This window comes from Cellulosimicrobium funkei, from assembly GCF_004519295.1.
Taxonomy (GTDB): Bacteria; Actinomycetota; Actinomycetes; order Actinomycetales; family Cellulomonadaceae; genus Cellulosimicrobium; species Cellulosimicrobium funkei.
This window is the reverse complement of sequence record NZ_SOZH01000005.1, coordinates 56,864-114,534: the sequence shown is the minus strand read 5'-3', so window position 1 is coordinate 114,534 and position 57,671 is coordinate 56,864. Positions and strand designations below refer to the sequence as shown.

The 57,671-nt window shown below is 74.1% G+C and carries 51 protein-coding genes (2 of these 51 running past the window's edge); 37 read left to right on the top strand and 14 right to left on the bottom strand.

Annotated elements, in window-relative coordinates; genetic code table 11:
* On the top strand, window positions 1-16 hold the 3' portion of the coding sequence (locus E1O70_RS09140; RefSeq protein WP_021482413.1) for an ABC transporter ATP-binding protein. It extends 1,238 nt beyond the left edge of the window; 16 of the gene's 1,254 nt are visible here — the last part of the coding sequence; its start codon lies beyond the left edge, outside the window; the stop codon is at window positions 14-16.
* Between the two features lie 156 nt (window positions 17-172).
* Here the strand turns inward: E1O70_RS09140 and E1O70_RS09135 are convergent, their stop codons facing one another.
* From E1O70_RS09135 to E1O70_RS09120, 4 genes are all read right to left on the bottom strand, one after another.
* Complete coding sequence (locus E1O70_RS09135; RefSeq protein WP_061267622.1) at window positions 173-1,132, bottom strand: carbohydrate kinase family protein; 960 nt, start codon at window positions 1,130-1,132, stop codon at window positions 173-175.
* A complete protein-coding gene (locus E1O70_RS09130) occupies window positions 1,129-1,422 on the bottom strand; it encodes an exodeoxyribonuclease VII small subunit (protein ID WP_061267623.1) in 294 nt (97 codons plus the stop codon). The genes E1O70_RS09135 and E1O70_RS09130 overlap by 4 nt, the downstream gene beginning before the upstream one ends.
* A gap of 57 nt (window positions 1,423-1,479) precedes the next feature.
* On the bottom strand, window positions 1,480-2,808 hold the full coding sequence (xseA, locus tag E1O70_RS09125) for an exodeoxyribonuclease VII large subunit (RefSeq protein WP_082774422.1): 1,329 nt from the start codon (window positions 2,806-2,808) through the stop codon (window positions 1,480-1,482).
* Between the two features lie 82 nt (window positions 2,809-2,890).
* Window positions 2,891-4,297 carry a polysaccharide deacetylase family protein gene (locus tag E1O70_RS09120; RefSeq protein ID WP_128957536.1) on the bottom strand — a complete coding sequence of 469 codons (1,407 nt, stop codon included), beginning with the start codon at window positions 4,295-4,297 and terminating at the stop codon, window positions 2,891-2,893.
* 248 nt (window positions 4,298-4,545) lie between these two features.
* Here E1O70_RS09120 and E1O70_RS09115 point away from each other — a divergent pair, with 248 nt between their 5' ends.
* Window positions 4,546-5,574, top strand: a complete 1,029-nt coding sequence (locus tag E1O70_RS09115; protein ID WP_061267687.1) for a 4-hydroxy-3-methylbut-2-enyl diphosphate reductase — start codon at window positions 4,546-4,548, stop codon at window positions 5,572-5,574.
* Window positions 5,575-5,619: 45 nt separating this feature from the next.
* Here the strand turns inward: E1O70_RS09115 and E1O70_RS09110 are convergent, their stop codons facing one another.
* The gene (locus E1O70_RS09110) at window positions 5,620-7,128 is read right to left on the bottom strand and encodes a DNA recombination protein RmuC (protein WP_082774423.1); all 1,509 of its coding nucleotides are present in this window, start codon (window positions 7,126-7,128) and stop codon (window positions 5,620-5,622) included.
* Window positions 7,129-7,248: 120 nt separating this feature from the next.
* Between E1O70_RS09110 and E1O70_RS09105 the strand changes: the two genes are divergently transcribed.
* The 6 genes from E1O70_RS09105 (at window position 7,249) to E1O70_RS09080 (ending at window position 15,818) form a co-directional block, all read left to right on the top strand.
* A complete protein-coding gene (locus E1O70_RS09105; protein ID WP_081895765.1) occupies window positions 7,249-8,127 on the top strand; it encodes an ABC transporter ATP-binding protein in 879 nt (292 codons plus the stop codon).
* A complete protein-coding gene (locus E1O70_RS09100; protein WP_061267626.1) occupies window positions 8,109-9,695 on the top strand; it encodes a hypothetical protein in 1,587 nt (528 codons plus the stop codon). The genes E1O70_RS09105 and E1O70_RS09100 overlap by 19 nt, the downstream gene beginning before the upstream one ends.
* Window positions 9,696-9,746: 51 nt before the next feature.
* Window positions 9,747-10,832 carry a redox-regulated ATPase YchF gene (ychF, locus tag E1O70_RS09095; RefSeq protein ID WP_061267627.1) on the top strand — a complete coding sequence of 362 codons (1,086 nt, stop codon included), beginning with the start codon at window positions 9,747-9,749 and terminating at the stop codon, window positions 10,830-10,832.
* Between the two features lie 326 nt (window positions 10,833-11,158).
* A complete protein-coding gene (locus tag E1O70_RS09090) occupies window positions 11,159-13,015 on the top strand; it encodes an ABC transporter family substrate-binding protein (protein WP_061267628.1) in 1,857 nt (618 codons plus the stop codon).
* 239 nt (window positions 13,016-13,254) lie between these two features.
* A complete protein-coding gene (locus tag E1O70_RS09085; protein ID WP_061267629.1) occupies window positions 13,255-14,784 on the top strand; it encodes an ABC transporter permease in 1,530 nt (509 codons plus the stop codon).
* Window positions 14,781-15,818 (top strand): ABC transporter permease, encoded by a 1,038-nt coding sequence (locus E1O70_RS09080; RefSeq protein WP_061267630.1) that lies wholly within the window; start codon window positions 14,781-14,783, stop codon window positions 15,816-15,818. The genes E1O70_RS09085 and E1O70_RS09080 overlap by 4 nt, the downstream gene beginning before the upstream one ends.
* Window positions 15,819-15,883: 65 nt before the next feature.
* On the opposite strand, the gene E1O70_RS09075 is transcribed toward E1O70_RS09080, so the two are convergent.
* Window positions 15,884-16,462: a PH domain-containing protein gene (locus E1O70_RS09075; RefSeq protein ID WP_128957534.1), complete on the bottom strand. Its 579-nt coding sequence runs from the start codon at window positions 16,460-16,462 to the stop codon at window positions 15,884-15,886.
* 65 nt (window positions 16,463-16,527) lie between these two features.
* On the opposite strand from E1O70_RS09075, the gene E1O70_RS09070 reads away from it, so the two are divergent.
* The 9 genes from E1O70_RS09070 to E1O70_RS09030 all read left to right on the top strand — a co-directional run bounded on the left by E1O70_RS09070 (window position 16,528) and on the right by E1O70_RS09030 (window position 30,268).
* Complete coding sequence (locus E1O70_RS09070) at window positions 16,528-18,360, top strand: ABC transporter ATP-binding protein (RefSeq protein WP_061267632.1); 1,833 nt, start codon at window positions 16,528-16,530, stop codon at window positions 18,358-18,360.
* A 177-nt stretch (window positions 18,361-18,537) separates the two neighbouring features.
* Window positions 18,538-20,460, top strand: a complete 1,923-nt coding sequence (locus E1O70_RS09065) for a BCCT family transporter (protein ID WP_082774424.1) — start codon at window positions 18,538-18,540, stop codon at window positions 20,458-20,460.
* 182 nt (window positions 20,461-20,642) lie between these two features.
* Window positions 20,643-22,553 (top strand): translational GTPase TypA, encoded by a 1,911-nt coding sequence (gene typA / locus E1O70_RS09060; protein WP_021479795.1) that lies wholly within the window; start codon window positions 20,643-20,645, stop codon window positions 22,551-22,553.
* A gap of 13 nt (window positions 22,554-22,566) precedes the next feature.
* Window positions 22,567-23,577 carry a PIG-L family deacetylase gene (locus E1O70_RS09055; protein WP_240696654.1) on the top strand — a complete coding sequence of 337 codons (1,011 nt, stop codon included), beginning with the start codon at window positions 22,567-22,569 and terminating at the stop codon, window positions 23,575-23,577.
* A 10-nt stretch (window positions 23,578-23,587) separates the two neighbouring features.
* The gene (locus E1O70_RS09050; RefSeq protein ID WP_174526024.1) at window positions 23,588-24,037 is read left to right on the top strand and encodes a hypothetical protein; all 450 of its coding nucleotides are present in this window, start codon (window positions 23,588-23,590) and stop codon (window positions 24,035-24,037) included.
* Window positions 24,038-24,113: 76 nt separating this feature from the next.
* A complete protein-coding gene (locus E1O70_RS20410) occupies window positions 24,114-27,395 on the top strand; it encodes a VanW family protein (protein WP_061267633.1) in 3,282 nt (1,093 codons plus the stop codon).
* 31 nt (window positions 27,396-27,426) lie between these two features.
* Window positions 27,427-28,326 (top strand): hypothetical protein, encoded by a 900-nt coding sequence (locus E1O70_RS09040; RefSeq protein ID WP_061267634.1) that lies wholly within the window; start codon window positions 27,427-27,429, stop codon window positions 28,324-28,326.
* Window positions 28,323-29,270, top strand: a complete 948-nt coding sequence (locus E1O70_RS09035; RefSeq protein WP_240696653.1) for a prephenate dehydratase — start codon at window positions 28,323-28,325, stop codon at window positions 29,268-29,270. Before E1O70_RS09040 ends, E1O70_RS09035 begins: the two co-directional genes overlap by 4 nt.
* Complete coding sequence (locus E1O70_RS09030; protein ID WP_061267689.1) at window positions 29,267-30,268, top strand: prephenate dehydrogenase; 1,002 nt, start codon at window positions 29,267-29,269, stop codon at window positions 30,266-30,268. Before E1O70_RS09035 ends, E1O70_RS09030 begins: the two co-directional genes overlap by 4 nt.
* Before the next feature lie 97 nt (window positions 30,269-30,365).
* Here the strand turns inward: E1O70_RS09030 and E1O70_RS09025 are convergent, their stop codons facing one another.
* Complete coding sequence (locus tag E1O70_RS09025) at window positions 30,366-30,668, bottom strand: putative acetyltransferase (RefSeq protein ID WP_034651460.1); 303 nt, start codon at window positions 30,666-30,668, stop codon at window positions 30,366-30,368.
* A 154-nt stretch (window positions 30,669-30,822) separates the two neighbouring features.
* On the opposite strand from E1O70_RS09025, the gene fdxA reads away from it, so the two are divergent.
* The 3 genes from fdxA (at window position 30,823) to E1O70_RS09010 (ending at window position 33,716) form a co-directional block, all read left to right on the top strand.
* On the top strand, window positions 30,823-31,140 hold the full coding sequence (gene fdxA / locus E1O70_RS09020; protein WP_024841122.1) for a ferredoxin: 318 nt from the start codon (window positions 30,823-30,825) through the stop codon (window positions 31,138-31,140).
* A 19-nt stretch (window positions 31,141-31,159) separates the two neighbouring features.
* Window positions 31,160-32,302, top strand: a complete 1,143-nt coding sequence (gene dapC / locus E1O70_RS09015) for a succinyldiaminopimelate transaminase (protein ID WP_061267636.1) — start codon at window positions 31,160-31,162, stop codon at window positions 32,300-32,302.
* Window positions 32,303-32,417: 115 nt separating this feature from the next.
* Window positions 32,418-33,716 carry a citrate synthase gene (locus E1O70_RS09010; RefSeq protein ID WP_021482791.1) on the top strand — a complete coding sequence of 433 codons (1,299 nt, stop codon included), beginning with the start codon at window positions 32,418-32,420 and terminating at the stop codon, window positions 33,714-33,716.
* A gap of 102 nt (window positions 33,717-33,818) precedes the next feature.
* Here E1O70_RS09010 and E1O70_RS09005 read toward each other — a convergent pair whose 3' ends face one another.
* Together E1O70_RS09005 and dapD are read right to left on the bottom strand one after the other, a co-directional pair.
* Entirely contained in the window at window positions 33,819-34,796 is a 978-nt protein-coding gene (locus tag E1O70_RS09005; RefSeq protein ID WP_082774426.1) for a hypothetical protein, read from the bottom strand.
* 31 nt (window positions 34,797-34,827) lie between these two features.
* Entirely contained in the window at window positions 34,828-35,820 is a 993-nt protein-coding gene (dapD, locus tag E1O70_RS09000; protein WP_061267691.1) for a 2,3,4,5-tetrahydropyridine-2,6-dicarboxylate N-succinyltransferase, read from the bottom strand.
* Window positions 35,821-35,856: 36 nt separating this feature from the next.
* Between dapD and dapE the strand changes: the two genes are divergently transcribed.
* The 6 genes from dapE (at window position 35,857) to E1O70_RS08970 (ending at window position 41,973) form a co-directional block, all read left to right on the top strand.
* Window positions 35,857-36,984 (top strand): succinyl-diaminopimelate desuccinylase, encoded by a 1,128-nt coding sequence (dapE, locus tag E1O70_RS08995; RefSeq protein ID WP_061267637.1) that lies wholly within the window; start codon window positions 35,857-35,859, stop codon window positions 36,982-36,984.
* Between the two features lie 10 nt (window positions 36,985-36,994).
* A complete protein-coding gene (locus E1O70_RS08990) occupies window positions 36,995-37,834 on the top strand; it encodes an LOG family protein (protein ID WP_061267638.1) in 840 nt (279 codons plus the stop codon).
* Window positions 37,835-37,847: 13 nt separating this feature from the next.
* Window positions 37,848-38,843: a dihydropteroate synthase gene (folP, locus tag E1O70_RS08985; RefSeq protein ID WP_082774428.1), complete on the top strand. Its 996-nt coding sequence runs from the start codon at window positions 37,848-37,850 to the stop codon at window positions 38,841-38,843.
* Window positions 38,840-40,057 carry a hypothetical protein gene (locus E1O70_RS08980; protein WP_061267639.1) on the top strand — a complete coding sequence of 406 codons (1,218 nt, stop codon included), beginning with the start codon at window positions 38,840-38,842 and terminating at the stop codon, window positions 40,055-40,057. The genes folP and E1O70_RS08980 overlap by 4 nt, the downstream gene beginning before the upstream one ends.
* A gap of 122 nt (window positions 40,058-40,179) precedes the next feature.
* Window positions 40,180-40,347, top strand: coding sequence for a DUF3117 domain-containing protein (locus E1O70_RS08975; RefSeq protein WP_064506638.1), 168 nt, complete (start codon window positions 40,180-40,182; stop codon window positions 40,345-40,347).
* Window positions 40,348-41,973, top strand: a complete 1,626-nt coding sequence (locus E1O70_RS08970) for a leucyl aminopeptidase family protein (protein WP_061267640.1) — start codon at window positions 40,348-40,350, stop codon at window positions 41,971-41,973.
* A gap of 41 nt (window positions 41,974-42,014) precedes the next feature.
* Here the strand turns inward: E1O70_RS08970 and E1O70_RS08965 are convergent, their stop codons facing one another.
* Window positions 42,015-42,620 carry an O-methyltransferase gene (locus E1O70_RS08965; RefSeq protein ID WP_369824879.1) on the bottom strand — a complete coding sequence of 202 codons (606 nt, stop codon included), beginning with the start codon at window positions 42,618-42,620 and terminating at the stop codon, window positions 42,015-42,017.
* Window positions 42,621-42,863: 243 nt separating this feature from the next.
* Here E1O70_RS08965 and sigE point away from each other — a divergent pair, with 243 nt between their 5' ends.
* From sigE to E1O70_RS08930, 7 genes are all read left to right on the top strand, one after another.
* Window positions 42,864-43,481, top strand: coding sequence for an RNA polymerase sigma factor SigE (gene sigE, locus E1O70_RS08960; RefSeq protein WP_061267693.1), 618 nt, complete (start codon window positions 42,864-42,866; stop codon window positions 43,479-43,481).
* On the top strand, window positions 43,478-44,446 hold the full coding sequence (locus E1O70_RS08955; RefSeq protein WP_061267641.1) for a zf-HC2 domain-containing protein: 969 nt from the start codon (window positions 43,478-43,480) through the stop codon (window positions 44,444-44,446). Before sigE ends, E1O70_RS08955 begins: the two co-directional genes overlap by 4 nt.
* A complete protein-coding gene (locus E1O70_RS08950; protein WP_061267642.1) occupies window positions 44,443-45,882 on the top strand; it encodes a S1C family serine protease in 1,440 nt (479 codons plus the stop codon). The genes E1O70_RS08955 and E1O70_RS08950 overlap by 4 nt, the downstream gene beginning before the upstream one ends.
* Before the next feature lie 9 nt (window positions 45,883-45,891).
* Window positions 45,892-46,233, top strand: a complete 342-nt coding sequence (locus E1O70_RS08945; protein ID WP_034651176.1) for a twin-arginine translocase TatA/TatE family subunit — start codon at window positions 45,892-45,894, stop codon at window positions 46,231-46,233.
* A 67-nt stretch (window positions 46,234-46,300) separates the two neighbouring features.
* Window positions 46,301-47,392: a tryptophan--tRNA ligase gene (gene trpS / locus E1O70_RS08940; protein WP_076405236.1), complete on the top strand. Its 1,092-nt coding sequence runs from the start codon at window positions 46,301-46,303 to the stop codon at window positions 47,390-47,392.
* The gene (locus E1O70_RS08935) at window positions 47,389-47,952 is read left to right on the top strand and encodes a 2'-5' RNA ligase family protein (RefSeq protein WP_061267643.1); all 564 of its coding nucleotides are present in this window, start codon (window positions 47,389-47,391) and stop codon (window positions 47,950-47,952) included. The genes trpS and E1O70_RS08935 overlap by 4 nt, the downstream gene beginning before the upstream one ends.
* 10 nt (window positions 47,953-47,962) lie before the next feature.
* Window positions 47,963-49,138, top strand: a complete 1,176-nt coding sequence (locus E1O70_RS08930) for a YihY/virulence factor BrkB family protein (protein ID WP_061267644.1) — start codon at window positions 47,963-47,965, stop codon at window positions 49,136-49,138.
* Window positions 49,139-49,353: 215 nt separating this feature from the next.
* Here E1O70_RS08930 and E1O70_RS08925 read toward each other — a convergent pair whose 3' ends face one another.
* From E1O70_RS08925 to sdhC, 4 genes are all read right to left on the bottom strand, one after another.
* Entirely contained in the window at window positions 49,354-50,121 is a 768-nt protein-coding gene (locus E1O70_RS08925) for a succinate dehydrogenase iron-sulfur subunit (RefSeq protein WP_034651163.1), read from the bottom strand.
* Window positions 50,121-51,953 (bottom strand): succinate dehydrogenase flavoprotein subunit, encoded by a 1,833-nt coding sequence (gene sdhA, locus E1O70_RS08920; protein WP_061267645.1) that lies wholly within the window; start codon window positions 51,951-51,953, stop codon window positions 50,121-50,123. Before sdhA ends, E1O70_RS08925 begins: the two co-directional genes overlap by 1 nt.
* 71 nt (window positions 51,954-52,024) lie before the next feature.
* The gene (locus E1O70_RS08915; protein ID WP_021481378.1) at window positions 52,025-52,483 is read right to left on the bottom strand and encodes a succinate dehydrogenase hydrophobic membrane anchor subunit; all 459 of its coding nucleotides are present in this window, start codon (window positions 52,481-52,483) and stop codon (window positions 52,025-52,027) included.
* Entirely contained in the window at window positions 52,483-52,866 is a 384-nt protein-coding gene (sdhC, locus tag E1O70_RS08910) for a succinate dehydrogenase, cytochrome b556 subunit (protein ID WP_021481379.1), read from the bottom strand. The genes E1O70_RS08915 and sdhC overlap by 1 nt, the downstream gene beginning before the upstream one ends.
* 234 nt (window positions 52,867-53,100) lie before the next feature.
* Here sdhC and E1O70_RS08905 point away from each other — a divergent pair, with 234 nt between their 5' ends.
* From E1O70_RS08905 to E1O70_RS08890, 4 genes are all read left to right on the top strand, one after another.
* The gene (locus tag E1O70_RS08905; RefSeq protein ID WP_061267646.1) at window positions 53,101-54,249 is read left to right on the top strand and encodes a mannose-1-phosphate guanylyltransferase; all 1,149 of its coding nucleotides are present in this window, start codon (window positions 53,101-53,103) and stop codon (window positions 54,247-54,249) included.
* Window positions 54,246-55,475 carry an amidohydrolase gene (locus E1O70_RS08900; protein WP_061267647.1) on the top strand — a complete coding sequence of 410 codons (1,230 nt, stop codon included), beginning with the start codon at window positions 54,246-54,248 and terminating at the stop codon, window positions 55,473-55,475. Before E1O70_RS08905 ends, E1O70_RS08900 begins: the two co-directional genes overlap by 4 nt.
* A gap of 226 nt (window positions 55,476-55,701) precedes the next feature.
* Entirely contained in the window at window positions 55,702-56,814 is a 1,113-nt protein-coding gene (locus E1O70_RS08895; RefSeq protein WP_061267648.1) for a BMP family lipoprotein, read from the top strand.
* A 204-nt stretch (window positions 56,815-57,018) separates the two neighbouring features.
* A protein-coding gene (locus E1O70_RS08890) for an ABC transporter ATP-binding protein (protein ID WP_061267649.1) crosses the window boundary here: on the top strand, window positions 57,019-57,671 show its 5' end (the start). The gene runs 970 nt beyond the window's last position; 653 of the gene's 1,623 nt are visible here — the first part of the coding sequence; its start codon is at window positions 57,019-57,021; its stop codon lies off the right edge, out of view.

Genomic DNA, 57,671 nt, shown 5'->3' with positions numbered 1-57,671 from the left:
GGACGCGCAGGTCTGACGCAGGTCTCGGCCGCCCGGGCTCGTGCCCGGGCGGCCGAGGCGTGCCCAGCCTCGTGGCCGCGCTCGTGCCCAGCCTCGTGGCCGCGCTCGTGCCAGCCTCGTGGCCGCGCTCGTGGGCGGGCTCGCGGGCACGGCCTCGGAGCGGTGACCGGGCTCAGGCGGGGGCGAGCTCCGCGCGTCGCGGCGGGTTGGCCCCGGCGCGCGAGACGGTGACGGCGGCGACCGCGACGCAGCGGCGCAGCACGTCGCCGAGCACGGTGGCGTCGATCGCGCGCAGCGCCTCGCGCCGGTCCGCGCCGAGCAGGCCGGCCTCCCACAGCCCGTCGAGGAGCGCGCCCATGAACGAGTCGCCCGCGCCGACGGTGTCGACGACCTCGACGCGCGGGGCCGTGACGCGCTGCTCGCCGGCCGCGGTGACGGCGACCGCGCCCTCGCCGCCGAACGTCACGACGACGAGCGCCGGCCCCAGGGCGAGCCACTCGCGCGCGACGGCGACCGGGTCCGCGCCCGGCGCGAGCCACGCCACGTCCTCGTCGCTCACCTTGACCACGTCGGCGAGCGCGACGAGCGCCTCGATGCGGGTGCGCGCGTCGGCGGGGTCGCCCATGAGGGCGGGCCGGGCGTTGGGGTCGTAGGTGATCGTCGCGGTGTCGCGCGCCGCGGCGACGAGCGCGCGGACGTCGGACGCGCCGGGCTCGAGCACGGCGGCGATGGAGCCCGTGTGCACGGCGAGCGTGCCGGCGTCGGGAGCCGTGCCCGCGGGGACGCGCCACTCCAGGTCGAACTCGTACGTGGCCGCTCCGTTCGCGTCGAGGTGCGCGGTGGCGACGCTCGTCGTGGGGGCGTCGGTGCTGCCGGGCGTGAGGGTCACGGCCGAGTCGTCGAGCCACGCCCGCACCGCCTCGCCGTGCGCGTCGTGCCCGAGCCACGTGGCGAGCCGGGCGTCCCGCCCGAGCCGGCCGAGCGTGAGCGCGACGTTCGCGAGGCTGCCCCCGGGGTGCTCGGCGACGCTGCCGTCCGCGCGGTGCACGACGTCGACGAGCGCCTCGCCGACGACGAGGACGTGCCCGGCGGGCGCGGCGGCGGGCTGGGCGGGGTCCGTGCTCGTGCTCATGCGTCGTCTCCGGTCGGATCGTCGAGGTCGGTCGTGCCGCGTGCCGTCGCGTCGTCCTGCGAGCGTGCCGCGTCGAGGCGGGCGCGCGCGCCGTCGAGCCATTCCTGGCAGCGCGCGGCGAGCGCCTCGCCACGCTCCCAGAGCGCGAGCGAGTCCTCGAGCGGCTCGCCCCCGGCCTCCAGCCGGGCGACGACCTGCACGAGCTCGTCGCGCGCCTGCTCGTACGAGAGCGTCGACACGTCGGACGTGACAGCGTTGTCAAAGGAAGTCACGGCAGTATTCAACCCCATCTGTGCGTCGTGGCCCGACGGTCGTCCGGCGGGCGGTCGAGAACCGGCGCGGGCGCCTCACGACGCCTCCCGGCCGGGGGCGGGTCCGTCGTCGTGCGTGCCGGTGACCGCCGCGTCCAGCGCGCCGCGCGCGAGACGCACGCGCACCGCGTCGCCCGTCGCGACGTCGTCGGGGGAGCGGACCACGTGCCCGTCGGCCCGCTGCACGACGGCGTACCCCCGCTCGAGCGTCGAGGCCGGGGACAGGGCGCGCACCTGGGCCTCGAGCCGGCCGACCTCGCCCGCCGCGCGCACGAGCCGCGCGTCGAGCGCCCGGCGTGCGCGGTCCCGCAGGCCGCCGACCCGCTCCTGCCGGTCGGTGAGCATCCGCCCGGGGTCGGCGAGCACGGGCCGGGACCGCAGCGCGTCGAGCCCCGCCTGCTCGCGGGACACGCGCCCCGCGATCGCGCTGCGCAGGCGCTGACGGCTCTGCGCGACGCGGGCGCGCTCCTCCGTCACGTCGGGCACCACGCGCTTGGCCGCCGCCGTCGGGGTCGAGGCGCGGTAGTCCGCGACCAGGTCGAGCAGCGGGCAGTCGGTCTCGTGGCCGATCGCGCTCACGAGCGGCGTGCGGCACGCCGCCGCGACCCGCACGAGCGCCTCGTTCGAGAAGGGCAGGAGGTCCTCGACGGCGCCCCCGCCGCGCGCGACGACGATGACCTCCACCTCCGGGTCGGCGTCGAGCGCGCGGATCGCGTCGCCCACCTGCTGCACCGCGTGCGCGCCCTGGACGGCCACCTCGCGGATCTCGAACCGGACCTGGGGCCAGCGGGCGCGCGCGTTGACCACGACGTCGTGCTCCGCCTTGGACTCGCGCCCGCACACCAGCCCGACGACGGCCGGGAGGAACGGCAGCGGCCGCTTGCGGTCGGCGTCGAACAGGCCCTCCGCCGCGAGCACGCGCTTGAGGTGCTCGATCCGCGCGAGCAGCTCGCCCACGCCGACGGGACGGATCTCGCGCGCCTGGAGCTGGAGCGTGCCGCGCCGCGTCCAGAACACCGGCTTCGCGTGCACGACGACGTGCGCGCCCTCCTCCACCGGCGTGCCCTGGAGCACGCGGGACGCGGCCGACACCGGGAGCGACATGTCGAGGTCCGTGTCGCGCAGCGTGAGGAACGCCGTCGACGTGCCCGGGCGCCGGTTGAGCTGGACCACCTGGCCCTCGACCCAGACCGGCGCCATCCGCTCGACGTACTGCTCGATCTTGCGCGACAGGAGCCGGACCGGCCACGGGTGCTCCGCGCTCGTCTCGAGCGCGCGCGCCGGCAGGGGGCCGCGGGCCGCCGGACCGGCGGGCGCGGCACCCGGACGCGGGGCGTCGTCGGGCAGCGGGAGGGATGCGGTCACGGGACCAGCCTGCCGCACCCCACCCACGCCCACCCAACGCGCCGCGGGACCGAGCGCCCCGACCAGCGCGCCGGCCGCGCGCTCAGGGCGCGAGCAGGTCGACGGTGACGAGCCGGTAGCCCTGCGCGCGCAGGTCGTCGACGATCCCGGGCACGGCGTCGACGGTCGAGGCGTGGATGTCGTGCATGAGCACCACGCTGCCCGGTCGCGCGCCCTCCACCGCGCGGCGACGCGTCTCCGCGGCGTCGCGCGTCTTCCAGTCGAGCGTGTCGAGGTTCCAGAGCACCACCTGGAGCCCGGAGCGGAGCGCGACCGACCGCACGCGGTCGTCGACGTCCCCGTACGGGGGCCGCAGGAGCGTCGGGGTGACCCCCGCGGCGCTCTCGATCGCGGCCTGGGTGCGCGCGAGCTCGTCACGGACGGCGTCGTCGTCGAGCGTCGTGAGCTGCGGGTGGTCCCAGGTGTGGTTCGCGAGCAGGTGGCCGGCGGCCGCCGTGTCGCGCACGACGTCGGGCCGCTTCTCCACGTTGCTCCCGACGAGGAAGAACGTGGCCGAGACGTGCTTCTCCGCGAGCACCTGCAGGAGCCGCTCGGTGTCGGGCCCGGGCCCGTCGTCGAACGTGAGCGCCACGCACCGCTCGACCGCGCAGTCCACGCCCGTCGCTCGCGCCTGGTCGCGCCGCTGGGCGAGCTGGAGCGCCAGCCGGTCCGACCAGACGGCCTCCGTCGCCGCGAGGACCGCGTCGCGCAGCGCCACGGTCTCGGCGACCGGGGCGCCGCCCGGGCCCGCGTCGAGCGTCGTCGTCGCCTGCGCCAGCAGCCCGTCCAGCGTCGTCCGCGTGCCCTCGTCCGAGACGAGGCCTGCCGACTCCGTGAGGACGGGCCGGCCCTCGGTCGCCGCCGCCTCCAGACCGTCGTACGCCCACTGCCGCTGCGCGGTCGCGACGGGCTCCGCCGCCTCGACGACGGCGGTGGCGGCCTCGTCCAGGGCGTCCGCCGTGGGCTCGGAGCCCGTCACGACCTCGACGTGGACGGCGGGGCGCGCGCTCGGGCGCAGCGGGTTCGGGCGGGACAGGGCGTCCACGGTGCGGTCCTCCTCCGGGTAGGTCACCGGGGTCGTGCGGAGCGCGGTGGCCTCCTGGAGCGTCGCGGCCAGGGGCTCGCGGACCGCCGGGTCGTCCACCTGGCCCTCGCTCGCGGCGAGCAGCGCCGCGCCCGCGACCTCCGCCGCGGTCGTCGGGACGAGCCGCGTGAGGTACGCCGCCTCGGCCCGCGCGCGCCCGTCCGTCGCGTCCTGCGTCACGCGCGCGACCTCGGCGTCGTAGCGCTCGACCGCGGCGACCCACGCGCGGTGCTCCAGCGTCCCGACGACCACGACCGCCGCCGCGACGACGACGAGCAGCAGCGGGACGAGCCACCACCACACGCGGCGGCGCCGCCGGGGCGCGTCGGGCACGGGTGACGTCGTGCCGCCCGGGTCGTCGCTCATGCCCTCGATCTTGGGGGGCGGCGGGACGGACGTCGACCCGGCGCGCCCGGCGGACGGGTGCGACACGCGTGCCGCACGCCGCGCCTGCGGAGGGTCTGTGTGCTCCTCGCGCGCGGGACGTGACGACGTCGGGGCCGGGCCGTGGGTGAGCGGGCTCACCGGGGTCGGGCGACCGCCGCTCGCCTAGACTCGGGAGCGTGAGCGTCCTCCCCGCCGGCTCGTCCGCGTCCCCGACCGACCGCCCCGTCGTGACCCCTGCCGTCGACGGGACCCGCAAGCGCGTCCTGCTGGCGGCACCGCGCGGCTACTGCGCGGGCGTCGACCGCGCCGTCGTCGCGGTCGAGAAGGCGCTCGAGCACTACGGCGCGCCGGTCTACGTGCGCAAGGAGATCGTGCACAACAAGTTCGTCGTCGAGACGCTCAGCGAGCGCGGCGCGATCTTCGTCGACGAGACCGACGAGGTGCCCGAGGGCGCGCGCGTCGTGTTCTCCGCCCACGGCGTGTCACCCGCCGTGAAGGCGGCCGCGGCCGCGCGCAACCTCGACACGATCGACGCCACGTGCCCGCTCGTGACGAAGGTGCACAAGGAGGCCGTGCGCTTCGCGAAGGACGACTACGACATCCTGCTCATCGGCCACACGGGCCACGAGGAGGTCGAGGGCACCGCGGGGGAGGCCCCCGACCACGTGCAGGTCGTCGACTCGCCCGACCACGTGGACGACGTCGTGGTCCGCGACCCGGACAAGGTCGTGTGGATCTCCCAGACGACGCTCTCCGTCGACGAGACGATGGAGACGGTCCGCAGGCTGCGGGAGAAGTTCCCGACCCTCCAGGACCCGCCGAGCGACGACATCTGCTACGCGACGCAGAACCGCCAGGTCGCGGTGAAGAAGCTCGCTCCCGACGCGGACGTGGTCATCGTCGTCGGCTCGGCGAACTCGTCCAACTCCGTGCGCCTCGTCGAGGTCGCGCTCCAGGCGGGGGCCGGGGCGTCGTACCGCGTCGACCACGCGAAGGAGATCGACCCGGCCTGGCTCGACGGCGCGACGACCGTGGGCGTGACCTCGGGTGCGTCCGTGCCGGAGATCCTCGTGGACGACGTGCTCGCCTACCTCGCGGAGCGCGGGTTCGGCGCGGTCGAGGAGGTCCGCACGGCGACGGAGGACCTCATGTTCTCGCTGCCGCGCGAGCTGCGCGCCGACCTCAAGGGCTCGACGGCCGACGGCGGGCGCCCCACCCGCGGCGGCCGCACCTCGCTCTCCGTCCAGCCCGTCTGACGCCCGCGCCGGAGCCCTCCGCGGCCGTCGGCCCCGGGGGAGCGGTCAGGCGCTCGCCCCGCCGGCCGACGGCTCCCGCCGGGGCTCGTCGCGGTCGTCCGGGCGCTCGTCGATCGCGACCACGGACTCGTTGACGGACGCGAGCAGCTCGGGTGCGCTCACCGCGCTGAGCTGCGGGTTCACCGTCGGGGGCGTCGTCAGCTCGTCGTCGACGACGTGCAGGTCCGCGAACCGGCGCGCGCTGACGAGCACGCGCGTCTCGAGCGAGCCGACCGTCCGGTTGTAGGAGTCCGCGGCGCTCTGGAGCTGGCGCCCGAGCTTCGCGAGGTGCGACCCCATGACCGCGAGCCGCCCGTGGAGCTCCTTGCCGAGCGTGAGGACCTGCTGCGCGTTCGTGGCCAGGGCGTCCTGCCGCCACGCGTACGCGATCGTCCGCAGCATCGCGACCATCGTCATGGGCGTCGCGATGACGACGTTCTTCGACACCGCGTGCTCGAGGAGCGACGGGTCCTGCTCGACGGCGGCCGAGAGGAACGACTCCGCCGGGACGAACATGACGACGAACTCCGGTGCCGGGCCGAACTGGTCCCAGTAGCGCTTGGCGCCGAGGTCGTCCACGTGCTTGCGCATGTGGCGGGCGTGGGCGGCCAGCCGGTCCGCGCGCACGGCCGGGTCGGTGGCGCCCTGCGCGTCGAGGTAGCCGAGGAACGCGACCTTCGCGTCGACCACGACCTGCTTGCCGCCCGCGAGCCGGACGACCATGTCCGGGCGCAGCGCGCCGTCGTCGGTCGCGACCTGGTCCTGCTCGACGAAGTCGACGTGGGGGAGCATGCCCGCCGCCTCGACGACGCGCCGGAGCTGGAGCTCGCCCCACGCGCCCCGCACCTGCGACGAGCGCAGGGCCGTCACGAGCTGCGACGTCTCGGCGCGCAGCAGCTCGGAGGCGTCGCGCACCCCGCGCACCTGCTCCGCGAGGCTCCCGTGCGCGGCGAGGCGGGCCCGCTCGGCCTCGGCGACCTCCGCGCGCACCTTCTCCAGCGCCCCGGCGAGCGGCTCGACCAGGTGGCGCACGGCTTCTTCGCGGCGCGCGAGCTCGGCCGCCCCCTGCTCCTGGCTGCGCCGCATGCGCTCCTCCGCCTGCACGAGGAACTGCTCCGTGCCCGCGGCGAGCACCTTGCGCGAGAGCGCCTCGAACTGGGCCTCGAGCCGCCGGTGGTCGCCCTGGATCTCCGCGACGCGGCGCTCGGCCGCGGCCCGCAGCTCCGCGAGCTGCTGCTCGTGGGTGGCCCGGGCGAGGTCGAGCCGCTCGTCCGCGCTGCGCTGGGCCGCGCCGAGCTGGCGCGCGAAGCCCTCGCGCTCCGCCTCGAGCCGTTCGGCGAGGCCCGCGCCGCGCGCCGCGTCCTGCTGCGCCTGGCCCAGGAGCTGGGTGAGACGGCGGACCTCCGCGCCCGCGGCGTCGGGCGAGGCACGCCGCACCGCGAGCACGAGCGCGGCGCCGGCCACCAGCCCCAGCACGAGTCCGACGGCGAAGAGCAACCATCCCGAGGAGTCCATGGCCGCACCCTCCCACGGGGCACCGACAGCACCGTCGGTCGGCGCGCGGGGCGGGCGCCGTCGCGCAGGTCGTGACAAAAGGCACCGCCCCGCGGCCGAGGGCTCGGCTACCTTGGCGCCATGGTCGATCCCCACCCCGCCCCACCTGTCGCGCCCGCCGGCGCGCCCGTCCCCGGCAGCGTGCCGGGCGTCGCGCCCGACCCCCGGCCCACGGCTCCGCCGGGACAGCCCGCGCCCCCGGACCCCACCGCCGCGCTGTCCCTGCGCGCCCTGTGGAAGCGCTTCGGGGAGAAGATCGCGGTCGCCGGCATCGACCTCGACGTGCCGGCGGGCTCGTTCTACGGGCTCGTGGGCCCCAACGGCGCCGGCAAGACGACGACGCTCTCCATGGCGACGGGCCTCCTGCGGCCCGACGCCGGCTCCGCGCACGTCCACGGGACGGACCTGTGGGCCGACCCGGTCGCGGGCAAGCGCCAGCTCGGCGTCCTGCCCGACGGCGTCCGCCTCTTCGACCGCCTCACCGGCGCCCAGCTCGTGACGTACGCGGGCCTGCTGCGCGGCATGGACCGCGACACGGTGGCGGAGCGCACCACGGAGCTGCTCGCGGCCCTCGACCTCGCGAAGGACGCCAACACGTTCGTCGTCGACTACTCCGCGGGCATGACGAAGAAGATCGCGCTCGCGACCGCGCTCATCCACGCGCCGCGCACGCTCGTGCTCGACGAGCCGTTCGAGGCCGTCGACCCGGTCTCCGCGGCCAACATCCGCGACATCCTCGCCGGCTACGTCGCCAGCGGCGGGACGGTCGTGGTGTCGTCGCACGTCATGGACCTCGTCCAGCGCATGTGCGACCACGTGGCGGTGGTCGCGGGCGGGCACGTCCTCGCGGCCGGCACCGTGGACGCGGTGCGCGGCGACCAGAGCCTCGAGGACCGGTTCGTCGAGCTCGTGGGCGGTCGGCAGAGCACGGAGGGCCTCGCGTGGTTGCGCAGTTCGTAAGGCTCAAGCTCACGCTCATGGGGAACGCGTTCCGCCGGAGCGTGTGGCAGACGATCGGCTTCGTCGTGGGTGTCCTCTACGGGCTGTTCGTCGTCGGGATGCTCGTCGTCGGGATGGTCTTCCTCGGCACCGAGGACGCCGCGCTCGCGGGCTCGATCACGATCCTCGCCGGGGCGCTCGCCGTCCTCGGGTGGTGGGTGATCCCGCTCTTCGCGTTCGGCGTGGACGCGACCCTCGACCCGCAGCGCTTCGTGCTGTTCGGCATCCCGCAGCGTCGGCTGCTCGCCGGCCTCGCCGTCGCGGGCGTCGTCTCGATCCCGGGCATCGTCACGGCCCTGGCGGCGCTCGGCGCGTCGTTCGCGTGGTGGCGCACGCCCCTCGCGGTCCTCGCCGCGCTCGTGGGAGCCGTGGTCGCGGTCGCGCTGTGCGTCGTCGGCTCGCGCGCGACGACGACCGCGCTGGCGCCCCTGCTCGAGTCGCGGCGCTACCGCGAGGTCGTGACGATCGCCGCGTTCGTGCCGCTCGTCCTCATCGGGCCCGCGTTCGCGTGGCTGGGGTCCCAGCTGGGCGGGGGCCCGGTCGACGGCGACGCGGTGCGCGGCATGGTGACGCGCCTCGCCGACGTCGCGGCCTGGACGCCGTTCGGCGCGCCGTGGGGGCTCGGCGCCGCGGTGCACGACGGCGCGTGGGGCCTCGCGCTCGCGCGGCTCGTCGTCGCGCTGGCGACCCTCGCGGTCGCGTGGGTCGTGTGGGACAAGGCGCTCGCGCGCGCCCTCGTCACGCCGCCCACCTCCGGCGGGGGCGGCCGCGCCAAGGGCCTCGGCTTCTTCTCGCGCTTCCCGGCGACGCCCACGGGCGCCGTCGCCGCGCGCACCGCAACCTACTGGCTGCGCGACCCGCGCTACTCCGGGTCGATCGCGGTCGTGCCGCTCATCCCCGTCGTGCTGCTCGTCGTCGGCGGCGGCACCGGCTCGGAGATCTTCCTCGCGCTCGCGCCCTTCACGGCGTGGATCCTCGGCTTCTCCATCTCGGCGGACATCGCCTACGACCACACCGCGTTCGCGCTCCACGTGTCGTCGGGCGTCCCGGGCCGGGCGGACCGCTGGGGCCGGGCGCTCCCCGTGCTCGTCGCCGGCGGGGCCGTGACCCTCCTGTTCGCGCTGGTCTCCGTCGCGGTGGCCGGGCGCTGGGACGCGCTGCCCGCGCTGCTCGGCCTCACCGCGGGCACGCTGCTCACCTCGACGGGCATCTCGAGCGCGACGTCGGCGCGCCTGCTCTACCCGGTGCCCAAGCCGGGCGACAGCCCGTTCAAGCAGCCGCAGGGCGCCGCGATGGCCACCCTCGCCGCCCAGACGGTCGCGATGCTCCTCGTCCTGGCGCTGTCGCTCCCGTTCCTCGTCCCGGGTGTCATCGCGATCGTCGCCGACCGGCCCGTCCTCGGGTGGGTCACCCTCGCAGTCGGCGTGGTCGTGGGTGCCGTGGTGCTCGTGCTCGGCGTGCGGTGGGGTGCCCGCACGTACGACCGCCGGGCGCCCGAGCTGCTCCAGCGCGTGCTGTCGTACGCCTGACGCGGGGGCCGGGACCGCGCGCCGCGGTCCCGGCCCGTAGACTCGGCCGACGTGGCACTCACTATCGGCATCGTCGGCCTGCCCAACGTCGGCAAGTCCACCCTCTTCAACGCCCTGACGCGTAACCAGGTCCTCGCCGCGAACTACCCGTTCGCGACGATCGACCCCAACGTCGGCGTCGTGTCCCTCCCGGACCCGCGCCTCGACAAGCTCGCCGAGATCTTCGGCAGCCAGCGCGTCCTGCCCGCCACGGTGTCGTTCGTCGACATCGCGGGCATCGTCAAGGGCGCGAGCGAGGGGGAGGGGCTCGGCAACAAGTTCCTCGCGAACATCCGCGAGGCCGACGCCATCTGCCAGGTGACGCGCGCGTTCTCGGACCCGGACGTCGTCCGCGTCGAGGGCTCGACGGACGCCGAGGGCGACATCGAGACCATCAGCACCGAGCTGATCCTCGCCGACCTCCAGACGCTCGAGAAGACGGTCCCGCGCCTCGAGAAGGAGGTCCGGATCAAGAAGGGCGACGCCGCCCTCCTCGACGCGGCCCAGAAGGCCCAGGCGGTCCTCGAGGCCGGCACGACCCTCTTCCAGGGCGCGGCCGCCGCGGGTCTCGACCTCGCGGACGTCGCGAGCCTGCAGCTCCTCACGGCGAAGCCGTTCATCTACGTCTTCAACACCGACGACGCGGGCCTCGCCGACGAGGACCTCCAGGCGCGCCTGCGCGCGCTCGTCGCGCCCGCCCAGGCGATCTTCCTCGACGCCAAGTTCGAGTCCGAGCTCGTCGAGCTCGAGCCCGACGAGGCGAAGGAGATGCTCGCGGAGTCGGGCCAGACCGAGGCCGGCCTCGACCAGCTCGCGCGCGTCGGCTTCGACACGCTCGGCCTGCAGACGTACCTCACCGCCGGGCCCAAGGAGGCGCGCGCGTGGACCATCCGCAAGGGGTGGACGGCGCCTCAGGCGGCCGGGGTCATCCACACCGACTTCGAGCGCGGCTTCATCAAGGCCGAGGTCGTCTCCTTCGAGGACCTCGTCGAGACCGGCTCCGTCGCCTCGGCGCGCGCGGCGGGCAAGGCGCGCGTGGAGGGCAAGGACTACGTCATGGCCGACGGCGACGTGGTGGAGTTCCGCTTCAACGTCTGAGACGCAGGTCACAGGCCTGGGCGCCCGCCGCATCGTGAGACGCGGCGGGCGTCCGTGCGTCCAGGGCCGGAGGTTTCGCGCGTGTTTCCCGGCCGTCGCGGCCCGGAAACGCGCCCGTACCGGCCAGTATCAACTCGGTAACGATCACCTGCCGCAACCGGGCAAGGGGGAGATCCTTCGCAACTTGCTGGGTAGCGTGGGCCCAAACCGTGGTGGGCATGCCCGTCCACGCGCGCCGGCCGCAGGGCGAGCGTGCGACGGACGGGGCGGCCGAGGGGCGATCGACGTCCGCTCGTCCGCGCCCACCATCCCTTGGAGGAGGAACATTGAAGATCAGGCGCACGAGTGCCGCCCTCGCCGTGACGGTCACGGGGGCACTGCTCTTCTCGGCGTGCAGCGGCACGTCGGGTGAGGGCGAGACCGACGGCGGCGACGACGCGGGCATCAACACCGCGACCGCCGTCACGGTCGCGTGGGAGGCTCCGCTCAACGAGCTCAACCTGAGCTCCCAGAACGGCAACGCGACGCAGAACGCCGTCATCAACTACATGCTCAACTCGGGCTTCAGCTACTACGACGCCGACCTGAACATCGTCAAGGACGAGTCGTTCGGCACGTACGAGAAGCTCTCGGACGACCCGCTGACGGTGAAGTACACGTTCGGCGACGACACCAAGTGGTCGGACGGCACGCCGGTCGACGCGACGGAGATCCTGCTGGACTGGGCCGGTCAGTCCGGCAAGTTCAACACGGTCGAGGCCCAGACGGACGAAGAGGGCAACGTCACGAACCAGGCCGAGGTGGACGCCGGTGTCTACTTCGACGGCTCGGACCCGGGCGTCGCGCTCATCTCGCAGAACCCCGAGATCTCGGACGACAACAAGTCGATCACCGTGGTGTACGACAAGCCGTTCGGTGACTGGGAGCTCAGCTGGACGAACGAGTTCGTCCCGGCGCACGTCGTGGGCCAGAAGGCGCTCGAGATCGAGGACCCGGAGGAGGCCAAGGCCGCCGTCCGCGACGCGATCCTCAACAACGACACCGCGGCGCTGGCGAAGATCTCGAAGTTCTGGAACGAGGGCTTCGAGTTCACCTCGCTCCCCGAGGACCCGTCGCTCTACGTCTCCAACGGCGCCTACACGCTGGAGGAGTACAAGGAGAACCAGTACCTCACGCTCAAGGCGAACCCGGACTTCAAGGGCAAGAACAAGGGCTCGGTCGAGACCATCACGGTCCGGTACATCGACGACCCGATGGCCCAGGTCCAGGCGCTCGAGAACGGTGAGGTCGACCTGATCGGCCCGCAGGCCTCCGCGGACGTCCGCACGGCGCTCGAGGGCCTCGACGGCGTCGAGACCCACTCGGGCATCGAGGGTACGTACGAGCACGTCGACCTGGTCTTCCAGAACGGTGGTCCGTTCGACCCGAACACCTACGGTGGCGACACCGAGAAGGCCAAGGCCGTGCGCCAGGCGTTCCTGCTGACGATCCCGCGCCAGACGATCGTCGACAACCTCATCAAGCCGCTGAACCCGGACGCCGAGGTGCGCAACTCGAACATCCTGCTCCCGGGCTCGCCGAACTACGACCAGATGGTCGCCGAGAACGGCTCGGACTTCTACCCGCCGGCCGGTGACATCGAGAAGGCGAAGCAGCTGCTCGCGGACGCCGGGGTCGCCACCCCGGTCCAGGTGCGCTTCGCGTACAACAACGAGAACACGCGTCGCGTGAACGAGCTCGCGCTCATCACCGACACCGCGGCGCAGGCCGGCTTCGAGATCGTCGACACGGGCCGCCCGGCCGCCGAGTGGGGCACGCTCCTCGCCACCGGCCAGGACCAGTACGACGCGTCGCTCTTCGGCTGGCAGTCGACCTCGACCGCGGTCACCGAGTCGGACGCCAACTTCCGCTGGGCGCCGAACCCGGGCGTCAACAACTACGGCAAGTACAACAACGCCGCCGTGGACGCCGCGCTCGACAAGCTCCAGGTCTCGACCGACCCGGAGGAGCAGTTCCAGCTCCAGCTCGAGGTCGAGAAGAACCTCTGGGCTGACGGCTTCGGCGTGACGATCTTCCAGTTCCCCGCCATCCAGGGCTGGGACGAGAACCTGAAGGGCGTCGAGTCGATCACGATCAGCCCGACGATCTTCCACGGGTTCTGGAACTGGACGTTCGAGGGCTGAGTGCCCTGAGTCCCCTGACGGGCCCTGCCGCCGCCCCGGCGGCGGCGGGGCGCGTCCGGGTGTGAGACCGGGGGTCCCGGCGGTCTGTCCGCCGGGGCCCCCGGTCCTCGCGTGCACCCGCCCCGACGCCCAGACCCGCGGCGTCCCGGGCCCTCGGTTCACGACCACGCGAGACCCGCGCGTAGAATCGACCGGCCCCTGACCCGGGGTCCCTACCGACCAGCGAGGTAAGACCTCCGATGTTCTCCTTCATCTCGCGGCGTGTGCTGGCAGGGTTGGCGACCCTCCTCGTGTCCACGTTCGCGATGTACCTGCTCGTCGACGCCGCGATCCGGCCGTACATCTTCGCGGATCTCGAGTCGAGCACGAAGCCCAACAAGGCCCAGCTGATCGCCCAGCGCACCGCCGACCTCGATCTCGACACCCCGTCGGTGATCCGCTACTTCAAGTGGCTCGGCGACTTCGTCACCGGTGACCTCGGCACGGCCTGGCAGAGTGGCCAGTCCGTCTCGACCCTGCTCCAGGGCGCGGTCATCTCGACGATCCAGCTCGTCGCCGCCGCGACCGTCCTCGCCGTGATCTTCGGCGTCATGGTCGGCATCGTCAGCGCGCTGCGGCAGTACAGCACCTTCGACTACCTGACGATCTTCGTCTCGTTCGTGCTCTACTCCCTCCCGGCCTTCTGGGTCGCCGTCCTGCTCAAGCAGTGGGGCGCGATCGGCTTCAACGACTTCCTCCGCGACCCGAACCTCTCGATCCTCGTGATCGTGGGCATCGGCGCGATCTCCGGCCTGCTGTGGTCCCTCGCCTTCGGCGGGACCGCGCGGCGGCGGCTCACGGTCTTCGGCCTGGGCTTCGCGGCGAGCGCGCTCGCGCTGCTCTACCTGCAGCTCTCGGGCTGGTGGGAGAAGCCGAACCTCGGCCCGGTCATCATCGTCGTCACGGGCGCCGCGCTGGCCTTCGCCATCACCGCGCTCGTCTCGGGCCTGAAGAACCGCCGCGCCCTGTACGCGTCGCTCACCACGGTCCTGATCGGGGTCGTCGTCTACTTCCCGATCCAGTCGGTCCTCAAGCAGGTCGACAACTGGTGGATCGTGCTGGTGCTCGCCGTGGTCACCGTCGGCGTCGGTATCGGGGTCGGGTACGCGTGGGGCGGTCCCGACAAGGGCGTGTCCGCGCGTGCCGCCGCCATCACCGCGTTCCTCGTCGGGTCCATGGTCTTCGTCGACAAGGTGATGTCGGTCTGGCCCGCGTACTTCGGCGCACCGGCGATCAACGGCCGGCCCATCCCGACGATCGGCAACAGCACGCCGAACCTCGGCGGCAACTTCTGGGTGCAGGTCCTCGACCAGTACACCCACCTGCTGCTCCCAACGATCGCGCTCGTGCTCATCCAGTTCGCCGGGTACACCCGCTACTCGCGCGCCAGCATGCTCGAGGTGATGAGCCAGGACTACATCCGCACGGCGCGGGCGAAGGGTCTGCCGGAACGGACCGTCGTCATGCGCCACGGGTTCCGCAACACGCTGATCCCGCTCGCGACGATCGTCCCGATCGACGTCATCACGCTCCTGGGCGGCGCGATCATCACCGAGAAGGTCTTCGCCCGGCCAGGTATGGGCCTGCTCTTCCTCAACGCGCTGCAACGCGGCGAGATCGACCCCGTCATGGCGTACCTCGTCATCGTCGCGGCCCTCGCCATCATCGCCAACATCGTGGCTGACCTCATCTACGCAGCCCTCGACCCGCGGATCCGGGTGAACGCATGACCAACACACCGAACGACGCGTCGCAGAGCGGCGCGGTCGAGAACCAGATCGAGCTGCGCGAGGTCGAGGGCCTGTCCCAGGGCCAGATCGTCCGGCGGCGCTTCTTCCACCACAAGGGCGCCGTGGTCGCGCTCGTCGTGCTCATCGGCATCGTCGCGCTCGCGATCACCTCGATCGGCATCGGCGGCTGGCAGGGCTGGTACGCCTACAAGCCGTCCGGGCAGGGGTCCACGTACCCCCTGGTCAACGGCGGTGCACCGTCCGAGGCGCACATCTTCGGCCAGGACGAGGCGGGTCGCGACGTGTTCGCGCGCGTCATGCAAGGCACGCAGACGTCGCTCCTCGTGGTGCTCTCCGTCGGCGTCATCGCGACGATCGCGGGCGTCCTCGTCGGGGCGCTCTCCGGGTACTACCGCGGTCGTACCGACTCGTGGCTCATGCGGTTCACGGACCTCATCATCACGATGCCGGTCATCGTCATCGGTGCGGTGCTGGCCCTGCTCTCGGGCGGCAGCAACGCGCTCATCCTCGGGGGGTTCCTCGGGCTCGTGCTGTGGCCGCCGCTCGCGCGCCTCGTGCGCGGCGAGTTCCTCTCGCTGCGCGAGCGCGAGTTCGTCGACGCCGCCCGGGTCGCGGGCGCGAGCGACGCGCGGATCATCTTCAAGCACATGCTGCCGAACGCGGTCGGCGTGATCATCGTCAACGTCACGCTGCTCATGAGCTCGGCGATCCTGCTGGAGACCGCGCTGAGCTACCTCGGCGTCGGCATCCAGGCGCCGGCGACCTCGCTCGGCAAGCTCATCAGCGACTACCAGGAGGCGTTCGCGACGCGTCCGTGGCTGTTCTGGTGGCCGGGTCTGTTCATCGTCGCCATCGCACTGTGCGTCAACTTCATCGGTGACGGCCTGCGCGACGCGTTCGACCCCCGTCAGAAGCGCATCCCCTCCGAGCGCAAGATGGCCCGTGCGAAGCGCGTCGCCCGCCCGACGGCCGCCACGGCGCCGAGCGCGACCGGCGAGGCCGGGGCCAGCTGATGACCGCCGTCGTCGCCGCCCGCCCGGGAGGTCGTGGACCTCTCGGGCGGCGCGGCGCGCCGCGGTCAGACGGTGAGCGCCACGACCGTCCCCACCGCGAGCGCGCCCAGCACGGCGAGCTGCACGACGTGCCAGGTCGAGCGGGCGCCGGGGGCGCCCTGGACCGCCCGGTCGAGGTGGCCGGCCGCCGCGAGCATCGCGTGGCGCTGCCTCACGGCGTCGGCCACGGCCTCGGCGCTCGCGCCGGCGACCACCTGCTCCTGGCCGACGGCGCGCCGTCGCGAGCTGCGCAGCCAGCGGGCCGTGCCGCTCGAGCGGGGCGCGGACCACGCGGTCACGCGTCCGCCGGCGTAGCGCACCTCGAGCGAGTAGCGGGTGTCGACGCCCTCGTACGCCGTCCACGGCACGTGCACGGTGCGCGTGACGTTGCGGACCTCGACCCCGCCGTCGGACACCTCGACGGCGGGACGCCAGAACAGCATCCAGACGAGGTACGTCACGAGCGCGGCGGGGAGCAGAGCCCCCAGGACCGCGACGACGTCCCCCGTCACGGCCGTGACCACGACCAGGGCGACGGCGACGGCGCTCGTCGCCAGCGTGAGGACTCGGCCGTACGTCGAACGGAAGACCAGCGTGGGACCCATGCGCCCATGCTCGCAGAGTCGCGGCGCCACGAGCGCCGGCTCCAGCAGGAAGGACACTGATCAGCGTGGCCATCGAGACGTCTCCCGCGGCCCCGGCCGCGCGCCAGGGCAGCCCCGTGCTGACCGTGCGCAACCTCGGCGTGGACTTCTACGTCGACAAGGCCTGGTACCCCGCGGCCGCGGACGTGAGCTACGACCTCCACTCCGGTGAGGTCCTCGCGATCGTCGGCGAGTCCGGCTCGGGCAAGTCCCAGTCGTCGCTCGCGCTGCTGGGCCTGCTCCCGCCGAACGGCCGCGCCAGCGGCTCGGCCAAGCTCGGCGACCGCGAGCTCATCGGCATGTCGCACGGCTCGCTGCGGCACGTCCGCGGCAAGGAGATCTCCATGATCTTCCAGGAGCCGATGACGGCGCTGAACCCCGTCTACACCGTGGGCTTCCAGATCGTCGAGACCATCCGGACGCACTTCAACGTCGGCCCCGCCGACGCGAAGAAGCGCGCGATCGAGCTCCTGCGGCTCGTCGAGATCCCCGAGCCCGAGCGCCGGTTCGACGCGTACCCGCACCAGCTCTCCGGCGGTCAGCGCCAGCGCGCGATGATCGCGCAGGCGCTCGCGTGCGACCCGAAGCTCCTCGTCGCGGACGAGCCGACCACGGCGCTCGACGTCACGGTCCAGGCGGAGATCCTCAAGCTCCTGCGCGACCTGCGCTACCGCGTCGACGCGGCGATCATCCTCATCACGCACGACATGGGCGTGGTCGCCGACATGGCGGACTCGATCATGGTCATGAAGGACGGCCAGGTCGTCGAGCGCGGCACGTCGGCCGAGATCTTCGGCAACCCGCAGCACCCGTACACGGTGCGTCTCCTCGAGGCCGTGCCGCACCTCGGCTCCAAGCGCGGCACGACGACCGCCACGGACCGCGTTCCCGGCGGCGCCCCGGCCCCGGAGCGGCCGCTCGTGCTCGACGCGCAGGACATGATCATCGAGTACCCGGGCCGCGGCCGGCAGGCGGCGTTCCGGGCGGTCGACGAGGTCTCGCTCCAGATCCACCAGGGCGAGGTCGTCGGCCTGGTCGGCGAGTCCGGCTCCGGCAAGACGACGATCGGCCGCGCGGCCGTCGGGCTGCTGCCCGTCACGGGCGGCTCGCTGAAGATCGTCGGGACGGACATGGTGGGTGCCCGGCCCAAGGACCTCAAGCCGCTGCGCACCGAGGTCGGCATCGTCTTCCAGGACCCGGGGTCGTCGCTCAACCCGCGCCTGCCCATCGGCGAGTCGATCGGCGAGCCGCTCATGCTGCACAAGGGCGTCAAGGGCAAGGAGCTCAGCCGCGAGGTCGAGCGCCTGCTCGACCAGGTCGAGCTTCCCCGGGCGATGCGCAACCGCTACCCGCACGAGCTCTCCGGCGGTCAGCGCCAGCGCGTCGGCATCGCGCGGGCGCTCTCGCTGGAGCCGAAGCTGCTCGTCGCGGACGAGCCGACGTCAGCCCTCGACGTGTCGGTCCAGGCGAAGGTCCTCGACCTCTTCACCGACCTGCAGCGCGAGCACGGGTTCGCGTGCCTGTTCATCTCGCACGACCTCGCGGTCGTGGAGCTCCTGTCCGACCGCATCGCCGTGATGCACAAGGGCAAGCTCGTCGAGGTGGGCGACACGTCGCAGATCGTGCACGAGCCGAAGCACGCGTACACGCAGCGCCTGCTCGCCGCCGTCCCCGTCCCGGACCCGGCCGCGCAGCGCGAGCGCCGCGCCGCGCGCGACGCCCTCCTCGAGGCCGCCGCTCGCGACATCGCGAACGACGAGGTGTCCTCGCTGGCGGACGAGGAGCGCGCGCTCGCCGCGGCGCGCGAGGACGTGGACCATGAGCGCAGCGCCCCGCCCACCGCGGGCGCCGGCTTCTGACCGCACGCTTCACGGCTCGCTGAGCCCTCACGACGCCCCGGGGGCGGCCGCGCACGCGGCCGCTCCCGGGGCGTTCCTGCTGGCAGGACGCGCTTTCCTGCTGCCATGACGGGCGTTCTTGCTGCCGGGCGGGCGTTCCGGTTGCCGGGGCCCGCGCGTCCGACAAGCCTTGAGGCCATGAACGCCCCGCACCACGAGACGCCCCGCGAGCCAGCACGTGACGAGGAGGCCGCGCCAGCGCCCGACGGGGGAGGGGCCGACGCGCCCCGCGACGAGGGCGCCGTGAGGACCGACGCCGCGACGGCCGACGCCGTGACGACCGACGCCGCGACGGTCGACGCCGCGACGGCCGACGCCGTGGCGACGGACGCCGTCGGGCCGGACACCGGCTCCGCGCCGGTCGTGTCCTCGCACGATCCAGACGCCCCCCGGACGGGTCGGCCGGACCCGCGCGTCTTCTACCCGGCGGCGGGGATCATCCTGGTCTTCGTCCTGCTCACGGTGCTCTTCACGGACACCGTCACGGCGGTGCTGGACACGCTCCAGACCGACGTCATCGGCGCCTTCGGCTGGTACTACGTGATCGTCGTCGCGGGCTTCGTCGTCTTCTCGCTGTGGATGGGCCTGAGCCGGTTCGGCGACATCGTGCTCGGCAAGGACGAGGAGACGCCGCTCTTCCGGCTGCCCGTGTGGTTCGCGATGCTGTTCGCCACCGGGATGGGCATCGGCCTCGTCTACTGGGGCGTCGCCGAGCCGCTCTCGCACTACGTGAGCCCCAAGCCCGGCGTCGAGGGGAGCGACGCGTCGCTCGCCCAGGCCGCGATGGGGCAGAGCTACCTGCACTGGGGCATCCATGCGTGGGCGATCTACGTCGTCGCGGGCCTCGCGCTCGCGTACGCGATCCACCGCAAGGGCCGCCCCGTCTCGATCCGCTGGGCGCTCGAGCCGTTGTTCGGCGAGCGCGTGAAGGGACGCCTCGGCGACGTCATCGACATCGTCGCGATCATCGGCACCGTCTTCGGGGTCGCGACGTCGCTCGGGTTCGGCGTGCTCCAGATCTCCGCCGGGCTCGGCTACCTCGACGTGGTCGAGCCGAGCACCGCGCTGCAGATCGGGCTCATCGTGGCGATCTCGGCGCTCGCGACGCTCTCGGTCGTGTCCGGTCTGGGCAAGGGCATCAAGTGGCTGTCGAACGGCAACATGATCCTGGCCGGTGTGGTCCTGGCGCTCGTGCTGGTCCTCGGCCCGACGCTGTTCCTCCTGCGCGAGTGGGTCCAGTCGCTCGGCTACTACCTGCAGAACGTCGTGCGCCTCACGTTCGACACCACCGCCTTCCAGGGCCAGGCCGGCCTCGAGTGGCAGTCGCAGTGGACGATCTTCTACTGGGGCTGGTGGATCTCCTGGGCCCCCTTCGTCGGGGTGTTCATCGCCCGGATCTCGCGCGGTCGCACGGTCCGCGAGTTCGTCCTCGGCACCCTGCTCGTCCCGACGATCGTCACGACGCTCTGGTTCTCCGTGTTCGGCGGGTCGGCGCTGTACCGCGAGCTCATGGAGCCCGGGAGCATGCTCGTGGACGGCGAGGTCGACACGGACACCGCGCTCTTCCAGCTGTTCGACGGCCTGCCGCTCGGGAACGTCCTCGCCGTGGTGGGGATCGTGCTCATCGTCATCTTCTTCGTGACGTCGTCCGACTCGGGCTCGCTCGTCGTCGACATGCTCGCGAGCGGGGGCAACCCGAACCCGCCCACCTGGAGCCGCATCTTCTGGGCGGGCACCTCCGGCCTGCTGGCCATCGCGCTCCTGCTCGCGGGCGGTCTCCAGGCGCTGCAGACGGCGGCGATCCTCATCGCGCTGCCGTTCTCCGTGGTGATGATCGGGATGGCCGTCTCCACGGTGCGTGCGCTCCGGGTCGAGCACGCCGCGATCCTGCGCGCCGAGCGGCGCGCCGCGCGCGCCGCGCTCACGGAGCACGTGACGACGCGCGTCTCGGAGTCGATCTCCGAGCAGTGGGAGGAGCTCTACCCCGACCGCCCGGACCGATGGCGCGCGCTCGTCCGTCGGCCGCGGCGCAAGACACCCTCCGGAGGAGGCACCACCTGAGGAGGCCCTTCCGAACGGTGCACGACGGCGGGCATGGTGTCCCGAGCGCGGACCCGGTAGGATAGCCGGGCCCGGGTGACGGCCCGTGCTCCGTGATGCTGCGGCGGGCCGAGCCCGCCGTCGTGCGCGCTGAGGTGGCCGGCCGTCGTCGCCCCTCGTACCCCACGAAATGAGAACCGTAGATGTCTGTGCGCTCCGACCTGCGCAACGTGGCGATCGTCGCCCACGTCGACCACGGCAAGACCACGCTCGTCGACGCGATGCTGCGCCAGTCCGGCGCCTTCTCCGCGCACCAGCACGTGGACGAGCGCGTCATGGACTCCGGTGACCTCGAGCGCGAGAAGGGCATCACCATCCTCGCGAAGAACACCGCGGTGCGGTACGCCGGCCCGGCGGCCGCCGCGGTGGGCGAGCCCGACGGCATCACGATCAACGTGATCGACACCCCGGGCCACGCGGACTTCGGCGGCGAGGTCGAGCGCGGCCTGTCCATGGTCGACGGCGTCGTGCTGCTCGTGGACGCGAGCGAGGGCCCGCTCCCGCAGACCCGGTTCGTGCTCCGCAAGGCGCTCGCCGCGAAGCTCCCCGTGATCATCGTCGTCAACAAGGTCGACCGGCCCGACTCCCGCATCACCGAGGTCGTCGCCGAGGCGACCGACCTGCTGCTGGGCCTCGCGTCCGACCTCGCGGACGACGTGCCGGACCTCGACCTCGACGCGATCCTCGACGTCCCGGTCGTCTACGCGTCCGCGAAGGCCGGCCGCGCGTCGCTCGACCAGCCGCTGGACGGCCAGCTCCCCTCGAACGAGGACCTCGAGCCGCTGTTCACGACGATCCTCGAGAAGATCCCCGCCCCGACGTACGACGAGGGCGCGCCGCTCCAGGCGCACGTGACCAACCTCGACGCGTCGCCGTTCCTCGGCCGCCTCGCGCTCCTGCGCATCTTCAACGGCGAGCTCCGCAAGGGCCAGGTCGTCGCGTGGGCGCGCCACGACGGCACGCTCCAGAGCGTGAAGATCACCGAGCTGCTGGAGACGAAGGCGCTCGACCGCGTCCCCACGGACAAGGCCCGGCCCGGCGACATCGTCGCCGTCGCGGGCATCGCGGACATCACGATCGGCGAGACCCTCACCGACCCCGACGACCCGCGCCCGCTGCCGCTCATCACGGTCGACGACCCGGCCATCTCGATGACCATCGGCATCAACACCTCGCCGCTCGCGGGCAAGGGCGGCAAGGGCCACAAGGTCACGGCCCGCCAGGTCAAGGACCGCCTCGACGCCGAGCTCGTCGGCAACGTGTCGCTGCGCGTGCTCCCGACCGACCGCCCCGACGCGTGGGAGGTCCAGGGCCGCGGCGAGCTCGCGCTGGCGATCCTCGTCGAGCAGATGCGCCGCGAGGGCTTCGAGCTCACGGTCGGCAAGCCGCAGGTCGTCACGCGCACGATCGACGGCAAGACGCACGAGCCGATGGAGCGCATGACGATCGACGTCCCCGAGGAGTACCTCGGCGCGGTCACCCAGCTCCTCGCCCAGCGCAAGGGCCGCATGGAGACCATGTCGAACCACGGCACAGGCTGGATCCGCATGGAGTTCATGGTCCCGGCGCGCGGCCTCATCGGGTTCCGCACGCGGTTCCTCACCGAGACGCGCGGCACCGGCATCGCGTCGTCCATCTCCGAGGGCTACGAGCCGTGGGCCGGCGCGATCGAGACCCGCACGACGGGCTCGCTCGTCGCCGACCGCGCGGGCAAGGTGACGCCGTTCGCGATGATCAACCTCCAGGAGCGCGGCTCGTTCTTCGTCGACCCCACGCAGGAGGTCTACGAGGGCATGATCGTCGGCGAGAACTCGCGCAACGAGGACATGGACGTGAACATCACCAAGGAGAAGAAGCTCACGAACATGCGGTCCTCGACGGCCGACAACTTCGAGAACCTCGTCCCGCCGCGCCACCTCACGCTCGAGGAGTCGCTGGAGTTCGCGCGCGAGGACGAGTGCGTCGAGGTCACCCCCGAGGTCGTCCGCATCCGCAAGGTCGTCCTCGACCAGACCGAGCGCGCCCGCGCGGTCTCGCGCGCGAAGCGCGCCTGACGCCACCCACGGGGTGACCGTCCCGCAGAGCCAGCAGGCCGCCGTCGTGCCCGACGGCGGCCTGCTGGCCGTCCACGCCCACCCCGACGACGAGACCCTGGCGACGGGCGCGCTGCTCGCGACCTGGGCCCGCGCGGGGGAGCCGGTCACCGTCGTGACCTGCACGCGGGGCGAGCGGGGCGAGGTGATCGACACCCCCGCGCACCCGACGGGCGTCGGGCACCTCGAGGGCGACGGGCCCGCGCTCGCGGCGTTCCGCGAGACCGAGCTCGCCCGCGCGCTCGCCGCGCTGGGCGTGCGGGACCACGTCTTCCTCGACACCGTCACGAGCCCGGTCGAGCCGTCCGACGGCGGCGCGACCGTGCGGTTCGAGGACTCGGGCATGGCCTGGGTCGCGCCGGGCGTGGCCGGCGGGGTCGCGACCGAGCAGCTCCCGCCGCGCGCGTTCGTCGGCGTCCCGCTCGACGAGGCCGCCGCCCACCTGGCGGCGGTGGTCCGGGAGCGCCGTCCCGCCGTCGTGGCGACGTACGAGGCGGGCGGCGGCTACGGCCACCCCGACCACGTCCGGGCGCACGACGTCACGGTCCGCGCGCTCGAGCTCCTCGCCGCGGACGGCGAGCCGCTGCCCGCGCTGTGGCAGGTCGTCGCCCCCGAGACCACGGTGCGCGCGGCGCGGCGCGCGCTCGCCGAGCACCCCGGCGCGCGCGAGCTGCTCGCGGCCGACGCGCGGCTCACGCTCCCGGACCCGGACGAGGCGCTGCCCCCGCTCGCGCGTCCCGACGCGTCGCTGCCCGCGCTCGTCAGCGTGCCGGTAGGTCCCGTGCTCGACGACGTGCTCGGCGCGATGCGCGCGCACGCGACGCAGGTCCAGCACGTGACGGCCGCCGCGGGGGGCGAGCCGGTGCTGCTCGGGTGGTACGCCCTGAGCAACGACGTGCTGGCGCCCGTCCCTTCACACGAGTTCTACGCTCCCTCCGGCCCTGCTCTCCCGAGCGACCAGGTCCCGCCCGGACCGACGCGTTAGCCTGGGGCCCGTGGAGACCGGTATGGGGCGGCTCGTGGGCCGCGGGGTGGCGTGCGCGCTCGTGGGCGCGCTCGTCGGGCTCGTCGGCACGGTCGCGCACCGGGCGCACCTCCTGGGCGTCGACCTCCCGGACGGGGCCGGGCTCGGCATCGTGCTCGCCCTGCTCACCGTCCTCGCGGCGGCCACCCTGGCCCGCGCCTGGGGCGGGATGGCGGGTCTCCTGGGCTTCGGCATCGGGTGGGTCGTCGTCGTGCAGCTCCTCTCGCTGCAGGGTCCGGGTGGCGACGTGCTCGTGCCGGCCGAGCCCGTGGGGTACGTCTGGATCTACGGGGGCATGCTCGTGGTCGCCGCGGCGGCCTTCCTGCCCCGGTCGTGGTTCAGCGACCGCCCGGTCCGCACGGCCCAGCACGGGCGTCCCACCAGGCACGACGGACCCGAGAACCCCCTCGCGTCCCGCTAGTATTCGCCGTGCGGATCCCCGCACACCCCTCGTCGTCGCGCGGACCGCCGCGCGCCTTTCGTCACGGAGACAGTGGATGGGTCAGCCGACCGACCGAGACGCCGATCTCGACTCCCCTCAGGACGCCGTGCCGGAGCCCGCCGAGACGGTCGAGCCCGCGGCTCCCGAGACGGCGTCCGGCCCCGACGCGCAGCGTGCCGACGCGTCCGGCGACGTCGCCCCGGTCGCTCCCACGCCGACGGACGAGTCCACGAGCGCGTCGACGGACGAACCGACGGGCGCGCCGACGGACACCGCCCCGGACGGCCCCGCGCCTGCGGACCACGGTCCTGAGGGTGCCGGCGCGGCCGAGCCCGGCCCCGTACCCGGCGCGACCCCGGCGGGCGACGCGCCGGCCACCGGTGCAGCCACCGCCGACGCGTCCGAGGCCGGCTCTCCCGCGGCGGGGAGCCGCCCGGAGGTCGCCTCCTCGGAGCCGCTCGTCACCTCGGAGTCTGTCGCGGTCCCCGAGCAGACGGCCGCGACCCCCGAGCGGACGGCCGCGCTCCCCGAGCAGACGGCCGAGACCCCCGAGCGGACGGCCGCGCAGCCCACCGCCGCCTCGGAGCAGGGCTCCGCGGTGCCGGACGCCGCGAGCCCGGCACCCGCCTCGTCGTCGGACGCCGTGGACGCGAGCCCGGCCACCCACGCCACGCCCGCAGCTCCGGCGGACGAGGCACCCGCCGAGACCCGCGCGACGACCGTGACGGACGCGGACGCCGGTGCTTCGGCGAGCGCCGCCCTCGAGCCCGACGCCCAGGACACCCCGGTCGAGAGCGGTCCGGACGCGTCCGTCGCGGAGTCGCCCGTCGCGGGTGCGTCCGCGCTGGGCGGGTCGACGGCCGACCCGACCGAGGCGAGCGGCGCGCCGACGTCGACCACCCCCGACGCGCCGGTCGCCGGCGCTGCCGGGAGCCCGGCCCTCGTCGGCACCCCGGACGGCGGCCCCACGGCCGAGAGCAGCCCGCGGACGGTCGGCGCTCCGGGCGGCAGCGACGCGGACGAGGCCGACGAGGAGCCGTACGTCCCGCGCGTGTTCGCGTTCGACCCGGACGTCCCGGCGGTGCTCGTCCCCGCACCGGGTGCCCAGGCCGACGCCCCGGCCGCCCAGGCCACGGGCACCGCCGACCGGGAGGCCCCGGCGCCCGTCGCCCACACCTCGGTCCCCCCGGACTCCACGACCTCGGACGACACGGCCGCGGACGCGACGGCCGCGAGCAGCGCGACAGCTGACGACCCGACGTCGGCCGACCGGTCGGCCGACGCGACCGGGGGAGGCCCGGCCGACGAGAGCACGGCCGAGCGGACCACCGTCGTGCCCGTGAGCTCCGCGCCGGCGGGCGACCAGGGCCGACCCGCGGACGAGGGGAGCGACGCCGCGCCCGACGCGACGCGGGTGATCCCGCCCGTCGACCCGTGGTCGCGGCCCGCGCCCGTCGTGCGCACGTCGATCCTGTCTCCCGCGTCCCCCGACGAGTCGGCGAGCCCGGCGCCGGTCGCCGCCGGCGCGACCGCTCCGGCGGAGGCCCCGGCCGAGGGCTTCGGCGCGACGGCGCAGGCGGTCGCCGCGGGGACCGCCGCACCGAGCGCGTTCACGCCGGTCCCGCCCGACGACTCGCGCGAGGCCTCGCCCTTCGAGGGCTTCGACGAGGACGGGCCGCGGCGCGGCTGGGCCCGCGGGCTGCTGTGGACGGGGATCGCCGTCCTGGTCCTGGGCGGCCTGTACACCGGCGCCCAGTGGTTCTACTCCGACAAGGTCCCGAGCGGGACGAGCGTCGCCGGCGTCGACGTCGGTGGCCTGTCCCGGACGGCGGCCGAGGACCGGCTCGAGTCGGAGCTCGGGCCGCGCGCGGCCGAGCCGATCACGCTCGCCGCGGGCGAGGCGAGCACGACGCTCGACCCGGCGACGGCGGGCCTGACCTTCGACGCCGCGGGCACGGCCGAGGAGCTCACGTCGTTCTCGATGAACCCGGCGCGCCTGTGGCAGCACCTGTTCGGCGGCAAGAACGCGGAGCCGCTGGTCACGGTCGACGACGCGGCCCTCGACGCCCAGGTCGAGGCGCTGCGCGGCAGCCTGGAGATCGAGCCCGTGGACGGGGCCGTGCAGTTCGTCGACGGCGCGCCCACGAGCACGCCTGCCGCGGACGGCTCGGCGCTCGTCACGGACGAGGTGCCCGCGACCATCACGGAGAGCTGGCTCGTCACCGACGGGCCGGTCGAGCTGCCCACCGAGCCCGTCGAGCCCACGATCACGCAGGACGAGACGGACGCCGCGCTCGCCCTGGCGGAGAAGGTCGTGTCCGCGCCCGTCGTCGTCTCCGTCGGCGGCCAGTCGCCGGAGCTGCCCCCCGAGGCGCTCGCCGCGGCCGCCTCCTTCGCGGCGACGGACGGCGTCCTCACCCTGACCTTCGACGGCCCGGCGCTCGTGCAGTCCGTGGTCGACCGGACGAACGACCTGCTCACCGCGGCCGACGACGCGCACTTCGTCTTCCGGGACGGAGTGCCGGTGATCGAGGGCGGCCAGCCCGGCACGACGATCGACCCGGCGGCCATCGCGACGGCCGTCACGACGGCCGCCTCGGGCGACGAGCGCACGGCGACGGTCGAGCTCGTCGAGTCGGACCCGGAGCAGTCGGTCGCGGCGCTCGAGGCGCTGGGGATCAAGGAGAAGGTGTCGGAGTTCTCGACGCCCGTCCCCAACGTCCCCGTCCGCACCGCGAACCTGCAGCGCGGGGCGGAGAAGGTGAACGGGACGCTCGTCAAGCCGGGGGAGACCTTCTCGCTCGTCGACACGCTCTCGCCCATCACGCTCGAGGGCGGCTACTACGCGGCCGGCATCGTCGAGAGCGGGCGGCACACCGAGGGCGTCGGCGGCGGCCTGTCGCAGATGGCCACCACCACGTACAACGCGGGGTTCTTCGCGGGGCTCGAGGACGTCGAGCACCGCCCGCACAGCTACTGGTTCGAGCGCTACCCCGCGGGCCGCGAGGCGACGATCTTCGTGGGCTCGATCGACATGAAGTTCAAGAACGACACCCCGTACGGCGTCCTCATGCAGTCCTGGGTCGGCGGCGGCCAGCTGCACGTCGCGGTCTGGAGCACCAAGTACTACGACGTCGAGACGTCGTCGAGCGGCAAGTCGAACGTGGTCCAGCCGACGACGGTCACGCACTCGGGCGCCGACTGCGCCCCGACGCCCGCGGGCAGCCCGGGCTTCTCCATCACGAACTACCGCAAGGTCTACCGCGAGGGCGAGCTCGTCAAGGACGAGTCCTACCGGTGGACCTACAAGCCGGACAACGCGGTCGTCTGCGAGTAGACCCGGTCCACCCACGAACCACGGAGGTCCCATGCTCGGACGCAGCGAACGGGAGTCGGGAGCGCAGGCGCTGCTCGCGGCCACGGCGGCGGGATGGGTCGACGGCGACCCGACGGAGGCGCTGCTCGACCTCGGGTCGACGACGGCGACGCTGTCGACCGTCGCGAGCATCGACGCGCTGGCCGCCGTCGTGCACCTGGGCCACCCGGCGCAGCCGTCGCACGAGCTCGAGCGCGCGCTGCTCGCGGCGCCGCCGTCGCTCGTGCTGACCGGCGCGTCGGCGGTGCCGTCGCAGTGGGTCTGGGTCGGCCGGTCGACGGCGGCCCGCGACCTGACGGGGCACGTGGTGGTCGACGAGGCGGGCATGCGCGACCGGCGCCACGTGCTGCGCACGATGGGCGTCAGCCCGTCGCTCGTCCCGACCCGCACCACGCTGGAGGAGCGGGTCGCGCTCGCCGGCGCCGACGGCAGCCTCGTCGTGGAGCGCTCGGTGGCCCGCGGGCCGCTCGCTGCGCTCGGCTACGCCGAGCTCCCGGGGAGCGAGCTCCTCGGCGAGGGCGCGCCCGTCTGGTACGGGCTGCTGGAGAGCCGCGACGCGGCGCCTCGGGCGGAGGGCGTCGCCCAGGTGTGGCTCGCGTTCGGGCCCCGGGACGACCACCGCGGCTCGCTCCAGGAGACGCTCGCGCTCGTCGCAGCCGCCGGGATCGACCTCCAGCACCTGCGCAGCCACCGCTCGCAGGCGGGGCCGCACATCTTCTTCTGCGCGTTCTCGTGCCCTGACGCGACGACGCTCGACGCGCTCGTCGCGGGGTTCGGGGAGCGGGGCGTCGCGCACCGGGTGCTCGCGGTCCTGCCCGGGCAGGAGTTCGTGCCCGGCCCGGACGCGCTCGAGCCGCGCTGGGCGACCGCCCCCGACCCCGTCCACGCGTGAGCGTCGGGTACCTCGGCCCCGAGGGGTCGTTCACCCACCAGGCGGCGGCCGCGTGGTCGGCCGAGCACGGCCCGGTGGATGCCGGGCTCGCGGCCCGCGAGACCGTCGCAGACGTGTTCGCGGGCGTGGCCGCGGGCGTGCACGAGCGGGGCGTCGTCGCGATCGAGAACACGGTCGAGGGGTACGTCGTGCCTTCGCTCGACGCGATCGTCGGGAGCGCGAGCGTCGTCGCGGTCGACGAGGTCGTGCTCGACATCTCGTTCGACGCGTTCGCGCGACCGGGCCACGGCGACCTCACCGAGGTGACGGCGCACCCGCACGGGCTCGCGCAGTGCCAGGGCTTCGTGCGCCGGACGGGCCTCGCCCCGGTCGCGGCGTCGTCGAACGCCGCGGCGTGCCGCGACGCCGGCCCGCACCAGGTCGCCCTCGGCCCGACGATCTGCGGTGAGCTCTACGGCCTGGAGACGGTCGAGCGCGCGGTCGAGGACTTCGCGGGCGCGCGCACCCGGTTCCTCGTGCTGGCGCCGCGCGCGGAGGCCGCCGCGGCGCTCGGCCGGGCGCGCAGCGGCGGCGAGACGGCGTGGCGCACGATGCTCGCGGTGACGCCCGTCGTCACGGGACCGGGGGTGCTCGCGCGCATCACCCAGTCCTTCGGCGCGCGGCGCGTCAACCTCTCGAGCCTCATCACCCGCCCGCTCAAGGCGGTCGCGGGCACCTACGCGTTCGTCCTCGTGGTCGACGGCGCGCCCTGGGACGCGCCGGTGCGCGCGGTCCTGGAAGACCTCGTCGGGGCCGGGGACGCGCTCAAGACGCTCGGGGTCGTCCCGGCGCGCGGCGAGCTCGACGGGTCGGTGCGCGCCGACGTCGACGCCGCCCACGTCCCGGTCGGGAGCGTCGACGCGTCGACCGGCGCGGCGGGCCTCGCGACGGGGCTCCTGTGGTGAGCGCCGCGGGTGCCCCGCCGGAGCCTGGAACGTCCCGCTCGGCGGTCCGGGTCGGCGTCGTCGGCCTCGGTCTCGTCGGCGGCTCGGTCGCCCGGATCCTGCACGACCGCGGGGTCGAGGTGACCGGCTACGACGCCACGGCGACCACGCGCGCGGCGGCGCGGGCTGCCGGTCTGCGTGTGGTCGGCGACGTCGCGGAGGTCTGCGCCGACGAGCCGGACGTCCTCGTGCTCGCCGTGCCGCTGCGCGCCATGCGGGCGGTGGCGGCCGACGTCGCCCGGCACGTGCGGGGCGCGACGGTCGTGACGGACGTCGGGAGCGTCAAGGGCGCGGTGCGCGACGCCGTCCGGTCCGCCGGGCTCGACGCCCGGTACGTCGGGGCGCACCCCATGGCCGGGACGGAGCACTCGGGCTTCGAGGCGTCGGACCCCGCGATGCTCGCGGGCGCGCGCTGGGCCGTGACGGTGGACGCGACCACGCGACCGGACGCGTTCACGAGCGTGCTGCGGCTCGTCACGGGCCCGCTCGGCGGCACGGTGCACGTGCTCACCGACGACGTCCACGACGAGTCCACCGCGCTGGTCAGCCACGTCCCGCACGTCCTGGCCACCGAGCTCCTGGGCGTCGTCGCCGACGCGCCCGTGCGCGACGTCGCGCTGGGCCTCGCCGCGGGCAGCTTCCGCGACGCGACGCGCGTGGGGCGCACCGACCCGCGCCGGACCGAGGCCATGGTCACGGACAACGCCGCGTGGGTGGCGTCCGCGCTGCGCGTCGTCGTGCGCGACCTCGAGCAGCTCGTGCGCGCGCTGGAGACCAACGCGCCCGTGGGGGAGTTCTTCGACAGGCCCGACCCGGTGCGCGCCGCGACGGGCGGCACCGGCGAGCCCGTGCGCGTCGACCTCGACGACGCGGGCACCTGGCGCGAGACGCTCACCGCCGCGGGGGCCCGCGGCGCCGTCGTCGTGGACGTCGAGGACCGGGCGGTCGTCGTCGCCTGAGCGGCCGCCCGCCGGGTCTGGGCGTCGCCCGCGGGTCACGTCGTCGCCGGGCCCCGTCCCCGGGCCCCGTCGACCGGTCGTCCGTCGGGCCCGGTCGTCAGTCCGGGCGCGACGCGGGCCGTCGCGGGGGCCGCGGCGGGACGGGCTTGCCGGCCACGATCGCGTCGAGCGGCACGGAGACCAGGGGAGGGGCGTCGTCGCGCGGGCCGTGGCCGCGGTGCGGCGGGGCGCTGCCGCCCGCGTCCTCGCGCAGCACGAGCGTGGTCGCGGTGGTCTCCACGACCACCCCGATCACGTCGGTGAGGGGCTTGCCCGCAGCGGCGGCGTCGTCGGGCGAGAGCCTGCGGCGGACGACGACCCGCGTCCCCGGCGCCCACGTCGTCCAGGGCGAGTCGGGCACGGGGCGGCTCCTCGGGTCGTGTGACGTTCGTCCACGGGCTGGTCAGGGAGGGTCGGGCACCGCCCGACCTGAGCGATACTAGTCGTGCATGCCCCTGTCATGACCTCGCCCCTCGCCGGGCCGGGTCCGGACGAACCCAGAAAGGTACTCGGTCGTGACTTACGTGATCGCCCAGCCGTGCGTGGACGTCAAGGACAAGGCGTGCATCGAGGAATGTCCTGTCGACTGCATCTACGAGGGCAAGCGGTCGCTCTACATCCACCCGGACGAGTGCGTCGACTGCGGCGCGTGCGAGCCGGTCTGCCCCGTCGAGGCGATCTACTACGAGGACGACGTGCCGACGGAGTGGAGCGACTACTACCGCGCCAACGTCGAGTTCTTCGACGACCTCGGCTCGCCCGGCGGTGCCGCGAAGATGGGTCTCATCGAGAAGGACGACCCGATGATCGCCGCCCTGCCGCCGCAGGCCTGAGCCTCCGGCGCCGGCGCTCGTGGGACTCGCCGACCTCTCCGGTCTCGCCTATCCCTGGGACACGCTGACCCCGTACGCGGAGCGCGCGCGAGCGCACCCCCGCGGCGTGGTCGACCTCTCCATCGGCACGCCGGTGGACCCGACCCCCGCCGTGGTGCGCGACGCGCTCGCCGCCGCGTCCGACGCGCACGGCTACCCGACGACGCACGGGACGCCCGCCCTGCGCGAGGCGGTCTCCGCGTGGTTCGCCCGCCGTCGCGGCGTCCCCGGGCTCGACCCCGACGCCGTGCTCCCCACCGTCGGGAGCAAGGAGCTCGTGGGGCTGCTGCCCTCGCTCCTGCGGCTCGGGCCGGGCGACGTCGTCGTGCACCCGCGGACGGCGTACCCCACCTACGACGTCGGCGCGCGCCTGGCGGGCGCGACGCCCCTCGCCACGGACGACGTGGACACGTGGGCCGGGCGCGACGACGTGCGCCTGGTCTGGGTCAACTCGCCGAGCAACCCGACGGGCCGGGTGCTCGATGCCGCGCACCTCGCGCGCGTCGTCGCCGCGGCCCGCGAGATCGGCGCGGTCGTCGCGAGCGACGAGTGCTACGCGGAGCTCGCGTGGACCGAGCCCTTCACGACGACCGGTGTCCCGAGCCTGCTCGACCCGGCGGTGTGCGGCGGGTCGCACGACGGCCTGCTCGTCACCTACTCGCTCTCCAAGCAGTCGAGCATGGCGGGCTACCGCGCGGCGTTCGTCGCCGGGGACGCGGCGCTCGTCGCGGACCTGCTCGCGACGCGCAAGCACCTCGGCATGATCGTCCCCGCGCCGGTCCAGGCCGCGATGGTCGCGGCCCTGTCCGACGACGCGCACGTCGCCGCGCAGCGCGACGTCTACGCGCGCCGCCGCGAGGTGCTCGTCGACGCCCTCACGGGCGCGGGCCTCGTGATCGACCACTCCGAGGCGGGCCTCTACCTGTGGACGCGGCCCGCCGACGAGGCGGCCGGCGACTGCTGGCTGACGGTCTCCGCCCTCGCGGACCGGGGCATCCTCGTCGGGCCCGGGGCGTTCTACGGGACGGAGGGCACGGGGCACGTGCGCGTCGCCCTCACCGCGACCGACGAGCGGGTCCACGAGGCCGCGGCTCGACTCTCCGGAGGCCTCCCGCTGGCGTGACCTGGATCACAGCGGGTGTGGTGTTCTCGTGACGGTTCCTGATTGGTCACGTGCGGGTGAGGCGGGGTACGGTCGACCGCGCGGCAACGGCGCGAGCAGCAGCAGGAAGGGAACCATGACCACCACTCAGCAGGCGAAGGTCCGCCTCCTCGTCGACGACCAGGCGCAGGACCTGCCCGTGGTCGCGGCGACCGAGGGCAACGACGGCATCGTCGTGTCCTCCTTGCTCAAGTCGACCGGCCTCGTGACCGTCGACCCCGGCTTCATGAACACCGCGTCGTGCGAGTCGAGCATCACGTACATCGACGGCGAGGCCGGCATCCTCCGGTACCGCGGCTACCCGATCGAGCAGCTCGCCGAGCGGTCGAGCTTCCTCGAGGTCGCCTACCTCCTCATCCACGGCGAGCTCCCCGACGCGGCGACGCTCGACGCCTTCGTCGAGCGCGTCAACCGGCACACGCTCGTGCACGAGGACTTCCGCACGTTCATGGGCACGTTCCCGCGCAACGCGCACCCCATGGCGGTGCTGTCGTCCGCGATCAACGCGCTGTCCACGTTCTACCCCGAGTCCCTCGACCCGTTCGACGACGAGACGGTCGAGCTCGCGACGGTCCTGCTCCTCGCGAAGTCGCGCACCATCACGTCGTACCTGCACCGCCGCCGCGTCGGCGAGCCGCTGCTCTACCCGGACTACTCGCGCGGTTACGTCGACGACTTCCTGCGCATGACGTTCGCGACGCCGTACCAGCAGTACGAGGCCGACCCGGTCGTCGTCGACGCGCTCGACAAGCTGCTCATCCTGCACGCCGACCACGAGCAGAACTGCTCGACGTCGACGGTGCGCGTCGTCGGGTCCTCGCACGCGAACCTCTACGCGTCCGTCGCGGCCGGGGTCAACGCGCTCTCGGGCCCGCTGCACGGCGGCGCGAACGAGTCGGTGCTCACCATGCTCGACAAGATCGCTGGCGCGGAGTACGACGTCGACACCTTCATGAAGAAGGTGAAGAACAAGGAGGACGGCGTCCGCCTCATGGGCTTCGGCCACCGGGTCTACAAGAACTACGACCCGCGCGCGGCGATCGTCAAGAAGTCGGCCGACGCCGTGCTCTCCACCCTCGGCAAGAAGGACCAGCTCCTCGACATCGCCATGGGCCTCGAGGAGATCGCGCTCAACGACGACTACTTCATCGAGCGCAAGCTCTACCCCAACGTGGACTTCTACACGGGCCTCATCTACAAGGCCATGGGCTTCTCGCCCGCCATGTTCACGCCGCTCTTCGCGCTGGGCCGCATGCCCGGCTGGATCGCGCAGTGGCGCGAGATGATGAAGGACCCGCAGACCAAGATCGGACGCCCGCGCCAGGTCTACGTCGGCGAGACCGAGCGCGACTACGTCGCCGTCTCCGACCGCTGACGATCCCTCCTCCGGACGCCGCGCCCCTCACCTCCCGGTGAGCGGCGCGGCGTTCGTCGTCGGCCCCGTCGGCGACCCGGCGTCGGGACCGACGACGGTCGGTCAGGACGCGTCGGGGACAGCGACGTGGACGCGCAGGGTGCCCGGCTCGAGCGGCGCGAGGTCGGCCGGGTCGAGGGTCGTCCACGTCGAGCCGTCGCGCGACCAGCGGCGGTCGCCGACCTCGACGGCGACGACGTTCGTGGCGTCCGCCGTCGCGACGGCCCACTGGGCGACGGCCCATGCCGACCGCTCGACGCCGCCGTCCTCCGCGGCGCCGGGGAGCGCGGACGCGTCGACCACGGCCAAGCCCCCGTCCCCGCCGTCCGACGGCGCGACGCGGACGGCGTCGCCGAGGTCGCGCGCGGCGCGCTCCCGGAACGGCTCGGCGGGGTCGCCGTCGGCCGGGACCTCCTCCGCCGGGACCGCCGCGAGGTCGCACGTGAGCGACGCGGGCGACCAGCCGGTCAGCGCGGACGCCCACGCGCGCGAGCGGGGCTCGTGCTGCGCGTACGCGTCGGGGAACGCGGACCGCTGGACGGTCTGCGCGGCGACGGTGACCTCCATGCCCTCGTAGCCCTCGACCGTCTCGAGCACGTCGTAGAACGTGTTGGTCGAGTAGACGGGGTCCATGATCTCCGCGACGGTTCCCCACCCCTGCGAGGGGCGCTGCTGGAACAGACCGACGGAGTCGCGGTCGCCGTAGTCGATGTTGACGAGCCGCGACTCCTGCAGCGCGGTCGCGAGCCCGATGGTCGCGGCGCGGGCGGGCAGCCCACGCCGCACGGCAGCCCCGCTGATGAGAGCCGCGTTGTCCGCCTGCGTCACGGAGAGGTACCACGTGCGGCCGTCGGCGGTCGCGGCGCAGCGCTCCGCGACGGGTGTCGCGTCGTCGAGCCGGTTGAGCGCGACCACGACCGCGCCGACGCCCACCGCGGCCACCGTGACGAGGGTGACCGCGGTGCGCAGGGGGCGTCGGCGCCGCCGGGCACGCCCCGGCGCCGGGGCGTCGGGGGAGCGCGGGGGCTGCGTCGTCGTCATCGTCGAGGCGGGGCGTGCTCGCGAGGGCCGGTCAGTTCGCGTGCAGCGCGGCGTTGAGCTCGACGCCCGCGCCGGTCCGCGAGACCGCCTCGACCCCGCCGGTCAGCGAGTTGCGCCGGAAGAGGATGCCGGACCGGCCGGCGAGGTCGCGCGCCTTGACGACGAGCGGCTCGCCCGAGGCGTCCTGCTGCCCGACGACCGTCACCTTGGTCCCCGCGGTGACGTACAGGCCGGACTCCACGACGCAGTCGTCGCCGAGCGGGATGCCGAGGCCCGCGTTGGCGCCGAGCAGCGAGCGCTGCCCGACCGAGATGACCTCGCGGCCGCCACCGGAGAGGGTGCCCATGATCGACGCGCCGCCGCCCACGTCGGAGCCGTCGCCCACGACGACGCCCGCCGAGATGCGACCCTCGACCATCGACGTGCCGAGCGTGCCCGCGTTGAAGTTCACGAAGCCCTCGTGCATCACGGTCGTGCCGGCCGCGAGGTGCGCCCCGAGGCGCACGCGGTCCGCGTCGGCGATCCGGACGCCCGACGGCACGACGTAGTCCACCATGCGCGGGAACTTGTCGACGCCGAGCACGGTCACGGGCTGGCCGGTCGCGCGCAGGCGCAGGCGCGTCTCCTCGAAGCCGTCGACGGCGCACGGGCCGTGGTTCGTCCACACGACGTTCGTCAGCACGCCGAAGAGGCCGTCGAGGTTCAGGCCGTGCGGCACGACGAGGCGGTGGGAGAGCAGGTGCAGGCGCAGGTAGGCGTCGGCGGTGTCGGCGGGGGCGGCGTCGAGGTCGACCTCGGTCCGCACCACGACGACGTCCACGCCGCGCAGCTCGTCGCGCTCCGCGAGCGCAGCGAGGGACGCGGGGACGGCGGCGTCCGCCGGGGCGGCGCCGAGCGCCGGCGCGGGGTACCAGACGTCGAGGGTCGTGCCGTCGTCGGTGACGGTCGCCAGGCCGAAGCCCCACGCCGTACGCGGCTCGGACGCGCCCGCCGAGGGGGCGGGCGCGGGGGTCGCAGAAGTCATGCGCCCCACCCTATCCGCCGCCGGTAGGGTGCTGGCGTGACCTCTCCCACCCCTGGCACCGGACCTGTGCTCGACCTCCACGGCGACCTCGTCGCCCTGTTCCGCGCGGTGTGCGACGTGCCGTCCGTGAGCGGGGACGAGCGCGCGCTCGCGGACGCGGTCGAGGCCGCGCTGCGCACGGTCGCGCACCTGGAGGTCGTCCGCGACGGCGACACGGTCGTCGCGCGCACGGCGCTCGGCCGGGAGCGGCGCGTCGTCGTCGCGGGCCACCTCGACACGGTGCCGCTCACGGTCCCGCCGAACCTGCCGACGCGCGTCGTCGGCGAGGGCGCGCACGCCGAGGTCTGGGGCCGCGGCACGGTCGACATGAAGGGCGGCGTCGCCGTCGCGCTGGCGCTCGCGGCGGAGCTCGACGCCCCGGCGCAGGACGTCACGTGGGTCTTCTACGACAACGAGGAGGTCGCCGCGGACCTCAACGGGCTCGGGCGCCTCGCGCGCAACCGCCCGGACCTGCTGGAGGCGGACTTCGCGGTGCTCGGGGAGCCCACGTCGGCCGGCCTCGAGGGCGGGTGCAACGGGACGCTGCGCGCCGAGGTGCGCGTGCCGGGCGTCGCGGCCCACTCCGCGCGCTCCTGGACGGGGACCAACGCGATCCACGCCGCGCACGAGGTGCTGGACCGCCTGGCCGCGTACGTCCCCCAGGAGATCGAGGTCGACGGCCTCGTGTACCGGGAGGGGATGAACGCCGTCGGCATCACGGGGGGCATCGCGGGCAACGTCGTGCCCGACGAGTGCGTCGTCACGGTGAACTTCCGGTTCGCCCCCTCCCGCAGCGTGGCCGAGGCCGAGCAGCACGTCCGCGACCTCTTCACCGGGTTCGCGGTCACCCTCACCGACGCCGCGCCCGGTGCGCGGCCCGGTCTCGACGACCCGCTCGCGGCGGACTTCGCGGCGGCCGTCCTCGGCGTGACCGGCGGGGCACCGGCCCCGAAGTACGGCTGGACCGACGTCGCGCGCTTCGCCGAGCTCGGCGTCCCGGCGGTGAACTTCGGCCCCGGGGACCCGCTGCTCGCGCACAAGGACGACGAGCGGTGCCCCGTCGGGCAGCTCGCGCTGTGCCGCGACGCGCTCCGTGCGTGGCTGACGGCCACCCCTGCGGCATAGGCTCGTGACCATGAGCGACACGGTGCGTGACCAGCAGGGTTCCGACGACGGCGTGCCCCAGACGGGCACCGGGTACCGCAAGGGGCCGGTGCTGCTCCGCGGCGACCAGATCCCCGGCCAGACGACGGACCAGCGCCTCCTCGACTCGCGCGGCAACGCGGACTGGGTGCACTCCGACCCGTGGCGCGTGATGCGCATCCAGAGCGAGTTCGTCGAGGGTTTCGGCGCGCTCGCGGAGGTCGGCCCGGCCGTCTCCGTGTTCGGCTCGGCGCGGACCAAGCCGGACCACGCCGACTACGCGCTCGCCGAGGACGTCGGTCGCCTCCTGGTCGACGAGGGCTTCGCGGTCATCACGGGCGGCGGCCCCGGCATCATGGAGGCGGCCAACAAGGGGGCGTCGGAGGCGGGCGGCCTGTCGATCGGGCTCGGGATCGAGCTGCCGTTCGAGCAGGGCATGAACCGCTACGTCAACCTCGGCGTGAACTTCCGCTACTTCTTCGCCCGCAAGACGATGTTCGTCAAGTACGCGCAGGGCTTCGTGGTGCTGCCGGGCGGGTTCGGCACGTTCGACGAGCTGTTCGAGGCGCTCACGCTCGTCCAGACTCACAAGATCACCGAGTTCCCCGTCGCGCTCGTCGGGACGGACTACTGGACCGGCCTGCTCGACTGGGCGCGGACCGCCGTCGTGGGGCGCGGGATGATCAGCGAGCACGACCTCGACCTGGTCCACCTGTGCGACGACCCGGCCGAGGCCGTCGAGTACGTGTGCGACCGCGGCGCCGAGCTGCGCGCGGAGGAGCGCGAGGCGACGGAGGAGCTCGTCCGGGCGCAGGCCGGCGACGCGAGCTGACGGGCGCGGCGCGATGACCGCAGGTCCCGGCGCGCCCGGCTCCGGCGCGGGCGAACCGGGGTCGCACCCGCCCGAGGGCGCGCCCGTCCCGCTGCCGCCCCTCGGGGTGCCGCCGCGCGGCACCTCGCTCGTGCTGCGCGGGCGCGAGCTCGGCCGGCCCGCCGTGATGGCCATCGTCAACCGCACCGACGACTCCTTCTACGCCGGGGCGCGCCAGCTCGACGACCGCCAGGCGCTCGCCGCCGTCGAGCGCGCGGTCCGCGAGGGCGCCGAGATCCTCGACGTGGGCGGCGTGCGCGCCGGGGTCGGCCCGGAGGTCACCCCGGCGGAGGAGATCCGCCGCGTCGTCCCGTTCGTCGCCCGCGTGCGGTCGGAGTTCCCGGACCTCCTCGTCAGCGTGGACACGTGGCGGGCGGACGTCGCGCACGAGGCGGCGCTCGCGGGCGCGGACCTCGTCAACGACACGTGGGCCGGGCACGACCCGCGGCTCGTCGAGGTGGCCGGGCAGCACGGGATCGGGGTGGTGTGCTCCCACACCGGGGGAGCGCGGCCGCGCACGGACCCCGTCCGCGTCGCCTACCCTGCCCGCCCCGGAGCGGCCGACCCGCGCGACGGCGTCGTGCAGGACGTCGTGACGACGCTGCGGGCCGCGGCCGAGCGGGCGGTGTCGTGCGGCGTCCCGCGCGCGTCGGTGCTCGTCGACCCGACCCACGACTTCGGCAAGAACACGTGGCACTCGCTGCACCTGCTCCGCCGCACCGAGGTGCTCGCGGGGCTCGGCTTCCCGCTCCTCATGGCCCTGTCGCGCAAGGACTTCGTGGGGGAGACGCTCGACCTCCCGGCCGACGAGCGACTTGAGGGCACGCTCGCGGCGACGGCGGTCGCCGCGTGGCTCGGCGCGCGCGTCTTCCGCGCGCACGACGTGGCGGCGACGCGCCGCGTCCTCGACCTGGTCTCCGCCGTCCGCGACGAGACGGCCCCGGCAGCGGCCCTGCGGGGCCTGGCGTGACGACGCCGCGCACGGCCGCCCTTCCCGCGGCGCGGGCGCGGCTGCTGCGGCCCGCCACCTGGCGGTGGTGGGTGCAGGTGCTCGTGGTCTACGCCCTGGCCCGGGCGGTGAGCGCCGTCGTGCTGCTCGTCGCCGCGCGGTCCCAGGAGCAGAACCTGTGGACCGACGCCGCGCCCTCGTACTTCGCCTACGTCGCCCGGATGTGGGACGCGAGCTGGTACGAGCAGATCTACTCCTCCGGCTACCCGGACACGCTCCCCGTGGGCCCCGACGGCGCCGTGCAGCAGAACGTGTGGGCCTTCTTCCCGCTCTTCCCCGCGCTCGTCCGCGCGCTCGACGCCGTCACGGGGCTCGGCTGGGAGGTGCTCGCACCGACGCTCGCGCTCGCGTGCGGGGCGGGCGCGGTGCTCGTCGTCCATCGGCTCGTCGCGACGGCCGGGGCGGCCGCCGTCGAGCGGCGCCCGGGCCTGCCGCTCGCGACGGTGCTGCTCGTCAGCGTCTTCCCCTCCAGCCCGGTCCTCCAGGTCGCGTACACCGAGTCGCTCGCCCTGCTCCTCGTGGCCGGTGCGCTGCTCCTGCTCGCGCGGCGCCGCTACGCCGGGGTGGCGCTCCTCGTCGCGCTCCTCGGCTTCTGCCGCGCGGTCGCGCTGCCGATGGCGGCGGTCGTGCTGTGGCACGGCTTCGTGCGGTGGCGCCGCGGTGACCTGCGCGGGCCCGACGCCGCCCGGCTGGGCGGGCTGCTCGTCGTCGCCCTCGCGAGCGGGCTCGTGTGGCCCTGGCTGTGCGGCGCGGTCACGGGCGTGCACCAGGCGTACTTCCGCACCCAGGAGGCCTGGCGCGGCGGCGCGGAGGTCGTGCCGTTCGTGCCGTGGGTGGACGTCTCGCGGTGGCTCGCGGGCGACGCCGGCCCGTGGCTCCTCGCGCTCGTGCTCGTGGTGGCCGCCGCGCTCGTGCTCAACCCGGTGGCGGCGCGTCTCGGCCCGGAGATGCACGCGTGGTCCGGGGCGTACCTGGCGTACCTCGTGGCGACCGTCCAGCCGGGCACGTCGCTCGTGCGCTTCCTCCTGCTCGCGTTCCCGCTCGGCGCGGTGACGGCCGGGTGGACGCGGTCGCGCGCGTGGCTCGCGGCGGTGACCGTCGCGTGCGTCGTGGGTCAGGTGTGGTGGGTCTGGTCGCTGTGGCGGCTGGTCCCGCCGTCGGGCTGGCCGCCGTGACCGGGACGCCCCGGATGTCGGCACGCGTGAACTAGACTGTCCCCCGGGCGTCGTCCGAGGTCGGACGCCCCTCCTCGCGCGTGCGGGGTGGACTCGGGACAAACGGAAATGGAGTGCCATCGATGGCTGCGATGAAGCCGCGGACGGGTGACGGACCGCTGGAGGTCACCAAGGAAGGGCGAGGCATCGTCATGCGGGTCCCGCTCGAGGGTGGCGGGCGTCTGGTGGTCGAGCTCAACGCGACCGAGGCCAGCGAGCTGGGTGAGGCGCTCCAGGCCGTGGTGGGCTGATTGCCCGCACGTGAGCGCCGGGTCTCCGGAACCTCGGAGATCCCGCGCGCGCTGCCGGAGGTGGTCGGTGCACGGGGCGCGCTGAGCGACGCCCCGCTCGTCGACGAGGCACAGGCCGACGCGGTCGTGGTCGCCGTCGCGCCGCCGCGCGAGGCGGAGGACGGGCTGCAGCCGCGCGCCGGCACGGTCGACGCGACCCTGCGGTACGGCGTCGACCTCGCCGGGCTGGCCGAGCGTGCGGGCGGCCCGGGCTTCCGCGGCGCGGCCGGCGAGGTCGTGCGCGTGGACCTGCCGCGCGCGCACGTCGGGTCCACGACCCGGCTGCCGTGGGCGGGCCTGCCGCCCCGCCTCTTGCTGCTCGGCGTGGGCGCCGGCACCGCGACGGACCTGCGCCGCGCCGGTGCCGCGCTGGCCCGTGCGTCCCGCGGCCTCGATCGGGTCGTGAGCGCCGTGACCGCGGACGCCGGGGCGGCCGAGGTCCGCGCCTACGTCGAGGGCTACCTGCTCGCCGCGTACGCCCAGCCGCGTCGCGGCGACGCGCCCGCCGGCGCGCAGGACGCCGCCGCGCAGCTCGTGCTGCTCACGCCGCCCGACCGTCCCGACGTGGCGGCACCGATCGAGGCGGCGACCCGCGCGGCCGCCGCGACGTGGCTCGTGCGCGACCTCGCGAACACACCGTCCGACGTCAAGGACCCGGCCTGGTTCGCCGACCGCGCCCTCGGGCTGGCCGACGCGCTCGGCCTCGACACCACCGTCCGCGGCCCCGCCGAGCTCGCCGCCGACGGCTTCGGCGCGCTCCTCGCCGTGGGCGCCGGCTCGGCGCGCGGGCCCCGGCTCGTCACCGTCACGTACGACCCCGCGGACCACGGCGTGACCCCGGCGACGGACCGCTCCGCGCCGCGGCACGTGGTCGTCGTCGGCAAGGGCATCACCTACGACACGGGGGGCCTGTCCATCAAGCCGCGCGAGGCGATGGTGCCCATGAAGACCGACATGGCGGGCGCCGCCGTCGCGCTCGCCGTCGTGCTCGGGGCCGCCCGGGCCCGCTCGGACCGGCGCGTCACCGCCGTGCTGCCGCTCGCGGAGAACCACGTCGGCGCGGCGTCGTACCGTCCCGGTGACGTGCTGCGCACGTGGTCGGGGCGCACGGTCGAGGTCGCGAACACGGACGCCGAGGGCCGGCTCGTCCTCGCCGACGCCGTCGGGTACGCCGTGCAGGAGCTCGCTCCCGACGTGCTCGTCGACGTCGCGACGCTCACCGGCGCGGCGAGCGTGGGCCTGGGTCGTGGCCACGGAGCCCTGTTCGCCACCGACGACGGGGTCGCCGACGTGCTCCAGGACGCCGCCCGCACGACGGGCGAGCAGGTGTGGCGCATGCCGCTCGTCGAGGACTACGCGGGTGCGCTGCGCTCCGACGTCGCCGACCTGCGGCACGTCCCTGTCGAGAGCCCCGGCGGTGGGGCCATCACGGCCGCGCTGTTCCTGCGGGAGTTCGTGGGCGACGTGCCCTGGGCCCACCTCGACGTCGCGGGACCGGCGCGCGCTACAGCCGACCGGCACGAGGTCGTGGCCGGGGCGACGGGCTTCGGTGCCCGGCTGCTGCTCGAGGCGCTCGACCGGCTCTGATCTCGGCCGGCTCTGACCTCGGCCGGCTCTGACGCGGCGGGTCAGCGGCGGACGGCGAGCAGGAGGCCGTCGCCGCTGGGCAGCAGCGCCGGCAGCACGCGCTCGTCGGACCGGAGCGACCGGCCGACCTCGCGCACGATCGTCGTGACCTCGTCGCGCCGTGCGGGGTCGGCGACGCGGTCGTGCGAGAGCGCGCCGTCGACCGCCAGCACGCCGCCGGGCCGCAGGAGGCGCAGCCCCTGCTCCACGTACTCGGGGTAGCTGTGCTTGTCGGCCCCGACGAGGACGAGGTCGTACGCGCCGTCGGTGAGGCGGGGGAGCACGTCGCTCGCGCGGCCCGGGATCGTGCGCGTGCGGGACGCGGGCACGCCCTCCTCCGCGAACGCCGCCTTCGCCGCGCGCTGGTGCTCGACCTCGACGTCGATCGTCGTCAGCACGCCGTCGGCGGGCATGCCGCGCAGGAGCCAGATCGAGGCGACGCCCGTGCCCGTGCCGATCTCGACGACCGCGCGGGCCGCGAGGGACGCGGCCAGGACCTGGAGCACGGCCCCGACGCCCGGGAGGACCGCGGGGCAGCCGAGCTCGGCCGCGCGGTCGCGCGCCCGCAGGAGGACCTCGTCCTCGGGGACGAACTCCTCGCTGTACACCCAGCTCGCCGCCTTGGCGCTGCGGTGGGTGCCGACGTCGCTGGTGATCAGGTCCTCCTGGTGGTCCGTCGTCCGGCCCCGGGGGCCGGGCCGGCACTGTCTCGGATCGTACCCGCCCCCTCCCACGCCGGCCCGTTCCCGCGCCGCGTGCGTGTGCACGGGCCGTGGACGTCGCGCGCACGTCCCGCGCGAGCCGGGGAACACGCGCCGAGGGCGGGACGTTCTTCTGGGACGATGGACCACGTGGACGACGCACGACCGAGGACCAGCACGCACGGCCAGCAGGACGCGGGCACGTGGGTGCCGCCGTCGTGGGACTCGATCGTGCGCGAGCACTCGGCGCGGGTCTACCGGCTGGCCTACCGCCTCACCGGCAACCGTCAGGACGCGGAGGACCTCACGCAGGAGACGTTCGTCCGGGTGTTCCGCTCGCTGTCGAGCTACACCCCGGGCACGTTCGAGGGCTGGCTCCACCGGATCACGACGAACCTGTTCCTCGACCAGGTCCGGCGCAAGCAGCGCATCCGGATGGAGGCCATGGGCGACGACGACGGGCACTACCCGGCGCGCGCCGAGGCCCAGCCGGAGCGCGGGTTCGAGCACGCGAACCTCGACCGCGACGTGCAGCGCGCGCTCGACGCGCTCTCGCCCGAGTACCGGGCCGCCGTCGTGCTGTGCGACATCGAGGGCCTCTCCTACGAGGAGATCGCCGTCACGCTCGGCATCAAGCTCGGCACGGTCCGCTCGCGGATCCACCGCGCGCGCTCCCAGCTCCGCGCCGCCCTGCCGCACCGCGACCCCGCCGAGCGTCCGGCGTCGGACGACGCACCGACCGCCGTGGGCGCGCGGGGGGCGGCGTGACCCATCTCGGCTCGCGGCTCTCCGCGCTCGTCGACGGGCAGCTGTCGCCCGCCGAGGCGGAGCGCGCCCTGGAGCACGTGGCGTGCTGCCCGCGGTGCGCGGCGGAGCTCTCCGCGGCCCGGGCGGCCCGGCGCGCGCTGAGCGCGGCCGGGCCGGTGGAGCCGGCGCCGGACCTCGCCGCGCGCCTGCTCGCGCTGTCCGCCCAGATCCCGCCGACGGACGGCGACCCGCTGCGCGCGGCGCCCGCGCCGAGCGACCCTTGGGCCACGCCCGCGACGCTCCCGCGCGGCGCGTGGAGCGGCGAGGTGCGCCGCGGCTCGCTCCGGCGGCGGGTCGTCGGTCTCGTCGTCGGCGGCGTCGGCGTCGCGGCGGTCGGCCTCTTCGCGCTCGGGGAGAGCCCGCTCGTCACGCCGGACCTGCACCGCAGCGACCCGCTCACCGTGCTCGCGCAGGCCGCGCCCCGGGCCACGGGCGCGCTCGTCGTCGGCGGCGCGCGGACCGACGGCCTGGACGGCGGGTCGGGCGGGGGGACGGTCGCCGACGGCGGCGCGTCCGCCCTCGCGGCGCTCGCCGCGCAGGGCTGGACCTGCCCGACGCCGCTCCCCGAGGGATTCCGCGTGGCCGACGTGCGCGACGACGCGCGGCGCGGCGTGCTGGAGATCGACCTCGAGGCGCCGGGTGGGGAGGCGGTCGTGCGCGAGCAGACCGGCCTGCTGGACACGTCGGCGCTCGCGGGCGGCGAGACGTGGGACGTCGACGGGCGCCGCGTGCACGTGCTGTCCGAGGCCCCGTGGCACGTCGTGTGGCAGTCGGGCGACACGGTGATCGACGTCGTCGCCGACACCGAGCAGGAGACGGTCGCCGCCCTCGTGGCGGCGTTCCCGGCCCGTGACTACGATGCCGGGGTCCCGGCGCGCATCTCCCGGGGCTGGACGACCATGACAGGAGCGCTCGGCACCTCATGACCGACCCCCAGACCGGACCGGAGCAGCCCGGTCCGCGCGACGCCGCGCCGAACCCGTTCGCGCCGCCGTCGGCCTACCGCAGCGTGCCCGTCCCGCCGTCCGCCGAGGCGCCACGGCTCACCGAGGGCGCTGCGTCGGGCCACGCCGCGCCCGCGTACGGTCCGGGACCGGTCCCGCCGCCGCCTGCGGTGCCCGCGCCTGCGGAACCCTCGACCGCGGCGCCCACGGACCCCTGGGAGCGGCTGAGCGCGTTCGGCCAGCCCGAGGCGCCGACGCGCCCGGGCGGGTCCGTCGACCCGACCCTCGTGGGCGTGCCCCGCGGACCCGCCGGCACCGCCCCGCGACGCGGCCTGCGCCCGGCCGCCGTCGCGGGCGTCGCGGTGCTCGCGCTCGTCGCGGGCGCCCTCGGCGGCGTCGCGGCCGACCGCCTCGCCGACCCGCAGCCCTCCGGCTCGTCCGTCTCGGCGCTGCCGCCCGCGAGCGTCGAGCCCGGCGCGGACCGCCCCGACGGCTCGGTGGCGGACATCGCGGCGACCGTGCTGCCCAGCGTCGTCTCGCTCCAGGTCCGCGGGGCCGACGGCGTCGCGACCGGATCGGGCTTCGTGCTGCGGGAGGACGGCTTCATCCTCACGAACAACCACGTCGTCGCGTCGGCCGCCGACGGCGGCGACATAGTCGTGCTCTTCTCCGACGGGCACGAGAGCCCGGCCGAGCTCGTCGGGCGGACGGTCGACTACGACCTCGCGGTCGTCAAGGTCGAGGACTCGGGCCTCACGCCGCTCGCGCTCGGCGACTCCGACGAGGTGGTCGTCGGGGACCCGGTGGTGGCCATCGGCGCGCCGCTCGGGCTCAACGGGACCGTGACCACGGGGATCATCAGCGCGCTCAACCGCCCGGTCCAGGCGGGTGCCGCGGCGGAGACGGCGTTCATCAACGCGATCCAGACGGACGCCGCGATCAACCCCGGCAACTCCGGCGGCCCGCTCGTCGACGGCCGGGGCCAGGTGGTCGGCATCAACTCGGCCATCGCGCAGCCGCCCGGGAGCGGCGAGGCCACCGGGAGCATCGGGCTCGGGTTCGCCATCCCGTCGAACCAGGCCCGCCGGACCGCCGAGCAGCTCATCGCCGACGGCGTCGCGACGTACCCGGTGATCGGCGTGCTCCTCGACCAGCGCTACCAGGGCGAGGGCGTGCAGGTCTCGACCGACGCGCAGTCCGGGACGCCCGCGGTGACGCCCGACGGCCCGGCGGACGCCGCCGGGATCCGGCCGGGAGACGTGATCCTGTCCATCGACGGCCGGCCCGTCACCGAGTCGGACGAGCTCATCGTCGCGATCCGGGCGAAGGCGCCGGGGGACGCGGTGACCCTGCGTGTGCGGACCGGCGACCAGGAGCGCGACGTGCGCGTCGTCCTCGACGAGGCCACGAGCGAGTAGTCTGTCGGCGTGTTCGGGATCAACGGAGCCGAGTTCGTCGTGCTCCTCATCGTGGCGGTCGTCGTCATCGGTCCCGAGCGCCTGCCGCGCTACGCGGAGCAGCTCGGGGCGTTCGTGCGGTCCGCGCGGGGCTACCTGCGCGACGCGAAGTCGCGCGTGGACGCGGAGCTCGGCGAGGAGCTGTCCGACGTCGACTGGGCCAAGCTCGACCCGCGCCAGTACGACCCGCGCCGGATCGTCCGCGAGGCCCTCCTGGACGACGACCCCCTGCCCGAGCGCGTCTCCCCGCCCCGCCCGGCCGCACCCGTCGCGCCGACGGGGCCCGCCCCGTTCGACGACGAGGCCACCTGACCCCGTCGTCCGACCGCGGTACGACGGCGATTCGTTCCGGCGCCCGAGCACCTGTCAGAATGGGGCAATGTCCATCGAGGCGACGCACATCGGTCCGGCACCGGTCCCGGAGACCACGCAGGAGCCCGGGAGCCCGACGGGCACCCGGCCACGGATCCTCTCGGGCATGCAGCCCACCGAGGACTCGCTGCAGCTCGGGAACTACATCGGTGCGCTGCGCCAGTGGGTCTCCCTCCAGGACGCGTACGACGCCCTGTACTGCGTCGTCGACCTCCACGCGCTGACGGTCAACCCGGACCCGGAGCGGCTCCGCGAGCGCACCCGCCGCACGGCCGCCCAGTACCTCGCCGGCGGCGTGGACCCGGACCGCTCGGCGCTGTTCGTCCAGTCGCACGTGCCGCAGCACGCCGAGCTGTCGTGGGTGCTGTCGTGCCAGACGGGCTTCGGCGAGGCGGGCCGCATGACCCAGTTCAAGGACAAGTCCGCGAAGCAGGGCGCCGACGGCACGACCGTCGGGCTGTTCACGTACCCCGTGCTCATGGCGGCCGACATCCTGCTCTACGACGCGGCGCTCGTACCGGTCGGCGAGGACCAGCGTCAGCACCTCGAGCTCACCCGCGACCTCGCGGAGCGGCTCAACGCCCGCTTCGGCGACGGGACCGCCGTCGTGCCGGAGGCCCACATCGTCCGGTCGGTCGCGAAGATCTACGACCTCCAGGAGCCGACGGCGAAGATGAGCAAGTCCTCGTCCAACGGCAAGGGCGTCATCTGGCTGCTCGACGACCCGAAGGTCGCCGCCAAGCGGATCCGGTCGGCTGCGACCGACTCCGGCACGGAGATCCGCTACGACCCGGTCGCCAAGCCCGGCGTGTCGAACCTGCTGACCATCTACTCGGCGCTCACGGGGCGGGACGTCGAGGCCATCGCCGCCGAGTACGACGGCCAGGGCTACGGGCGCCTCAAGGTGGACCTGGCGGACGTCGTCGTCGACTTCCTCGTGCCGTTCCAGGAGCGCGCGAACACCTACCTGGCGGACCCGGCCGAGCTCGACGCGGTGCTCGCGCGCGGCGCGCAGAAGGCCCGCGAGATCGCGGCCGGCACGCTCGCCCGCGTCTACGACCGCGTCGGCCTGCTGCCCGTGGGCGGGACGACCGCGTGAACCTCCCGGAGCGCGAGCCCCACCAGGTGCGGATCGGCATCGCGATCGAGGTGCCCGAGCCGTTCGCGACGCAGCTCCAGGACGCGCGCGCACGGTTCGGCGACCCGCTCGCGCGGTCGATCCCGCCGCACGTGACGCTCCTCGGCCCGACGGTCCTGGACCGCACCGCGCTCGACACGGCGCGCGCGCACCTGGCCGAGGTCGCGTCGACCGCGGCGCCGTTCCGCCTCCACCTGCGGGGGAGCGCGACGTTCCGGCCCGTCTCGCCCGTGGTGTTCGTCCAGGTGGTCGAGGGCATCGCGGAGTGCGAGCACCTCGAGAGCGCGATCCGCACCGGCCCGCTCGCCCAGGACCTGCGGTTCAACTACCACCCGCACGTGACCGTCGCGCACGAGGTGCCCGAGGCCGCGCTCGACGCGGCGTTCGACCAGATGGCGACCTACGACGCGCAGTTCGACGTCGCCGGCTTCTCGCTCTACGAGCACGGGGACGACGGCGTCTGGCGCCCCGAGCAGGTGTTCCCCCTCGGCGCGGATGCCGCGGGAGCGACCGTCTCGTAGCGTTCGGGGCGTGACGTCGCCCCGCCCCGCCGCCCCGCGCACGCGCACGCGGGTGGACGCGCTCGTCGAGCGCTGGAAGGACAGCCGGCCCGGCCGCGCGACCTACCGCTACCTGTACGCGCGCGGCGCGCTCCTGTGCGGCGGCATCGCGTACTCCGCGCTGTTCTCGCTGTTCGCCGCGCTGACGATCGGCTACACCGTCTTCATGCGGGTCCTGGGCGGGCGCCAGGAGCTCATGGACGTCGTCTTCGGGGAGATCAACGAGCTCGTCCCCGGGCTCATCGCCCTCGACGGCCAGCCGGGCGCCATCCGGCCCGACCAGCTCCTGCTGGACTCCGGGCTCAGCGTCACGAGCGTCGTCGCGAGCGTGGTGCTGCTCTTCTCCGTCGTGTCGTTCATGTACCACCTGCGTGGCGCCGTGCGGACCATGTTCGGCGTGAGCGACGTCGGCCAGAGCCCCGTGCTCGCCCGGGCGCGCGCCCTCCTCGGGTTCTTCCTGCTCGCGCTGTTCCTCCTCGTCTCCGCCGTCGCCGGCATCGCCGTCACGTCCCTCGGCAACCAGATCCTCGAGGCGATCGGGCTCTCCGGCGGGCCCGCCGTCCTCGTCACCGGTGCGGGCCTCGTCGTGAGCGTCCTGCTCGACGCGCTCGTCGTGGTCGTCGTCGTGCGGCTCCTCGCCGGGGTGCGGGTCCGACGCCGCGACCTCCTCGTCGGCTCGCTCACCGCCGCCGTCGGGTTCGGCGTGCTCCGCTACCTCGGGTCGTCGTTCGTCGAGAGCAGCGCCACGCGGAACGCCCTCCTGGCGTCGTTCGCCGTCCTCGTGACGCTGCTGCTCCTCGTCAACTTCACCGCGCGCATCCTCCTGGCCGTGTGCGCGTGGATGGCGAACCCGCCGCGCCCGCCCGACCCGGTGCCCGACGGCGCCCGGCACGCGCGCGACGGCCGTCCCGAGCTGCCCGTGCTCGACGGCGACCGGACGACCGACGGCCGCCACCTCCGGGCGCCCCGCCACGCCGTCGAGAGCACGCGCGACCACGTCGAGGACAGGCGTGACGCTGCCGAGGGCGCGCGTGACGCCGTCGTCCCGTCGACCGAGGAGCACGTCCGCGCCGGTAACGGGTCGCACCGCCCGTGGAGCCCGGTGGTCCGTGGTGTCCGCCGGGCCCGCCGTCCGCGCGGGACGTGACCGTCGCGCTCGGGCGGTAGGTCGAGATCGGCACGCGCTGCCGAGATCGGCACGTGCGGCTGCCGATGTCGGCCGCAGATGCCGATCTCGGTCGAGACTGCCGATCCCGGCCGTGGGTGCCGATCGGTGCGGGGCCGCGCGGGCGCGGCGTCACCCGGGGACGACGAAGGGCGCCGACCGTGCGGTCGGCGCCCTTCGTGGCGGTGCGGGGAGCGTCAGAACGCGCGGGTGATCATCGCGCGCTTGACCTCCTGGATCGCCTTCGTGACCTCGATGCCGCGCGGGCAGGCCTCGGTGCAGTTGAAGGTCGTGCGGCAGCGCCACACGCCCTCCTTGTCGTTGAGGATCTCCAGGCGCTGCGTGGCGCCCTCGTCGCGGCTGTCGAAGATGAAGCGGTGCGCGTTGACGATGGCGGCGGGGCCGAAGTACTGGCCGTCGGTCCAGAACACCGGGCAGGACGACGTGCACGCGGCGCACAGGATGCACTTGGTGGTGTCGTCGAAGCGCTCGCGCTGCGCGGCGGACTGGAGACGCTCCTTGCTCGGCTCGTTCCCGGACGTGATGAGGAACGGCATGATCTCGCGGTAGGACGCGAAGAACGGTTCCATGTCCACGACGAGGTCCTTGACCACGGGCAGGCCCTTGATGGGCTCGACCGTGATCGGCTTGTCGGGGTTGACGTCCTTGAGGAGCGTCTTGCACGCGAGCCGGTTGCGGCCGTTGATGCGCATCGCGTCCGAGCCGCACACGCCGTGCGCGCACGAGCGGCGGAACGTCAGGGAGCCGTCGTGCTCCCACTTGATCTTGTGCAGCGCGTCGAGGACGCGGTCGGTGCCGTGCGCCTGGACGGTGAACTCGTCCCAGTACGCCTCCTCGCCGTGCTCCGACTCCGGGGAGTAGCGGCGGACGCGGAGCGTGACCTCGAACGAGGGGATCTCCCCGGCCTTGGGCTCGGCCGCCGGGCTCTCGAGTGTGGCAGTCATCAGTACTTCCGCTCCATGGGCTCGTACCGGGTCTGGGTGACGGGCTTGGAGCCCAGGGCGACCTTGTAGCCGTCGAACTGCTCGACGTGGTCGAAGTAGCCCGCGACGTGCCCGTCGGCGACGTCGCTGGCGGACGTCGGACGGCGGTAGGCCATCGTGTGCAGCATGTAGTTGGTGTCGTCGCGGTCCGGGAAGTCCTCGCGGTAGTGGCCGCCGCGGGACTCCTTGCGGTTGATCGCCGCGACCACGGTGACCTCGGCGATGTCGAGGAGGAACCCGAGCTCGATCGCCTCGAGGAGGTCGGTGTTGAACAGGCGGCCCTTGTCCTGCACCGACACGTTCTTGTAGCGCTTCTGCAGGTCGCGGATGTCCGCGAGGGCCTGGTTGAGCGACTCGCCCGTGCGGAACACCTGGGCGTTGGCGTCCATCGTCTCCTGGAGCGCCTTGCGGACGTCGGCGACGCGCTCGCCGTCGGGACGGTTGCGCATCTCCTCGAGCTGCGCGACGACGGCCGTGGCGGGGTTCTCCGGGAGCTCGCTGTACGACGCGGTCGCGGCGTAGGCGGCGGCCGTGCGGCCGGCGCGCTTGCCGAAGACGTTGATGTCGAGCAGCGAGTTGGTGCCGAGACGGTTGGAGCCGTGCACGCTGACGCACGCGACCTCACCGGCGGCGTAGAGGCCCTTGACGACGTTGTGGCTGTCGCGCAGCACCTCGGCGTCGACGTTCGTCGGGATGCCGCCCATCGCGTAGTGCGCCGTGGGGTACACGGGCACGGGCTCGGTGTACGGCTCGATCCCGAGGTAGGTCCGGGCGAACTCGGTGATGTCGGGGAGCTTGGCGTCGATGTGCGCGGGCTCGAGGTGCGTGAGGTCGAGCAGGACGTAGTCCTTGTTCGGCCCGGCGCCGCGGCCCTCGCGGACCTCGTTCGCCATGGACCGGGCGACGATGTCGCGCGGCGCGAGGTCCTTGATGGTGGGGGCGTAGCGCTCCATGAAGCGCTCGCCGTCCGCGTTGCGCAGGATGCCGCCCTCGCCGCGGGCGGCCTCCGACAGGAGGATGCCGAGGCCCGCGAGGCCGGTCGGGTGGAACTGGAAGAACTCCATGTCCTCGAGCGGCAGGCCGCGGCGGTAGGCCAGGGCCATGCCGTCGCCCGTGAGCGTGTGCGCGTTGGACGTCGTCTTGAAGATCTTGCCCGCGCCACCGGTGGCGAAGATGATCGCCTTTGCCTGGAAGACGTGGATCTCGCCCGAGGCGAGGTCGTAGGCGACGACGCCGGTCGCGGTGACCGTCTCGTCGTCGGGGATCTCGCCCGCGGAGAGGTCGTGGTCGGTGATGAGGTCGAGGACGTAGAACTCGTTGAAGAACTCGACGTCCTGCTTGACGCACTGCTGGTAGAGCGTCTGGAGGATCATGTGACCGGTGCGGTCCGCGGCGTAGCACGAGCGGCGCACCGCGGCCTCGCCGTGGTTGCGGGTGTGCCCGCCGAACCGGCGCTGGTCGATGCGGCCCTCGGGCGTGCGGTTGAACGGCAGGCCCATGCGCTCGAGGTCGAGGACGGCGTCGATGGCCTCCTTGGCCATGATCTCCGCGGCGTCCTGGTCGACGAGGTAGTCGCCGCCCTTGACCGTGTCGAACGTGTGCCACTCCCAGTTGTCCTCCTCCACGTTCGCGAGCGCGGCGCACATGCCGCCCTGCGCGGCGCCCGTGTGCGAGCGCGTGGGGTAGAGCTTGGAGATGACGGCCGTCCGGACCTTGCCGGACGACTCCAGCGCCGCGCGCATCCCGGCGCCGCCTGCGCCGACGATGACGACGTCGTACTGATGGGTTTGCATCGGGGTCGATGCCTCCTGGGAGAGAGCCGGGTGGAGCGAGAGGAAGACGGGGGCGTGCGGTGGTGCGGTGCTCAGGCCGTGCAGAACGACGCGAGGAGCTCGGCCGGGGCGTTCGCGGGGCAGGGCTCGAACGTGAAGATCACGAGCGTGCCCAGGACCGTGACGATCGTGAAGGCGAGGTACAGCGCGAGCTTGAGGACGAGGCGAGTGCCGTCACGCTCGGCGTAGTCGTTGATGATCGTGCGGACGCCGTTGGTGCCGTGGAACATGGCGAGCCACAGCATGAGCAGGTCCCAGATCTGCCAGAACGGCGAGGCCCACTTGCCGGCGACGAAGCCGAAGTCGATCGCGTGCACGCCCTCGCCGACCATGAGGTTGACGAAGAGGTGCCCGAAGATGAGGACGATCAGCACGACGCCGGAGGCGCGCATGAAGATCCAGCTGTACAGCTCGTAGTTGCTGCGCGTGGCCTTGCGGCGCTTGTACGGGTCGCGCGGGCTCGCGACCTCGACCGTGGGTGCGGCGGCCATCAGTGCCCCCCTCCGAAGACGTTCATCAGGTGGCGCGGCAGGAACCCGGCCATCGTCACGACGAAGAGGCCGACGACGACCCAGAGCATCGTGCGCTGGTACCGCGGGCCCTTGGACCAGAAGTCGACCAGGATGATGCGGATGCCGTTGAAGGCGTGGAAGACGATGGCCGCGACCAGGCCCGCCTCACCGATGCCCATGATCGGCGTCTGGTACGTCCCGATGACGGCGTTGTACGCCTCGGGCGAGACCCGCACGAGCGCCGTGTCGAGCACGTGCACGAGCAGGAAGAAGAAGATGAGCACGCCGGTCACGCGGTGCGCGACCCACGACCACATGCCTTCGCGGCCGCGGTAGAGCGTGCCGGCTGGTGCACTGGGCACTTTGGGGGCCTCCTGTGGCGAGATCAGGGGGAGATGTCACGTTCCGGCCGTGGTCCGGAACTCCCTCAGTCCGGACCCCGGGACCGTCGTCGGCATCGGTCTCAGGGCTTCCACCATAGTGACATCGACGTCATGATGCGGACCGCCGGGTGCGGCGGAACGGCCCCGTGCCGTGGGTTTGTGACTGATCCCACAGCCCGCGGGGGAACTGCGGCCCTCACTATGCTGGCCCTCATGGCCTCTTCGCCGCACGACTCCTCCGGCCCGTCCGGGTCGCCGATCCCCGGCTTCTTCGCCGTCGTCCCCGCGGGAGGCGCCGGCACCCGGCTGTGGCCGCTCTCGCGGGCGGGCTCCCCGAAGTTCCTGCTCGACCTCACCGGCTCGGGGCGCTCCCTGCTCCAGGCGACGGTCGACCGGCTCGTCCCGCTCGCGGGGGAGGAGGGCGTCGTGCTCGTCACGGGCGACCGGCACGTCGCGTCGGCGCGCACGCAGCTCCCGGGCCTGCCGGCCGAGAACGTGCTCGCGGAGCCGTCGCCCCGGGACTCGATGGCGGCCATCGGGCTCGCCGCGGCGGTGCTCGAGGAGCGGCACGGCGACGTCGTCGTCGGGTCGTTCGCCGCGGACCAGGTGATCACGGGTCGTGCCGCCTTCGAGTCCTCGGTGCGCGAGGCGGTGGAGGCGGCGCGCGCCGGGTACGTCGTGACGATCGGCATCGCGGCGTCGCGGCCGTCGACGGCGTTCGGGTACGTGCACAGCGGCGCCCCGCTCGGCGTCGCGGGCGCGCCGAGCGCGCAGCACGTGCGCGGCTTCACGGAGAAGCCGGACGCCGCGACCGCGCAGCGCTACCTCGCGTCCGGGGAGTACCGGTGGAACGCCGGCATGTTCATCGTGCGCTCGTCCGTGCTCCTCGGGCACCTCGCGGACCAGCGTCCCGAGCTCCACGACGGCCTGCGCGCGATCGCGGCCGCGTGGGACGGCCCCGACCGCGACCGCGTGCTCGCGGAGCGGTGGCCCGCGCTCGAGCGGATCGCGATCGACCACGCGGTGGCCGAGCCGGTCGCCGCGGTCGGGGGCGTCGCCGTCGTCCCCGGCACGTTCGGGTGGGACGACGTGGGCGACTTCAACTCCCTCGCCGCGCTCCTCCCGTCCGTCGACGGTGCCGGCTCCAAGGTGCTCGGCGACACGGGGCGCGTCGTGCGCCGCGAGAGCGCGGGCTCGGTCGTCGTGCCCGCGAGCGACCGCGTCGTGACCGTCCTCGGGCTCGACGACGTCGTCGTGGTCGACACCCCCGACGCGCTCCTCGTCACGACGCGGGCGCGCGCGCAGCAGGTGAAGTCGATGGTCGACACGGTGCGCGAGCTCGGGATGGACGAGCTCCTGTGAGCGCCGACGTGACCCTCGCCGCCCGCATCGGGGCCGCCGTCGCGCGCCACGTGGACGAGGTCGTGGCGATCCGCCGCGACATCCACGCCCACCCCGAGGTCTCGCGCGCCGAGACGCGCACCACGGCGCTGCTCGCCGACCGCCTGCGCGCGGCGGGACTCGAGCCGCGGCTCCTGCCGGGCACGGGGCTCGTGTGCGACGTCGGCCCGGAGCCGGGCACGACCGCCGCGGGCGTGCCCGACGGCGCGGCCGTCCCGGAGGGCCGCGTCGCCCTGCGTGCGGACATCGACGCGCTGCCGCTGCAGGACCGCTGCGGCCTCCCGTGGGCGTCGACCGTGCCCGGGGTCGCGCACGCGTGCGGCCACGACGTGCACACGGCCGTCGTGCTCGGTGCCGGGCTCGTGCTCGCGGACCTGCACGCGCAGGGCGAGCTGCGCCGCGGCGTGCGGCTCGTGCTCCAGCCCGCCGAGGAGGTCCAGCCGGGCGGGTCGCTCGACGTCCTCGCGGCCGGGGCGATGGACGGGGTCGATGAGATCTACGCCGTGCACTGCGACCCGAAGGTCGACGTGGGTCGCATCGGCACGCGGATCGGCCCGATCACGTCGGCGTCCGACGAGGTCTCCGTGACGATCGCCTCCCCGGGCGGCCACACGTCGCGACCGCACCTGACCGGCGACGTGGTGTACGCGCTGGGCCAGGTCATCACGCAGGTCCCCGCGGTGCTCGGCCGTCGGCTGGACCCGCGCTCGGGCGTGAACCTCACGTGGGGCGCCGTCCACGCGGGCTCCGCGCACAACGCCATCCCGAGCACCGGGACGGTCCGCGGCACCCTGCGCTGCCTGGACGTGCGCGCGTGGGAGTTCGCGGGGCAGGTGCTGCACGACGCGGTGGAGCAGGTCGTCGCGCCGTACGAGGTCGAGGTGACCGTGCACCACACGCGGGGCGTCCCGCCCGTCGAGAACGACGAGCGCTGCACCGGCCTGCTCGAGGCTGCCGCGCGCGACGTCCTGGGCCCGGACAGCGTCGTGCTCACCGAGCAGTCGCTCGGGGGCGAGGACTTCGCCTGGTACCTGACGAAGGTGCCCGGGGCGATGGCCCGCCTCGGCACGCGGACGCGGGGCGGGCGCAGCTACGACATCCACCAGGGCGACCTCCAGGTGGACGAGCGCGCGATCGGCCTGGGCATGCGGCTCCTCGCGCGCGTCGCCGCGGGCCAGGACGGGTGAACCGGTCCCGACCCGTGGACAGGGGTGTGTCACGCCTCAGACGCAAAGTGACGCTTGCATAACGAAGCGCCCGCGTTACCGGCAAGTAACGTGCTGGACCCCTCGGGCTGATTAGTCTTCGGTCCTATAGAGGCCGACGGACCGGTCCTCCCGTGCAACGGTGCTCGGGAGGGCCCAGGGGTCCTTCCCTGCGCGGCACTGCTACGAGAACGACAGGAGCTATCAGGTGAAGAGAGCGACTCAGGTCACCGCCCTCGCGGCGGTCGCCGCGCTCGCGCTGGCCGCGTGCGGCGCCGCGCCCGAGGACGACGAGACCACCGGCGGCGGCGACAGCACCGCGGGCGGCAACTCCGACTTCTCCGCGTGCATGGTCTCCGACGCCGGCGGGTTCGACGACCAGTCCTTCAACCAGTCGGGCTACGAGGGTCTCGAGAAGGCCAAGACGGAGCTCGGCATCACGACGCACGAGGTCGAGTCCCAGGCGGACACCGACTACGGCCCGAACATCGACAGCCTCGTCCAGCAGGGCTGCAACCTCATCATCGGCGTCGGCTTCCTGCTCGAGGACCCGATCCAGTCGGCGGCCGAGGCCAACACGGACGTGCACTTCGCCCTCATCGACTCGGCGTTCAGCAACCCGGGCGCCACGGCGGACGACCCGCCGGAGCCGGTCGAGATCGACAACGCGAAGCCGATCCTGTTCAACACCGCGGAGGCGGCGTTCCTCGCCGGCTACCTCGCGGCGGGCATGACGGAGACGGGCACGGTCGCCACGTTCGGCGGCATCCAGATCCCGTCGGTCGCCATCTTCATGGACGGCTACGTCGACGGCGTCGCGAAGTACAACGAGGACAACGGCACCGACGTCAAGGTCCTCGGCTGGGACAAGGAAGCGCAGACCGGCACGTTCACGGGCGACTTCGACAACCAGGCGAACGGCCAGAACGTCACGCAGGGCTTCATCGACCAGGGCGCGGACATCATCATGCCCGTCGCCGGCCCGGTCGGCCTCGGTGCCGCCGCGGCGGCCGAGAGCGGCGGCGCGAAGATCATCTGGGTCGACTCGGACGGCTTCCTCACGACGGACTACGGGAGCATCATCCTCACGTCCGTGATGAAGCAGATCGGCCCGGCGGTCTTCGACACCGTGAGCGAGTCGGCGGACGGCAACTTCACGAGCGAGCCGTACGTCGGCACGCTCGAGAACGAGGGCGTCGGCCTGGCGCCGTTCCACGACTTCGAGGACGCGGTCCCGGCCGAGCTGCAGGACCAGCTCGCCCAGTACCAGGAGCAGATCATCGCGGGCGACCTCGTCGTCGAGTCGCCGAACGCGCCGTGACGCGACGCTGAACCCGCCGGCCGCCCACGGGCGACCGGCACCGGTGGCCCGGGCCCAGCGCCCGGGCCACCGTCATGACGACGACGGTGTCGTCGGGGCCGCGACGACGCGCCGCGCTCCCGCGGGTGCGGTTCGATGGAGTACCTCGACGGGATCGAGGTCGACACCGCGGTACGACTGCGAAGCACGAGGAGAGGCAGACCGGTGAAGCTGGAGCTGCGAGGGATCACGAAGGTCTTCGGGTCCCTGGTCGCCAACGACCACATCGACCTGGTCATCGAGCCCGGCGAGATCCATGCCCTGCTCGGGGAGAACGGGGCGGGCAAGAGCACGCTCATGAACGTGCTGTACGGGCTGTACGACCCGGACGACGGACAGATCCTCGTCGACGACGTGCCCGTGCAGTTCGCCGGCCCGGGCGACGCGATGGCCGCGGGCATCGGCATGGTGCACCAGCACTTCATGCTGGTCCCGGTGTTCACGGTCGCCGAGAACGTCGCGCTGGGGCACGAGCCCGTGAAGGGCGCGGGTCTCATCGACGCGCGGCGCGCGCGCCGCCTCGTCCAGGAGATCTCGGACCGGTTCGGGTTCGAGGTGAACCCGGACGCGATGGTCGAGGACATCCCCGTCGGCGTGCAGCAGCGCGTCGAGATCATCAAGGCCCTGTCGCGCGACGCGCGCGTCCTCATCCTCGACGAGCCGACCGCGGTCCTCACGCCGCAGGAGACGGACGAGCTCATCGCGATCATGCGCGAGCTCAAGGCGGCGGGGACGTCGATCGTCTTCATCACGCACAAGCTGCGCGAGGTGCGCGCCGTCGCCGACCGCATCACGGTCATCCGCCGCGGCAAGGTCGT

Coding starts and splice junctions, on each gene's coding strand:
- E1O70_RS09135 (WP_061267622.1), bottom strand. CDS start 1,132: ATGAGCACGAGCACGGACCCCGCCCAGCCCGCCGCCGCGCCCGCCGGG.
- E1O70_RS09130 (WP_061267623.1), bottom strand. CDS start 1,422: ATGGGGTTGAATACTGCCGTGACTTCCTTTGACAACGCTGTCACGTCC.
- E1O70_RS09120 (WP_128957536.1), bottom strand. CDS start 4,297: ATGAGCGACGACCCGGGCGGCACGACGTCACCCGTGCCCGACGCGCCC.
- E1O70_RS09110 (WP_082774423.1), bottom strand. CDS start 7,128: ATGGACTCCTCGGGATGGTTGCTCTTCGCCGTCGGACTCGTGCTGGGG.
- E1O70_RS09105 (WP_081895765.1), top strand. CDS start 7,249: ATGGTCGATCCCCACCCCGCCCCACCTGTCGCGCCCGCCGGCGCGCCC.
- E1O70_RS09085 (WP_061267629.1), top strand. CDS start 13,255: ATGTTCTCCTTCATCTCGCGGCGTGTGCTGGCAGGGTTGGCGACCCTC.
- E1O70_RS09080 (WP_061267630.1), top strand. CDS start 14,781: ATGACCAACACACCGAACGACGCGTCGCAGAGCGGCGCGGTCGAGAAC.
- E1O70_RS09075 (WP_128957534.1), bottom strand. CDS start 16,462: ATGGGTCCCACGCTGGTCTTCCGTTCGACGTACGGCCGAGTCCTCACG.
- E1O70_RS09065 (WP_082774424.1), top strand. CDS start 18,538: ATGAACGCCCCGCACCACGAGACGCCCCGCGAGCCAGCACGTGACGAG.
- typA (WP_021479795.1), top strand. CDS start 20,643: ATGTCTGTGCGCTCCGACCTGCGCAACGTGGCGATCGTCGCCCACGTC.
- E1O70_RS20410 (WP_061267633.1), top strand. CDS start 24,114: ATGGGTCAGCCGACCGACCGAGACGCCGATCTCGACTCCCCTCAGGAC.
- E1O70_RS09040 (WP_061267634.1), top strand. CDS start 27,427: ATGCTCGGACGCAGCGAACGGGAGTCGGGAGCGCAGGCGCTGCTCGCG.
- E1O70_RS09010 (WP_021482791.1), top strand. CDS start 32,418: ATGACCACCACTCAGCAGGCGAAGGTCCGCCTCCTCGTCGACGACCAG.
- E1O70_RS09005 (WP_082774426.1), bottom strand. CDS start 34,796: ATGACGACGACGCAGCCCCCGCGCTCCCCCGACGCCCCGGCGCCGGGG.
- dapD (WP_061267691.1), bottom strand. CDS start 35,820: ATGACTTCTGCGACCCCCGCGCCCGCCCCCTCGGCGGGCGCGTCCGAG.
- E1O70_RS08990 (WP_061267638.1), top strand. CDS start 36,995: ATGAGCGACACGGTGCGTGACCAGCAGGGTTCCGACGACGGCGTGCCC.
- folP (WP_082774428.1), top strand. CDS start 37,848: ATGACCGCAGGTCCCGGCGCGCCCGGCTCCGGCGCGGGCGAACCGGGG.
- E1O70_RS08975 (WP_064506638.1), top strand. CDS start 40,180: ATGGCTGCGATGAAGCCGCGGACGGGTGACGGACCGCTGGAGGTCACC.
- E1O70_RS08950 (WP_061267642.1), top strand. CDS start 44,443: ATGACCGACCCCCAGACCGGACCGGAGCAGCCCGGTCCGCGCGACGCC.
- trpS (WP_076405236.1), top strand. CDS start 46,301: ATGTCCATCGAGGCGACGCACATCGGTCCGGCACCGGTCCCGGAGACC.
- E1O70_RS08925 (WP_034651163.1), bottom strand. CDS start 50,121: ATGACTGCCACACTCGAGAGCCCGGCGGCCGAGCCCAAGGCCGGGGAG.
- sdhA (WP_061267645.1), bottom strand. CDS start 51,953: ATGCAAACCCATCAGTACGACGTCGTCATCGTCGGCGCAGGCGGCGCC.
- E1O70_RS08915 (WP_021481378.1), bottom strand. CDS start 52,483: ATGGCCGCCGCACCCACGGTCGAGGTCGCGAGCCCGCGCGACCCGTAC.
- E1O70_RS08905 (WP_061267646.1), top strand. CDS start 53,101: ATGGCCTCTTCGCCGCACGACTCCTCCGGCCCGTCCGGGTCGCCGATC.